Raw genomic sequence first — 56,607 nt, forward strand, 5'->3', positions numbered from 1 at the left:
CTCCTCGGTGATGAGCGCGGTCACCAACACCCTCTGCGAGCGGCACGACCGCCCTGAAACGATACGACGATCAACCGCTGCTTGGGTGCAGCGGGCGTAGAACGGTGTCTTGTGCAGGCCATCATGTGCTGGACTCAGGGTCAGCATAAAGCGCGCCAACGGGATTGCAAGCGAGCTAACCCGCAAAAATGAGCCCTATAGATTGTAGCCCTATAGATGTCCATGCGGTGTCATCTTGGACTTGTCCTAAGTCCATTGATGACTCTGAAGAACTCATTTCCCACTGCGCTCCGTTCCCTCCGAAAATCCCGTGGCCTGAGCCAGGAAGCATTCTCGGAGGTATCGAGCCGCACGTACATGAGTTCGCTCGAACGGGGCATCAAGAACCCGACGCTCAGCAAAGTGGACGAGCTGTGCGCGGTGATGCAGGTCCATCCGCTGACACTGCTGGCCTTGGCCTACGGGCTCGACGCCAAGGGCGCGGACAAGCTGCTCGCGCGGGTGCAGCGCGAGCTTGCCGCCCTTCAGGACGGCCAGGCCTGATCCGGGCCAAGGTGGGCGCCGCCGACAGCGACGCCCGCAGCGCCTGTTACGTCACGATGCGCCCGGCCAGGCGCGCCTCGCGCGCGTAGACGCTCAGGCGCTTCTCGGCACGGAAGTACAGGTCGCGCTCGACCGGCAACCCGAGAGGGCCGCGCACGGCCGCCAGCTCGGCTAGGCTCAGCTAGCCCAACTCGGGACATCCCAGGCCCAGGTCGCACAGCCCGAACGCATGGTCCGGCTCGTTGGGTCGATCTCGGTCAGCAGCCAGCTCGCGCCGGCGTCCGGCGTGAACAGCTTAACCACCGGGGCGGGGTCGAAGCCCGCCTCTTCGAGGGATTGCCGGCCGTTGGCCCGCAGCACGGTGCGTTGATCGTCGGTGATGAGTGCGATCATGGTCTTCTCCTTGGAAGGAATGCGCGAGCGGGATTGCCCGGGACCGCGGAGAAGCACGGCGCAGCGCAGCCGTCAGGGTTCGGCAGACGGCCGCTGGCCGCCGGCGTGGCGCAGCAAGCGCAAACCTTGACGGGGAGAACGGCGTGATACGGTAGGCGGAACTGCATGCCTGCCCTGTCTTCAGCAATTGCTCGTTGTTTCTGTCGCATCAGAGGCGCGCGTGGGTCTGCGCTTCGATGCGTAAGGGCCAATTGCTGGCCTCGGCGCAGTGCAGTCTCTGGAAGGAAGGCCGCAATCGTCTTCATGGTCGCCAGACCGGCCGAGCGCCTCCGGGGGATCCGGTGCGTTCGGCAGGCATGGCGGTTTCCGATAATGTTGGAAATTGCTGCTGCCACAACGCCTCGGCTTGCTCTTTCGTGAAGATGTCAGGCTTGGCGCGCGTTCAACCAATAAGAAGAGATATTGCATGCATGTCGAGAGCGTGACACTGACGAACTTCCGCTGCTTCGGGGGCGCGCCGACGAAAGTAGCGCTCGACGCCGAACTCACGACCATCGTCGGACCGAACGGAGCGGGCAAGACCGCGCTGCTGCAGGCACTCATGCGCCTGTTCGGCGTGACGCGTGCTCAGCGCACCATCGTACTTGCCGACTTTCATGTTCCGCCTCCCGGCGGAGCAAAGGGAACGGAGGCGCCCGGGGACACCCGGACGCTATCGCTCGACGTGGTAGTCCGCCTGCCTGAGCTGGCGGACGGCTCCGCCACCGCGGCGACGGTCGCCCCTGTGTTCCGACGCATCCACATCAGCGCTCCCGGCGCGGTGCCGGCTTGCCGCCTGCGCTTGGAAGCGCGCTGGGACGATGACGGCACGGCCGAGGGAACCGTCACCCAGGAACTGTTCTGGGTGAACAGCCTGGAAGACGATTTCGAGGAGAGTCAGAAGAGCGGTGTCGCGGCGGCCGAGCGCGGCCTCATCCAGCTGTACTACACGCCGGCCAACCGCGACGCGCAGTCGCAGATCAAGGCGACCACAGGCGCCCTCGCCGCCCGCCTGCTGAAAGCCATCGAGTGGTCGCAAGACACCGAGGATGCCGTCGACACGGCGAGCAAGACACTGACCGATGCCTTCGGCGGGGAAGACGCCATCAAGGCCATTGGCAAAGCCCTGAGTAAGCGCTGGAGCTACTTGCACGACGGAGACATCGACACGCAGCCGGGGCTGAGTCTCATGAGCCGCCGTTTTGAAGAAGTCGTAGCTCGCATCGGGGTCGTGTTCAAGCAGGGTCCCGCCGGCGAAGACAGGGGGCTGGAGGCACTGAGCGACGGCCAGCAATCCCTTTTCTACTTCGCACTTGCCGCCGCCGTGTTCGATCTGGAGCGAGACGTCATCGCGGGGGATGTCGAGGGGTTTCGGGATGACGCCCTGAGCATTCCCGCACTCACGCTGTTCGCTATCGAAGAGCCGGAGAACCACCTCTCGCCGTACTACCTCGCGCGCATCATTCAGCAGATCAGCAGCATGGTGAAAGGCGGCGCGGGGCAGGCCCTGATTTCGAGCCACTCCCCTTCGGTGCTCAGCCGCGTGCCGCCGGAGAGAGTGCGCTACTGCCGCCGCGACGCCGAGAGCGCTACTTCCTCGGTCCTGGCGATCCCCATGCCGAAAGACGGCACCGAAGCCGTCAAGTTCGTGCGCAGCGCGATGCTGGCGTATCCCGAGCTGTACTTCGCCCGCTTTGTGCTGCTGGTCGAAGGCGACTCGGAACGGATCGTCCTGCCCAAGCTCGCCGAGGCACAAGGGCTCCTGCTCGACCCCTCGTTCGTCGCCATTGCACCACTGGGCGGCCGGCACGTTCAGCACTTCTGGCGCCTGCTCACGGGACTGGGCATTCCCTTCGCTACGCTGCTGGACCTGGACCTGGGCCGCGAGGGCGGCGGATACGGCCGAGTCAAGACTTCGATCCAGCAACTGCTGGCCAATGGCGCGAACAAGCGGCCGTTGCTGGAACTCAAGGACGGCCTGCTCAGCGACAAGAGCCTGGAGGGCATGCACGACTGGGAAACCAAGATTCCGGCCCTGCGCCTGTGGCTCGATGACCTGGAAAAGTACAACGTGTTCTTTTCGTGGCCGCTCGACCTGGACCTTGCGATGCTGCAGGCGTTCCCGGACGCCTACAAAGCCACCATCGAAGGCAGCGGCCCGCGAATGAAGAACGAGGATGCAGCAGTCGTCGTTCTGGGTGCGGGCGGCAAAGGCCTCGAGGTCTACACGGACGATGCCGAGCCTTTCGCCAAGCACATGGCCGCCTACCGCTACCATTTCCTCACCAACAGCAAGCCCGCGACCCACCTGCGCGCACTGACCCACGTGTCGTCCGCCACGCTGAAGAAGGACATGCCCGAGTGCTTGCTGAAGGTGCTGCAGCACATCAAGGATCATCTTCCGGCGCAGACCCTATGAGCCTGCCGCCGCGCCGCGTTGACGCGCAAGCCTGGACGCCGGTGGGTGTGAGCCAGCTGGAGGGCAATGCGCTGAAGGTCGTGCGCTCCACCGGCCATCGGTCGGTGCTGGCCGGGCCCGGCGCGGGCAAGACCGAGCTGCTCGCACAGCGTGCTGCCTACTTGCTGCAGACCGGCGCCTGCCCATCCCCGCAGCGCATCCTGGCGATCGCCTTCAAGCGCGATGCGGCGCGCAACCTGGGGCTACGCGTCGGCCAGCGCTGCCAGCGCGAGCATGCCAGTCGGCTCGATTCGGTGACCTTCGACGCCTTCGCCAAGAACCTGCTCGATCGTTTCGGGCAGGCGCTGCCACCGCGCTGGCGGCCAACGCCCGACTACGAGATCCTGTTCCCGAAGGTCGATTTGTTCAGGGAGTTCCTGCGCTCCGCCAGCGAGTCTCGCGACCGCGTGGGCACGGCGGCGCAGGTTCATGCCATCGTGCCCGGCACCTTCGAGCGCAGGTACGTCGTGGCCGCTCGCCTGCCGGAAGCGGGCTGGTCGTCGCCCTCCCCGGCACAGTGGGCTGCCGATGCCTTCTGGCAGCACATGCTCCATGACGGCAGGCGCAGCACCCTCACCTTCCCGATGATTGGACGCCTCGCCGAACTGCTGCTGCGCGTGAACGATTCGGCGCGCCGCGCGCACGCGCTGACCTATTCCCACGTCTTCATGGACGAGTTTCAGGACACGACGCAGGTGCAGTACGACCTGATCCACACGCTATTCCTGGGCACCGACACCGTTGTCACCGCCGTGGGTGACAACAAGCAGCAGATCATGAGATGGGCAATGGCGATGGAGGCGCCGTTCGACGTCTTCGAGGGTGACTTCGGCGCAAAGCGCATTTCGCTTCTGAGCAACTACCGGTCTTCGCCGGACCTCGTGCGCATCCAGCACGTGCTCGCCCAAGCCTTGGACGCAGGCGCGCCGCCACCCGTGTCGAAGACGGTAGGAACGGTGTCAGGCGATTGCTGCGCGGTATGGGACTTTGTGTCGGCCCGCGCTGAGGCCCGGCACCTGGCGAAGTATGTGGCTGCCGAAATGAAGGCGCACGGCTTGCAGCCGCGCGACTTCGTGCTGCTGGTGCGGCAGAAAGCCGACAGCTACGCGCGGGAGTTGGCGCCACATTTCGAGGCAGCCGGCCTGCGACTGCGCAATGAGGACGCGAGCGTCGGAGCACTCAAGCTGCAGGAGTTGTTGACGGAAGAACTGTCGGTCGACTGCATCCTGTTGTTGCGCGTGGCGCTGACGCGCAACGCCGGCGCAGCCTGGGCCGAGGCGCTTCGCACGCTGGAGGGCATGATGCCGCCGGGCTTCGACCCCTCGGACGCCAACCATCGGCGCCTGTCGAAGTCGCTCGACGACTTCGCTTCGCGACTGGCGCAACGCTACGCGGATCCGCCGACATCGCAGAAACAGGCCGCGGCGCTCGTCAGCGAACTGGCCGATTTCCTCGGACGGGATCGGCTCAAATCGGCGCATCCGGCCTACGCGCAGGGCGACTGGCTCGCCAAGGTCGAAGACAGCGTGGCCCAGCACCTGTTCTCTAGCGCAGCCTCGGCTACCGATTGGGCAGCCACGCTCGACGTCTACGACGGCCGCGATGCCGTTGCCCTGATGACCATCCACAAGAGCAAAGGCCTGGAGTACCACACTGTCGTCTTCGTCGGCCTGGACGATGCGGCCTGGTGGAGCTACGCGAGGGAGACCACGGAATCGACGGCTGGATTCTTTGTGGCCTTCACGCGCGCCAAGCAGCGAGTCGTCTTCACCTACTGCCCGGCGCGAGGGAATCGAAACGACATCCAGCCGCTGTATGCGCTGCTGGCACAAGCCGGGGTTCCAACCATCAGGCAGGCTTGATACCCCACTGCGCAGACCGAACTGTTGGGCCGGCGCGTTTCGCAACGCGCCGCAAGCGAGGCGGCATTGTTGATCCGCGCAAGAAACCAAATCCTCGAAACCGCATCCGTCGGAAAGCACGAAGGCGGATAGGCGATTTCACGTGCATGGGGGAAAGCACAAAAGCACAAACGAACGCAAGCGGCTTTCCGTGCAGCACCAAAGCCACGAAGCCGCTTTTACGGAAAGCCGCCGATGCGGCGACGATGCAGCGACGACGCTGAAGGCACCGCGACTGGCACACGTGCCGGCGCCCCGCCGGTGGGCGGGGCGCCGAGGGCAACGATCAGTCGCCCTTGCTGCGCGACCAGATCAGGTTGTGCGTGCCGTCCTCGGCCTCGACCAGGCGGGCGTAGATGGTGGCCGGGAACGACGGGTCATCGAGCGTCACCGACAGGTAGGGCCGTTCCGCCCTGCTGATCTTCTTCCACGCCGCGCCGATCTCGAAGTTACCGGCGACGATGCGGTAGTCGGGAGCGTGCTCGCTCTCCTTGTCGTTGGGGACCAGCTTGACCTTGACGTTGAGCGTCAGGGTACGGACGGAGCCGGTGAAGCCGTTGTTCTGTGCGGTGAAGGTGCCGATGTTGGCCATGATGAATCTCCTTGCGGTGGTTGACTGGTCGCGCCCATCGCGGCCTTGTCAGTGATCCGAAGGGCGAGGCACGGGCGGGCTGCACCGCTGAGCGAAGCGAAGGGGCCGCAACAGCGTGGAGGACCGGGAGTGCCCGAAGAAATTTGTCCCGCGAGGAAGCCGCCGAACGCAGTGACAAAGGCGGGGAAATTTGTTCGGGCCGGACGGTTGCTGCCATGAAGCCCGAGGCGCAGCCGGTGCATCGCCAGGATTCACGACAAGCCAAGGCCGCCCTGGGCGCAACTGCCACCGCAAGGTGCCATGGCCGACGCGCCGCCCCCACGAACACCGCCGGCACCGTCCGCATCCTGTTGCCGTCCATGGCGGTCCCCAACGTGAGCGAGACGCTCCCGAGCATCGGCGCCGGATTCGGCGCGGCGTGAAAGGGCATGGCGGACCGGCCCGGGTGAGAACCGCGCCCGGGCATCATCGGACGCTGCTCGTGTCGGGACCGGGAATGACCCAATCGGATCTGGACGGTCGGCCCACGGCGTGGCGATGCATTCCGACGCACCTACCGGCCCGCAGGCGTCATGGCCTCAGTTCACGCAGGGCGCTGACCTTGGCCGTGATGCGCGACTCGATGTTCTGGCGCGACGTCGCCACGAGGGTGACGACAGCTTCGCAGACGACTTCATGGGGATCGTGCGCATGCACGCGGAAGGTGACGCTGCGGTCGCTCATACGCTCGACCCACCCGCGCAGCCGCAACGGCGAGCCAGGAGGGATCGGTCCCAGGTGGTCGATGCGGATGGAACGCCCGACCACCGCTTCCGCGTCGGTATCCGTCAGCCGCTGCACCTCGCGGATGCAGACGGACTCGATGACCGCGACCAGGTAGCCCGTGGCCAGGCATTCGATCAGCTGCTCCGCGTAGTCCTTCCCATGCGGCAGCCGCGAGAAGAGCGACCGCGCCGTCTGGTCGGCCGGGACGATGTAGGATTCCTCGAAGAAGACCCCGCTGACTGCTTGATGGTTCATGGCATGTAGTGGCGAGAGGAGCAAATGCCTCCGATCCACTGATGCTCCCGTGCAGCGGCCCGGCCGCAAACCCGCTGTAGCGTGCCCTGGCGCGCTGCAGCGGGTTTGCGGCCGGGCCTGGATGTGAAAACGCGCGCGGCAGACCTGCCGCGCGCGTCGCGCCTGTGTAAAAAAGCCCCGACCCGCAGGCCGGGGCATTCCGCACTCAAACGGCTTCGTGCATTTCCTGCGTCTCGTCGGCGCGCTCGTCGTCAGCCCCTGCCTCCATCTCCTGGGCGTCGCCCTGCGGTGCGGCTTCCTGTGTCGCGGCCTCCGGCGCGCGGAACATCGCGGGCAGCCAGCCGCTGCCTGCCGCCAGCCGCTCGGCTTCGGCGGCGATCTGCGCCTTCTTGAGCTTGGCGAGGCGGTGCACTTCGCCCGGCGCGAACGCCTGCACCGCTTCCAGCGCCTTGGCCTTGGACACGTGCTCGAAGTAGCCCGCAGCAGTCGGCGTCCACCACTGGCCCATGTCCAGGTTCACGACCTGCGCCAGCAGCGCGGCGGGCCGATCACCTTCGCGCGACGTGATGGCGCTGACCGTGAAGCCCACGCACACCGCCAGCAGCGACAGCAGCTCGGACTGCGGCAGCGCCAGCAGCTCGGCGAACAGCGCTTCGGAGTCCTTGGGCAAGCGCTGGCCCCAAGCCTCCCGCACTTTGCACATGCCAACAGCTGCCGCCGACTCGACCACATCCGGCGCGTGCTGCTCCAAACGGTCCTGTGGGTCGGCGCTGATGTTCAGCGGCGAGCCGTGGTAGCCGTCGAGCACGATGCGCTGCGCGAGCCGATGCACCACGGCCACCAGCGCGATGTGCGGATGGCGCGCCACCTCGGCTTGCAATGCGGCGGTGCGGTGAGCCGACAGGCGGCGCGCCAGCTTCTCGGAGATCGCCAGCGCGGACGGCTCGTCCTCGAGCCGCTCCTGCGCGCCAGCTTCATGCACGTCTTCCCCGGCGTGCGCGCCGCGCTGCTGCGCGCGCAGCGCCTTGGCCTCGTCCTCGCGTAGCAGGCCGCGATGCACCACCACCGCTCCCTTCGAATCGAGCGACACCACGGCCCCCGCCCTCGGCACCGCGCCCACGGGATAGACCAGCAGCTTGCGCTCGATGGCGTCGAGGTCGTTGCCGATCGCGTCCATCGCATCCTGCAGCGCCTGCGCCTCGTCGTCGCCGATGGCCTCGTTCTCGTCGTCCAGCCGCTCCTGCAGCTTGGCCTGCTCGGCTTCCAGCTTGGCGATGCGCTTGGCCTCCGCCTTGCCCGGCTCGCGGCGCGTGGCGCGCACGCGCTGGAAAAGGTGCAGGTCGGCGTAGGTGGCGCGCGGCACGGCCTCCACCCAGCCCCAGCCCTCTGCGCGCACTTGCTCGGCCTCCGTTGCGAGGCCGTCGCGCGCAAGCGCATCCAGCAGCGCGGCATCGGCGAGGAATACGCCGCTCTGCTCGTCGGCGAACAGGTCGCGGCGCACGCCGCCGCCCGCCTGCTCGTAGGCGTCCAGTCCGACGAAGCGCGCCACCGGGTCGCGGGCCGCGTCGATTTCCTCCTGCGTCAGGTGATCGCGCAGCGCGTCGGGGCTGCGCTGCCACTGCGGCGACTCATAGAACGCGGCTTCCTGCGCCGCGTGGTCGTCGGTGATGACGAGAGCCATCAACTGGTCGAGCGTCACGGCGTCGGCCCGGTAGTCGGCCAGCAGCCGGGGCGAGACGTTGGCGAGCTTGAGGCGGCGCTGCACCACCAGCGGTGTCACGCCGAAATCGGCGGCCACGTCTTCGATGGGACGGCCTTCCTTGATGAGCGCAGCGAAGGCCTCGAACTGGTCTGCCGGGTGCATGGCCTCGCGCTGCACGTTCTCCGTCAGGCTGACGGTGCGCGCCGCCGCATCGGGCACCAGCAGGCACGGCACGTCGTGGTCCTTGGCGAGCTTGCGGCGCTTAACCAGCACCTTGAGGGCGGCGAGCCGACGCCGACCGGCGACGACTTCGTAGTGCTCGCCATCCGGCGACAACACCACGGTGAGGTTTTGCAGCAGGCCCACGCGGGCGATGCTCGCGGCGAGTTCGGGAATTGATGTGCCGCCGCTCTTGCGCACGTTGCGCGAGGATGGGCGCAGCCGCGACAGCGGGATCAGCAGCAGCTCCTGGTCCGCGCCAATGGCGGTGACGCTCCGCACGGCGGCGGCGATGGCAGTGGTTTCGTGAAGGGTTGCGGTGTTCATGATGAAACTCCTATCGAATGAAGAAACGGACAAGCCAACGGAGGGAAGGAACGGAGGGGCCGTGTTGGCGTGAAGGCCGCCTCCGCGTGGGATCAGCGGGGTTCAGGCCTTCAGGCGCTGCATGCCATCGGCGAGCAGCCACAGCGCGCGGTTCAGTCGCAGGTTCTGGTCGATGCCCTGCACGGGCCGCGTGTGCTGGCGGCGGCCGTTGGCCGTGCGTGCGGGCAGGCCGCCCCGGGTCAGGTTCTCCTGCGCGCGGTTGAACACGCTCCACAGGTCGGGGCGGTTGTCGTCGAAGCGGCGCGGGGCCAGCACCTGCGCCTCGGTGACGGGCGCGGGCTTGTCGGGGTCGTCGTACTTGAGGGCCAGCGCGGCGCGCGCGAAGACTTCGGCTTCGCCGCTGTCCAGCGTGATGGCCTGCATCGCATCGCGCGAGGTCTGTGCCTGCTCGAAGCCGTCCAGCACTTCATATGCGCCTTCGATGACGTGGCCCGTCACGTCGCCCTTGTGGGGCACGCGCACGTCCGCCACGGTGTCGCCGCAAACGAGTCCGTTCTGGCAGACGAAGCGGAACATGCCCGCCAGCATCTGGTAGCTGCTGGTGCCGTCGTGAGAGTTCAGCAGGATGATTTCGTTGGCCTCGCGGCCGTTGATCTGGCTGGCGTGGCGCAGCCGGACCATGTGCTTGGTGAAGTCGCGCCGCCCCTCCTGCCGCACGCGGGTCTGGCACACCATGAAGGGCTGGAAGCCTTCGCCGCGCAGCTTGTGCAGCACCGTCGCCGTGGGGATGTAGCTGTAGCGTTGCGAGCGGCTGTTGTGCGGGGCCTCCGCGAAGATGGACGGGGCCACCGTCCTGATCTGGTCATCCGACAAGGGATGTTCCGAGCGCAGCACCGGCGAATGCAGTGCGAAACGGGAAGCGAGTTGCATGGTCTTTCTCCAATGAAGTTGGCTGTTGAAGAACCCCCACCGGATTCCTAGATTCGGAGCCCTCTTCGGACTTCCGGTGGGGTCGGCGCGAAGAACCAGGCCGGCCTCGTTGCCACCGTCTTTCCTGAGTTCATCGCCCGCGACGAAAGGGAGCCCGTGGCCGGGGGCTGTCAAGGAAACAAGCGCCGGGTGTGGGGCGGCCCGCAGCGCAGCGAGGACACGGCCCGGCGCGCCTTGACGGCCCCCGGCCGCGGGCTACGGTCGCGGACAAGGTGATGGGCTCAGGAAAGACGGCGACTGCGGCAACGGCCGCTCTCGGCGCCGGCACCACGCAAGCGAAGCGCGCAGCGCCGCCAGGCGCGAAGGCCGATCAAGTGCAGCTTGGTCGGCGGTCTTGCAGGGGCGCCAAGCGCAGCGCGGCGGGGATGGGCTGGCCAGCCGATCCCCTGGAGGCAAGCGCAGCGCGCAGGTCCGCCCAGGGCTGAAACTCTCGACATGAGGCGCAGCAAAGAAAAAACGCCGCGCCCGCCTATCGCGGGCGCGGCGCGTGACGCCTTATTGAGCGATCAGCTCGACGCTGGTGGCACCATCGCCTGAAGCTGCTCGATGACGCCCGGCTCGACGAAGACGCAAGGCTGGTTGGCCTCGATCGGCACGTTGAACAGTTGGGTGAACAGGTTGCGCTTGATGTGCGCCAACCGGCCCGTGCGATAGGCCTGCTCGGGCTTCAGCCGACCGCCCGACGACTCGCTGCGCTGCGGATCGCATTCGACCAGCGCAACGAAGCCCTCGTCGGCCAGCTTCTGGTGTTCGGCGCACAGGCCCCAGCCCGTCGCCGTGTGGCGCTCCATGCTCGCGCGCAGGCGCTTGTCCAGCAGGAGGTTGCCGGTGTCGAAAGGCACGCCGCAGACCAGGCAGACGTGTTGTTCGAGCGAAACATGCGATTTGTCGTTCATGACGATCTCCGGTTGCTCGGGCGGAATTGCCCGGAACCGTCGCCAGCACGGCGCAGCGCAAGCAGTCAGGGGTCGCAGACGGCCACGGGCCGCAAGCGCCATCGGCGCGCAGCCTTTGACGGCGAGAACGCCGTGATACGGTGAAGGAAACAGCAAGACCTCCCGCCGCCCTTCAACGAAGGCAAGAACGGGCAAACGCAGCGCGCAGGCCCTCAAGGGCCGGAGGCGTCAGGGATCAAAGCCGGATGGCCGTGATTCGGCACGAAGCACGGGGCGCAGCCCGCGAGCCCGACGGCGGTACGCCGGGACGCATAATTTGGTATCGGCACGGCTGCCACAACCGTCCTTTGCCAATACAAGGCCGCACTGATTTGACACTGAGAAGTGATGAACGAACACACCGCAAAGATATTTTGGTCCTGGCAAAGTGACTATTCACCCAAGACCTGCCGTCATTTCATCCGCGGTGCTTTGGTAGAAGCAATCACCCAGGTTGCCAACGAGATCGGTGTCGATGATGCGGATCGGCCTGAGATTGACCACGACACCAAGGGTGAACGTGGCATGGCCGACATCGCCGCCACGATCCTCAACAAGATAGCGGATGCGGCAGTGTTCGTCGCCGACCTCACCCCTATCGCACAGTCTCCAGACGGAAAGTGGCTGCCGAACCCCAACGTGATGATCGAACTTGGATGGGCGATGCATCGGCCTGGCTGGGAGCGAGTCATCGGGATTCTGAACATGGCGAGCGGCGCGAAGGTGGAGGATCTTCCCTTCGATATTCGTCAACGGCGTGTCGTCACGTTCGTGCTGAGCGAAGGCGCCGACAAGCCAACCCGCGCGGCGGTTCGATCAAAGCTCGTCAAAGAGCTCAAGGAAGCCCTGCAGACCAATCTTGAGGAACGATCCGATGACCTCGCGGCTGCAACCAGGATTGATGGCGTTGCTCCGAAGGCAGACAACTACTCTATCTGGGCCTCGGCCGGCGGCACGCTAACGCACAACGACGCCTTTGGAGGAGCAGGACGCGAAACGGTAGCCATGCCCGACGTTCCGCGCGCCTACATGCGGATCATCCCTGCCGGCTGGAAGAACGGCGCGCCGTCGGTTTCGGACATCGCCAAGTTGAACCAATCAAAGAGCATCGAGGCGCCGAGCGATAGCGCGAGCAGCGGCAACTACGGGGCGACGGAAGAAGGATACGTCCGCTACTGGATCACTGGTCAGTCGGAAGCGCGTGAGGCGTCCACTACCAACATCACCATGTTCTTCGAGGATACCGGCGAGTTCTGGATGTTGCATGGCAGCGTGATCGTCCCGCACCAAGGTCAACTTTTGCTCAGAGACCATCCGATGCTCGGACAGTGGTCACAGTTGCTGCGCAAGGCAATGATCGTAATGGACCATTTTCAAGCGCAAAAGACCCGCCGGGTCGAGGTAGGACTCTTCGCCGTCAAAGATCTTCAGTGGTTCTCCGAATGGCAAGGAGATCGGACGCCGTCTCGGCGCAACGACACCCGAGAAGCTAGACAGCACATAGACTGGAGCCCGGAAGCACAACTGACTTTTCTCACTGATGCCTACAACCGCGTCAGGAACCTCTTTGCTCTAGAGCGAAGCACTGAGGCCGAAGTAACTCGGATATTGCAGCAGTTCGATCCGGAGCGGTTCCGAACAGAAGTTTAGACAGCCGTCGCTTCAACGACGGCCGCAGTCATGCGTACGGGCCAGCGTTGAGTGATATGAGACAGAGGTGTACCGCCAGCCGGAGCGCCATCGCCTTGAGAATGGCTGACATGCAGCCGCGATTCAGCACACAGCGCGGGGTGCAGCCAGCGCTCCCACGGCCGAACCTATTCGGTGCTGTGAGGTGTGGCTTGAGCGGTGCTGACGAAGCGAGGCGTGCTGCACGAGGTATGGTCTCCCACATCGTCTCCTGATTGAGATCGGACCCCTTAGGGCGCAGCCCGAACGCTCGACCCTATATTTCCCTGGCCTGCGACCAGATCGGGTTAAAGAGAGCATTGACTGTCTTGTTGAAGACGATGTCGGAATGGAGGCCAACGGCGGATTCAATCTTTTTCGATTCCCCGAAATCTGAGCTTCCAAGCCAGATGATATTCGGCGCAACCAGCACGACCTTGGCATTCACGTTGTGGTGGAGGGCGATTCGAATTTCGGGAAACTGAGCTTTGAGCTGCCTTGCATCCGCTTCAGCTTCGGTACTGGCAAGAATGTAAATTTCTCGCGGCCGTTTGCCGACAATCCTCCCGATGTACTCAAGGTTCGGCAGCAACCGTGTCATCACAAACATCGGGCCCATGCGAGCGAGCTGCGAAAGGCGCGTGTTCCAAGTGCTTGCCACGATCGAGATTTTCGCGTCGTCGCATGAAAATGCGAACCCGCCGTTATCGTCCGAGAAGGCCATTCATATCTCCTCATGCGCGTCTACCGCGCGGAGCCCGTCAAGAAAGGGAACAGGCCGTACCGACCGTGATGCGGATTCTTACCAAACATCAGCGACTGCTCGCGCTTCATGATTGCATCCGGTGGATCGGTGTTCTCGACCACGATGACTTGTGTGTCGACGGGTAGTGCTTCAAGGTAGGCGTAGAACTGTTCCTGAAGGTCGGTGCCGGTCAAGTCGTCTTCCGTCCCATCTGGCTCCCGATACGCAAGCAAGGGGGAATCTAGCACGACGAACCCGGTGTGCGGCGTCTGTCGCGCGCGACAGAACGCTAGCAGCCCGAGGGTGAAAGCCGCATGCGTGATGGCACGAAGACCCTTACCAAAGGCGCTGCGAGACTTCCCAGCAATCACAAGGTCGCGAGTCTTAGAGTCGAAGTACACATCTCCGGCCTCTGGAAAGTGCCAGCCCGTCAAGATGCCTTCAACAGTCTTGGCAAAGCTGTGGGTCACGGTTGTGGGAATCTCTGTGCTGGCAAGTGCCCCGGCCTTCTCGTCCTCGGCTCCCTTCTCAAGATCGGCTCGGCGGCGCTCCATGTCTTGCACTGTGGCGTACAGCGCCAACGCCTCGCGCACTTCAGCGCGCTTGTCAGCGAAGTCGGAATAGGACTTGCGAAGAGTCGAAAGCCTGGGCGCGATCAGTTCCTCAACCGCCTCGGAAATTGACTCCAGCTCTTGAACAATGGCTGGCAGCCTACGGTCGAAACTGGCGCTCTCGCGTTCAAGACTGCGGACAGTGGCCGCAAGTTCTGCGCGCAAGACTTCGATTTTGGCGCTCTCCGTACGCGCGGCCTGAACGACGGCATCAGTGTCCCCATTGCAATCAGCTTCAGCGCGGTGATGAGCGGGTGCCGCGCCACAAAGAGGACAATGCCCAGCGCCCAATACATTGAACAGAGTCCCACCTTCCTCAATAGCGCGCAACCGTTCAATATCGGATGCATAGTGCCTATCGAGAAGGTTGAACCGCTCAAACATCGCCCCAACTTCGGCGCGTCGCGCACGGCTTTCTTCCAGTTTTCTGCGCAGTTCGCGCCGCCTCCCAGCTGCCTCTTGAAACTGCGCCTCGGTGGTATTCACCTGAGTCGCCTGCTGGCGGAGCGACGTGTCGATTTTCTCAAGCTGCTCCTCCAATTCCTTCGGGCTCTTGGTCAACTCCTTGAGCCGCTCACGGTAGTCGCCAAGTAGCTGGTCAAGAAGGTGCAGTTGCGCCTCCCGCGACAGCTCTTCCGGTTCACGCCTATTACTGGCAACGAGCGCGGAATCATCCGTCCCTGTTAGAAGCAGCTTGAATGCTGCAAGGTTCGGCGTATTCGCGATGGGGTTGCCGTCAAAGAGCGGGGAGCTTTGCTGTGTGATTTCCGTCTCGTTGACGATCATCAGGCGCGCAATATTTCGGAAGCTCAGGCTGTTGGTTTCGTTCCGGGAATTCCTGCGGACACGCTTTCCACTAAGACCACACAGGCTCAATAGGAAAGAAGACAGGTTCGCGTCGTTCCTGTCGCTGTGTTGCTCGTCTAGCTGCTTATACGAAATGTCGGTCTCAGGCGGCGTCTGATGCAAGCCGTCGTAGAGTCGAAAGCCGCCGCCGTCCATGCTGCGCCAGAACGTGAAGGACCTACCGTCATGTGTTTCAAGACCGAGGAGGATGAGGTCGTAGCCGACACGCTCCGGGATGTCACGCAGTGGCGGCTTCCCGCCGAGCATGAAGTCGATGGCTTCGACAATGAAAGACTTCCCCGTGTTCGACGCGCCGTAGATGACGTTCAGGCCGGGGCCGAAGGTCACGGTTGCGGGTGACTTCTGCGGACCAAAGAAGCCGAGGAAGCGCAAGCGCAAGCCGGGAGTTGGCGTTGTCATGCTCCGCCTCCCAGGCTCTTCTCAACATGCTGGAACTCCTCGACCCACTTGTCGAAGAAGCGGCGCATCATGCCTTTGAACTGTTCATCAGTGAGGTCGCCGAGGGTTTTGACAAGCCAGGAAGCGCGATCCTTTAGGGCTAGCAGGTAGCTGGAAGATACCGACGACAGAAATGTCGCAGCGTTCTCGCCTGCGCCGTACTTGATGCCTTCAGCCGTGACTTCACGCGCTACGAGGTCGCGGGTCATCATCAGAAGCAGCGATTGTTCGATCAGCTTGCGGCGCACGAGCAATTCAGCCGAGTGCATCGGCGTCGGCGGATGCAGATTCTCCGGGCCGTCGATATCGCCTGTATGGACAAGAAGGTAGTCAAGGGCAATGAGCCGCTGAAGGTCATAGGTTTTTGGATAGGCTGCACCCAGAATCGATACCGCGCGGATACCGGCCTCAAGGGGGCCATTAAACGTAGTCGGCTTGCGTTCCTGGTTCATGATCGTGTCCATCGAAGCCGATCCTCATTCACGAGCTGGTGACAGATTCCATCCCTGTCCTTGGGGTTTGTACAAGTGATGAGAGCGTTCGCCGTGATTTGCATGTCGCGAGCCGCCTTGGTGACGGCACAAACCTTTTCATAGCCATCCGCATGGTTCGCGTCATGCGTGTCGACAACACCGTCATGAATGTCATCCAGCAAGGACTCGAAGGTGCCGGGCGGCACACTGTCGCGCGCGAAGACGCGCAGCGACTCCGCCTCGTAGAACGCTTCGCGCTGGCGGCGGAAGTGGTCCTTGAGCTTCGGCACGGACAAGGCCGAAGGGTCAGTCACGATCGTCCCCGTGTGTTCGCCGTATGCGCCGAGCAACTGCGTCGCATAGCGACTCTCGGCGACGGCGACCTCCTGGGGCGGCTTTCCGGAAGCAGGCCGTATTGGCAGTCCACCACCGAAGCGCGCAGCGTGGACTGGCGCGGTGCGATGATCGTCAACAAGCTGGAGCGCGGTCTTGGCGTCGAAGATCGAGAAATCGAAAGCGTCCACATAGGCGCGGAGCTTTGCGTCGAGCGGCACCTCCTGGGTGCTTGTGATTGCGTCTTTTACGTGCTTGTCCCAGTTTGCAATTACTTCTTCACGAAGCTTCGTGGCATTCGCGAACAGACGACTCAGCGACGTGCCCGCACCGAACGGCGAAACAAAGTAGTAGCGACGGGGCGCCGTGTACTTACCGCTGGATGAGTACCAGATGACCTTGCCGAACTCCACCCAGACATCGCCAAGTCTGATGGCATGGTCGTAGTGCTTGCACTGGTAGTTGTCCCACACGCCCTCCAGGCGCTTATCGTCAACGAACCCCGCAACGTCGATGCCCATGTCGCCGGCGCCTGAAAAGCGCAGGACATGTTTGTACTTCGTCGCGAGACAGTAGTAGGCCCACTCCTCGACGAAGCCTTCCCACTCGTCTGGCGAGTATGTCAGCAGCCTCTGCTGCGGGGGAATGACGGGGCCGTTCGCTACCTGCGTAGCCGTGACGGCGGTCGCAGGACTTGGCGGCTTGTTGATGTCCTTCCAGTTCACTGTCATGACGCGCCGCGTCCGTCGCCGTCATGAGGGCGAAAATACGGGTTCTTGTGTATCTGCGCCGCTTGGACTTTCTTCGTGAAGAACTCCGCGAGGTCGCCCTGTTGCTCAAGCAGACGCACGATCTCTTGAAGCGTCGAGAGAACCAAGACCTTGTGTTGCAGGAACTCACGCACCGTGTGGACTGCAGGTTCCGTGTAGTCGCTGGCAGAGATGAAGATGCCTCGAACCTCGGCGCGCGACATGAGCCGCACAAGATGCTCTGAAATCTCTGGCTTGCCGACCGGATCGCGGTACCACTTCATTTCAACGAAGTACAGCATGCCGCCAAGCTCGATCACCCCGTCGATCTGCTCAACGATTCCTTCTCCAGCATCGCCGACCAAGTGGAAGGCTTTGCGGACGAGAACGCCGTAGGCTTGGAAGAGATTGTTGAGGGCTGTCTCCAGCATCTTGCCGCGTTCCTGCGGCGTCATCGAAGTACCAAACAGCGCATACAAGCCCTGCTTGGCGTTCTCGATCCTAGAAACGCGCTCGCGCTTCTCCGCCGTGACCCGCTGGGTCTCGGCGAGACGCGCTTGCCGCTCTTCTTCGCGAGCGTTGTTCATCCGCGTGAAGGCGTCCTTCTGGTTGACAACTTCGCGGATGCTGGCGACAAGACCCTTGGCCTTGAGTTGGTCGTCGGGCCAGCAAGAATCGAAGTTTGCAAAGTCCACGACGCGCCGCAGCACCTCGCGCCGTTCGCGAAGAGCGGATTCCCCCTTCGCGTTCAGGCGCTCAAGCACCGTGCGAACCATCTGATATTTATTGACGTCTTTCGGTGCAGCCTTCAACCCAGCGGCAATGTCGGCAGTCATGTTCTCAGACACACCTGCGCCTCGGAAGAACACCAGTACATCGGACTTTGAGCGATTGAGCAGCGGCACGACATCCACAAGGAGATTGAACAGCTCCGGTGGATAGTGGAATGTGATGTCTACCGGTCCATCAGTCATGCCATTTTCCTTTCCGAACGTCCTCATCCCCGTGAGAAGAGGCTTTGTTGTCTCCTGTCATAGATTTTTCCTAGGCAGTTTCACCTGCTTTTTGGTCTTGCGGCCCCGGACGCTCGGACCAGTAGGAAGCGACTCGATAGCTCTTCCGGATGCAGCTTCCGCAAGCTTCAGGTCGCAGCGCGATTGCAGGTCCATCCAGAACTGTGGGGCGTCTCCGAACCAGTGGGCGAGCCGCAGTGCCGAGTCGCCTGTGATCCCACGTTTGCCGTTGATGATCTGCGTGATCCTATTGGCGGGGACGCCGAGCTGGCGCGCCAACTCACTCGGCGACACGCCAACGGCTTCAAGCCGGTGGGCGAGAACCTCACCTGGGTGATGCACTGACTCGGTCATACTGCGCTTCGAAATGGACAGGCTTTCGTCCTCGCTCCCGATGTATCGCGAACGTCAGGTCAAAAATTCTGACGATGTACGTCCATCGTACATTACATTCGTTTACTCGATGAACAATGATGGGGTGCCGCGGGTGGGCCTGAGCAGAGCGGGACGTCCCTGCTCGGTGGAAACAAGGGGGCAATACCCGAGAGCCTGAACGGGAAAGCGCCGGGGCGAACATTGACTCTCAAGAGATGCCCGTGACGGCGAAAAATCAGCAGAAGCAGAGCGCGTTGAAGAACATGACGACCATTGATCTTTCCAACTGGCGTTTCTCGTTCGGAGGAAGCCTCCCCCAGTTCGATCGGACCAATCACTACAAAGCGCCAGAGATCATCGAGATCAAGACGCCGATCGAACTACTACTGCGTCTGGCCGACGACGACGCACACGATTCGGGCTTTCAGGGCCACATCCAAGAACGGCTGAAGAATGACTCCGCAGCCAAGAAATGGCATAGCCAGCGAACAAGAATCGGCGGCACGACGCACTTCAAGCTGTATCGGAAGAATCCGCACTACGATCTCTACCATGCCGCCGCACGCGCCATCGCCGCGGGCAGCGCCACGAGGGAACAACAGAGCTTGGTGTGCGGTCTCGATGGCGAGATCGCCGCCAGTCAGGTCCTTGTCCCGCCAGGCCAAGTACTGTTTCACGGACGAGGCGATCTGAACCTGCACACATCGCCGCCCTATCCTTCGTTCGTATCAACTTCACTCGATCCGGTCGTCTGCATCTATCACGCAGTCAAACGCCGGCTTCAGAAAGACTCGAGCGCCAAAGCAGTGATCTACGCGCTGACGCTACGAGACCCGCTGCCTGCCCTGTGGGGGAACGGCGGCGGCCTGAAGGAGTGGGAGCTTCTGCTTCAAACAAAGCTGACTTGCTCTGCAATAAAGACGCACCCAGGAACGCGGTTCGACATTGTCGAGGCAACCATCGGGTACTGAGAGACTTCGGCGCCTTCCTGTCCTACTGCTTATCCACACCCTTCTACGCCTACGCACGCCCACGCGGGTTTTGCTCGCAGCCGACAGCTTGGACAATTTGACCCAAACAAGGCCGCCGCCCTTCCCTGCGTCGAAGGCCTGCCTTGAGCGGAGGTCATCATGGGCAATGCGAGCCAGTGGGTGCTCATCAAGCGCTTCGCTGAGATCACGGGCTACAGCGAGAACGCCGTGCGGCACAAGGTCAAGGGCGGCGTCTGGGTCGAAGGGCGCGTCTGGCGCAAGGCGCCGGACGGCCGCATCTTCGTGAACGTGGCCGAGTTCGAGCGTTGGGTCGAGAGTGAACCCCACGCCGCTGCCTTCTAGCCCCTCGAAGACGCAACGCTTCCGGCGGTCACCGAGAGATCGATATACGCTCAATGAGCGTATACTGCCTCCAACGCAGTTTTTCCCGGTCGCACATGGCGGCGCGGGTTCTTGTCATCGGCACCCATGACCGACTCGAAGCCGCAAAGCCCCACGCCAGCAGCCATACGCGAAGCCCGCCTTGCCGCGGGCCTCACACAGACAGAGGCGGCACAAACGGTACGGGCGTCGCTGCGTGGATGGCAGCAATGGGAAGCAGGTGACCGGGCGATGCCGCCCGGTTTGTTCGAGCTGTTCATGCTCAAGACCGGGCAATGGCCGCTCGGCGATGAAGCGGAGAACTGAGTAGCGAGGATCCAAGACATGGCAGGTGCAGCAGCAACCAATACAGGTTTTCCCGGTGTGGAGGTACACGGCAAGTCCATCCGTGTCGCCTTCATGTACAAGGGTGCCCGCCATCGACACACGCTCGGCATCGAGCCGACCCGCAACAACATCAAACACGCCGCCGGCCTGCGCAGCGCAGCGTTGTTCGCGCTGAAGAACGGTAACTACAAAGAAACCGAGTTCTTCCCGCACTCGCGCGCGGCCGATAGCTCCGCCTCCAGCAAGCGCGTGGGTGATCTCTGCGAGCGCTACAAGCCGCTCAAGGCAGTGGACATCACGCCGGAGACGCAATCGCGCTACGAGGTCGCGCTCGACATCTGCGTGTCGACGTTGGGCCGCAATCGCGTGGTCGACACCCTGCTCCCCGAGGACATCCAGAAGCTGCGTGCGGATCTGATCGTCACACGCGCTGTCTCCACGGTGAACCACTACCTGGCGACCTTCGCTGGCTTCCTGTACTGGTGCGAGAACAACCATTACTGCGGCGAACTCGGCAAACACTGCGTGCGCTTCACCAAGAGCAGCAAAGACCCGGACCCGCTGACCTACAAGGAATACCTCACGCTGATCGAGAAGGGCTGCCTGCACCCCATCGACGAAGCCGCAGTGGCTGTGGCCATCTATACCGGGTTGCGGCCGGGCGAGCTGCTTGCGCTGGCAGTCGAGGATGTCGCGCCAGACTTCAGCAAGATCACGGTGCGCCGCTCGATCACGCAGTCGGTGACGTTCAAGGTGCCCAAGACCAAGAAGGAACGCACCGTGTTGCTGCAGCCGCCGGCGCGCGAAGCATTGAAGGTGCTGATCGCGGACGCGGAGCAGCGCGAACCGGCCGACCTGACCGTCTGGCTGAACCGCCATGAATCGCGCACCGACCGCGTGCGTGTGCTGCTGTCGCCGAAGACGCAGGCCCGCAAGAAGGTCGTCAATGACTACTTCGTGCCGAGCGCCTGGAACACTAAGTGGGCCAATCTGATCCGGCGCGCGGAGATCCGGCCTCGCCCGGCTTACCAGACTCGGCACACCTACGCCTGCTGGAACCTCACGGCACGGGGCAACCTGGCTTTCATCGCCAACCAGATGGGGCACAGCGACTATTCCATGCTCGTCACCGTTTATGGTCGATGGATAGATACAGAGTCCCCCAGAGAGCTGGAGCGCATTTGGGAGGGCATGCAAAACATGGCAAAAAGTGCCCCAAATTTGCCCCAAAAAAGTGATGTAGAAACGGTAAGTTATTGATTTTTATGGACAAATTAGAAGTTTCTACGCATACGCCCATGATGGCGCAATACCTCCGGCTCAAAGCGGACCATCCGGACACCCTGCTCTTCTACCGGATGGGCGATTTCTACGAACTCTTCTGGGCCGACGCCGAGAAGGCCGCGCGCCTGCTCGACATCACGCTGACCCAGCGCGGCCAGTCGGCCGGGCAGCCGGTCGTGATGTGCGGCGTGCCCTTCCACTCGGTCGACACCTACCTCGGGCGGCTCATCAAGCTCGGCGAATCGGTGGCGATCTGCGAGCAGGTGGGCGAGGTCGGCGCCTCCAAGGGCCCGGTCGAGCGCAAGGTCGTGCGCGTGGTCACGCCCGGCACGCTGACCGATGCCGAGCTGCTCAACGACAAGGCCGATGCCACGCTGCTGGCGGTGCATGCCGGCACGCGCAATTTCTGCGGCCTGGCCTGGCTCAGCGTGACCGGTGCCGAGCTGCGGCTGGCCGAATGCCCGGCCGACGCGCTCGAGGCCTGGATCGCGCGCATCGCGCCGAGCGAACTGCTCTACGGCGCCGAGGTCACGCCGGCCTTCGAGCAGCGGCTCAAGGCGGCGCGCAGCGCCACGCCCTTCACGCTGTCGGTGCGGCCGGCCTGGCAGTTCGATGGCGGCCTGGGCGAACGCAAGCTCAGCGAGCAGATGGGCAGCCAGAGCCTCGCGGCCTGGAATGCCGAATCGCTGACCAACGCCCATGCGGCGGCCGCCGCGCTGCTGGGCTATGCCGAGCACACGCAGGGCCGCGCGCTGTCGCACCTGCAGCGGCTCACGGTCGAGCGCGACGGCGACCTGATCGAGCTGCCGCCCACCACGCGGCGCAACCTCGAGCTGGTGCAGACGCTGCGCGGCGAGGACTCGCCCACGCTGTTCTCGCTGCTCGACACCTGCATGACCGGCATGGGCAGCCGCCTGCTCAAGCGCTGGCTGCTGGCGCCGCGGCGCGAGCGCGGCGACGCGCAGGCGCGGCTCGAGGCCATCGGCGCGCTGCAGGCCACCGTGCTCGGCGGCGCCGGCGCGCCCTGGCGCACGCTGCGCGAGCAGCTCAAGAACACCAGCGACGTGGAACGCATCGCGGCGCGCATTGCGCTGCGCCAGGTGCGCCCGCGCGAACTGCTGGCGCTGCGGCTGGCGCTGGCCAAGGCCGAGCAGCTCGCGCCCGCCCTGCCCGGCGCCGCGGCGCTGCTGGCGCAGATCGCCGAAAGGCTGGCGCCGCCGCCGGGCTGCGCCGAGCTGCTCGCGAGCGCGATCAAGCCCGATCCGGCCGCGCTGGTGCGCGACGGCGGCGTGATCGCCACCGGCCACGACGCCGAACTCGACGAGCTGCGCGAGATCAGCGAGAACTGCGACGACTTCCTGCTCAAACTCGAGGTCAGCGAGCGCGAGCGCACCGGCATCAGCAACCTGCGCGTGCAGTTCAACCGGGTGCACGGCTTCTACATCGAGGTGACGCAGAGCGCGCTGTCGAAGGTGCCCGACAACTACCGCCGCCGCCAGACGCTGAAGAACGCCGAGCGCTTCATCACGCCCGAGCTCAAGGCCTTCGAGGACAAGGCGCTGAGCGCGCAGGACCGCGCGCTGGCGCGCGAGAAGTGGCTCTACGAGCAATTGCTCGACGCGCTGCAGGCCTCGGTGCCCGCGCTCACGCGGCTGGCCACGGCGCTCGCCACGCTCGACGCGCTGTGCGCGCTGGCCGAGCGCTCGCACACGCTGCACTGGCGCGCGCCGAGCTTCGTCTCGCACCCGTGCATCGAGATCCAGCAGGGCCGCCACCCGGTGGTCGAGGCGCGGCTGGCCGAGAAATCCTCGGGCGGCTTCATCGCCAACGACACCCAGCTCGGCCCGCAGCAGCGCATGCAGGTCATCACCGGACCCAACATGGGCGGCAAGTCGACCTACATGCGGCAGGTGGCGATCATCGTGCTGCTGGCCTCCATCGGCTCGCACGTGCCGGCCGCGGCCTGCCGCCTGGGGCCGATCGACGCCATTCACACCCGCATCGGCGCGGCCGACGACCTGGCCAACGCGCAGTCGACCTTCATGCTCGAGATGACCGAGGCCGCGCAGATCCTGCACGGCGCCACCGCGCAGTCGCTGGTGCTGATGGACGAGATCGGCCGCGGCACCAGCACCTTCGACGGGCTGGCGCTGGCCGCGGGCATCGCGGCCCAGCTGCACGACCGCGCCAAGGCCTTCACGCTGTTCGCCACCCACTACTTCGAGCTCACGGAATTCCCGGCCACGCACCATGGCGCGGTCAACATGCACGTGAGCGCCACCGAGGCCGGCCGCGACATCGTGTTCCTGCACGAGATGCAGCCCGGCCCGGCCAGCAAGAGCTACGGGATCCAGGTCGCGCGGCTGGCGGGCATGCCCGCGGCGGTGGTCAACCATGCGCGCCAGGCGCTGGAAGCGCTCGAGTCGCAGCATGCGCAAACTCGTGCACAGGTCGACCTGTTCGCACCGCCCCCGGCCTCCGAAACCCCCATGGTCAGCGCCGTAGAATCCGCGCTGTCCGCGCTCGACCCCGACGCGATGACCCCGCGCGAAGCCCTCGACGCGCTCTACGCCCTACAGAAACTGAATGCACGCGACCGCGGAGCCCCATGAGCAGGCACTGCTCTTGCGAGACCAAAAAATGACTTATTGCGTAGGCATCAAACTCAACGCCGGCCTGGTGTTCCTGTCCGATTCGCGCACCAACGCGGGCGTGGACCACATCAGCACCTTCCGCAAGATGATCGTCTACGAGCAGCCCGGCGACCGCGTCATGGTGCTGCTGTCCTCGGGCAACCTCAGCATCTCGCAGTCGGTGCGCGAGATCCTGCAGATCGAGGAACTGCGCGAGACGCAGGAGAACGGCGAGCCCGGCACGCCGACCACGATCTGGAACGCCAAGAGCATGTTCGATGCCGCGCGCGTGCTCGGCTCGGCCGTGCGCCACGTCTACGACCGCGATGCCGAGGCGCTCAAGCATGCGGGCCTGGACTTCAACGTCTCGTTCATCTTCGGCGGCCAGGTCAAGGGCGAGGGCATGCGCCTGTTCCTGGTCTACGCGGCCGGCAACTTCATCGAGGCCACGACCGAGACGCCCTACTTCCAGATCGGCGAATCGAAGTACGGCAAGCCGGTGCTCGACCGCGTGCTCACGCCCGAGACACCGCTCGACGAGGCCGCCAAGTGCGCGCTGGTGTCGATGGACTCGACCATGAAGTCCAACCTCTCGGTCGGCCTGCCGCTGGACCTCGTGGTCTACGAGGCCAACAAGCTCGAGACCGACCGCGTGATCTGCATCGACGCCGACAACCCCTACTACCGCATGGTGCACAACAGCTGGGGCCAGAAGCTGCGCGAGGTGTTCGACAGCATCGAGGACCCGGTATGGGACGACAGCGCCACCGAGCATCCGCTGAAGATGCCGGCGACGCGGCACGGCGCGCTGCGCAAGATCTCCACGCCCGACGAAAAGCTCATCTGAACGCTGTGCCGCCGATCGTCTTCTCGCACGGCAACAGCTTTCCCGCGAGCACCTATCGCGTCGTCCTCGACAGCCTGCGCAACCGCGGCTTCGAGGTCGATGCCATCGAGAAATTCGGGCACGACCCGAAGTACCCCGTCACCGACAACTGGCCGCACCTAGTCGAGCAGCTGGCCGACTTCGCGCGGCCGCGCGCCGAACGCGCGGGCGGGCCGGTGTTCCTGGTCGGCCATTCGCTCGGCGGCTTCCTGAGCCTGATGTGCGCCGCGCGGCATCCCGAGCTGGCGCGTGGCGTGGTGCTGGTCGATTCGCCGATCCTCGGCGGCTGGCGCGCCAACACGCTCAACATGGTGAAGCGCACGCCGCTCATGAAGAGCATCTCGCCCGGCGCGATCAGCCGCCGGCGCCGCAACAGCTGGGAGCACCGCGAGGCGGTGTTCGAACATTTCCGCAGCAAGAAGGCCTTCGCGAAGTGGGACGAGCAGGTGCTGCACGACTACATCGACCACGGCACCAACGACCGCGAGGACACGCGCGCGCTGAGCTTCGACCGCGACGTCGAGACCGCCATCTACAACACGCTGCCGCACAACCTCGGCGCGCTGCTGCGCAGCCATCCGCTCAAGTGCAAGGCGGCCTTCATCGGCGGGCGCCAGTCGGCCGAGATGAAGCGCGTGGGCATGGCGATGACGCAGCAGGTGACCAAGGGCCGCATCGCGATGCTCGACGGCACGCACCTGTTTCCGATGGAGAAGCCGCTGGCGACGGCCGCGGCGATCGAGGCGGCTGTACGCAACCTGATGGGCTGACAGGGCCTCAGCGGAAGCGCGCCCGGTAATCGAGCGGCGGCACCCCGAAGCGCCGCTGGAACGCGCGCCGCATGATCTCCTCCGAACCGAAACCGCAGCGCTGTGCCACCGCCTTGATGGTCGCGCCCGAGGATTCGAGCAGCCGCGTCGCGCGGTCCAGCCGCATGCGCTCGACCGCATGCGCGGGCGTGACGCCGGTGCGCTGCAAATAGAAGCGCGCGAAGGTGCGCGGCGCCATCGCCATGCGGTCGGCCAGCCGCGCCACGTCGAGCGTCTCGTGCAGGTGCTCGTCGATCCAGCCATGCAGCGACTCGACGCGCGGGTCCTCGGCCTCCTGCGCGAGCAGCGCGCTGCTGAACTGCGACTGCCCGCCCGGGCGCTTGTAGAACACCACCAGCTTCTTCGCCACGCCGATGGCGATGGCGCGGCCGAGGTCGGCCTCGACCATGCCCAGCGCCATGTCGATGCCGGCCGTGACGCCGGCCGAGGTCCAGCGGCGGCCGTCGCGGAAATAGATCGCGTCGCGCTGCACCTCGATGCGCGGGAAGGCCGCGCTCAGCGCATCGCAGGCGCCCCAGTGGGTGGCGGCGCGGCAGCCGTCGAGCAGGCCCGCGCGGCCCAGCACGAAGGCGCCGGTGCAGACCGAGGCGACGCGGTCGAAGCGCGCGCCATGGCGGCGCAGCCAGGCCTCGGCGGCCTCGGTGCCGCCACCGCCCACTTGCGTCGACGGGTTCCAGGCGGCCGGCCCGCCGGGCGCGACGACGGTGCTGGTGCCCGTCTCGGCATGGCGCACGCGCGCGGGCCAGGCCTCGGCCTGCACCGCGAGCCCGCTCGAACTCGCCACCGGCCCCGCCTCGGCGGCCAGCACGCGCGTACGGTAGACCGGCGCGCGGCCCGCGAGCCGCAGCTCGTCGTTGGCGGTGGCGAACACCTGCAGCGGCCCCGACACGTCGAGCAGCTGGAAGCGCTCGAACACCACGAACCAGACGGGCAGGATCGACATGGAAACGTTGCCTTCGCGAAGGAGAAAGACGCAGCAGACCCGAAGCCGGCGGGCCGCGCCAGGGCTGGCAGGAATGATGGGGCAATTGTCTCGAATGCCAGCCCGTCGCTTCCTAGACTGGGCCGATCCCCAACCTGGACCACCTGGAGTCTCCCCATGAAGATCGGCATGCTCGTCTTTCCCGACATCACCGCGACCGACTACGTCGCGCCCGCGGACCTGCTGGTGCGCATTCCCGGCGCCAGCCTCTCGCTGGTGTGGAAGCACACCGACCCGATCCGCACCGAGCTCGGCTGGGAGTTCCGCGCCACGCAGGCGATGGCCGACTGCCCGCAGTTCGACATGCTCGTGGTGCCCGGCGGCCCCGGCGTCGCGGCGCTGTTCGAGGACCGCGAGACGGTCGACTTCCTCGCGCGCCAGGGCCGCGGTGCGCGCTGGGTGGTCGGCATCTGCACCGGCCCGCTGCTGCTGGGCGTGGCCGGCCTGCTCGAGGGCTACGAGGCCACCTGCCACTGGGCCTCGCACGAACTGCTGGCGATGGTCGGCGCGACGCCGCGCGACCAGCGCGTGGTGGTCGACCGCAACCGCATCACCGGCGCCGGCGTGACCTCGGGCATCGACTGCGCGCTGCGCGCGATCGCGCAGGCCACCGACGACGACACGGCGCGCGCGATCCAGCTGTTCGCCGAATACGACCCGCAGCCGCCGTTCGACAGCGGCGCGCCAGCCAAGGCGCCGGCCCACATCGTCGAGGCGGCGCGCGCGCGCGTGGCCGGCGTGGTGGCCGAGCGGCGCGCGATCCTGGCGCGCATCGGGCGCACGGCCCCGGTGGCCGCCTGAAACGAAGGAGGACTGCATGACCACGTCCCTGCCCCGCCGCTCGGCGCTGGCCCTCGGCGCCGGCCTGCTGGCCGCGCCCTTCCTGCGCGCGCGGGCCGAAGGCAACCCGATCCGCATCCTCGTCGGCTACGCGGCCGGCGGCCCGGCCGACATCGCCGCGCGCATCGTGGCCGAGAAGCTGGCGCTGCAGCTGCAGCAGCCGGTGGTGGTCGACAACCGGCCCGGCGCCGGCGGCCAGCTCGCGGCGATCGCACTCAAGGCCGCGCCGGCCGACGGCTCGGTGCTGATGCTGACCAACACCCACACGGTGGCGACGGTGCCGCTGACGGTGAAGAACCCGGGCTTCTCGACCACGCGCGACTTCCGGCCCGTGGGCAGCGTCGCCACTTTCGAGCTCGCGCTCGCGACCAATCCCGCGACAACCAACGCCTCGAACCTCGCGGCCTTCGGGCGCTGGCTCGCCACGCACCGCGGCGATGCCGCCATCGGCGTGCCGGCCGCTGCCAGCGCACCCGAGTTCATGGCGAGCCGGATCGCGCGCCACTTCCAGGTCGAGAGCCTGCCCGTGCCCTACAAGGGCTCGGCGCCGATGCTGCCCGACCTGCTCGGCGGCACGCTGCATGGCGCGATCACCAGCGTGTCGGACTTCCTGCCCTACCACCGCAGCGGCCGGCTGCGCATCCTCGCGTCGACGCGGCGCACGCCGCTGCTGCCCGAGGTGCCGTCGTTCGAGGAGGCCGGCCTGCCCGGCATGGAGCTCACCGAACTGCTGGGCCTCTACGCGGGCGCCGGCGTGCCCGAGGCCACGGTGGCGCGCTACAACGCCGCGCTGGCGCAGGTGCTGGCCCAGCCCGAGGTGGTGGAGAAGTTCAGGGGCCTCGACATGACGACCGTGCCCGGCACGCCGGCCGACCAGGGCGAGCGGCTCGCGAAGATCGACCGCATGCTCGGGCAGCTCGTGAAGGATTCGGGCTTCAAGCTCTGAGTCAGACGTCCGCGGGCTCGCAGCGCACCGCGTCGCCCGTGCGCAGCGGGCCGCCCGCGAGCACGCGCGCGGTCAGCCCGCCGTGGCCGCGCATCGCGTTGTAGCCGCCCGGGCCCAGCAGCTCCTCCATGCGCGAGCAGGGCTCGCACGGGCCGGTGATCTCGAGCCGCACCGTGTCGCCGAGCCGCAGCACCAGCGGCTGGTCGCGGAACAGCGAGCGCGCGGCGATCAGGTTCAGGCCCGACACCACGAGGTTGCGCCGCAGCAGCGCGGCGTCGATGGCCGCATGGCCGGCCAGCGCGGCGATCGCGCCCAGGTGCTCGGCCTGGATCAGCGTGACCTGGCGCTTGCCGCCGGGTCTGGCCGCACTCGCGCGGTCGCCTTCCAGTCCCAACCCCGCGAGCGCCTGCGCGCCCTCGACGGCCTGCACCGGCACGCGCCGCGCGGGCCGCAGGTAGACGGCCTCGAGACGGCCGGCGCGCGGAAACTGGCGCATGAGTTCGCGAAGGTCGGGCATGCGCGCGATTGTCCGTGGCACCGCGCACGCGCCAGCAAAACCACGGCGGCGATACAAATTGCAATAACTGGCGACAATCCAGGGAAATCGCCCCGCCGTCATGTCCACGCCCCTTCCGGAAACTCCCGAACCCGTGTCGCTGACCCCCGCGCTGGTGGTCGAGGACGATCCGGCCATGCAGCAGCGGCTGGCCTATGTGCTCGGCACGCTGGGCTGCACCGCGCCGCAGATCGCCTGGGCCGACAGCGTGGCCTCGGCACGGGCGCTGCTGGCCGAGCGCAGCTTCGGCGTGGCACTGGTCGACATCGGGCTGCCCGACGGCAGCGGCGTCGACCTGATCGGCTGGCTGCAACAGCACCACCCGCGGCTGCCGGCGGTGGTGATCTCGGCCTACCGCACCGAGGAAACCATCTTCGCGGCGCTGCGCGCGGGCGCCATCGGCTACCTGCTGAAGGAACGCGACGACCTCGAGCTCAGCATCGCGCTGCGCAGCATCGAGCAGGGCGGCGCGCCGATCGATCCCGCGATCGCGCGGCGCATCCTGGGCTGGCTCACGCACCAGCCGAACGCCGCGCCCGCGACCATGCCCGCGCCGCTGCCGATCCCGGCCATGACCGCCGACACCCAGCCCGGCGAGCTGCTGCCCGCGTCGGGCATCGCGCCGCGCAAGGAGGAAGCGCCCGCCGCCGCGCTGCTGAGCCGGCGCGAGCACCGCATCCTCGAACTGGTGTCGCAGGGCCTCAGCAACCGCGACATGGCCGAAATGCTCTCGATCTCCCGATTGACCGTGGAATGCCACACCAAGAACATCTACCGCAAGCTGGCCGTCGGATCGCGCACCGAGGCGGTCTACCAGGCGCGGCTGCACGGGCTGCTGCGCTGAGCTTGCTGCGCCGCTTGGCCGCGGCGCTGGCGCTGCTGCTGTGCGCGCATGGCGCGCTGGCCCAGGACTTCCCCGCGCTGCGCATCGAGGCCGTGCGCGCCACCGGCTGGCACGACACGCGTCCGCCCGAGGACGGCTGGGAGCCGGTCGCCGCCCTGCCCGACAACTGGGCCGACCGCTGGAGCGGCTTCGACGGCGTGGCCTGGTACCGGCTGCGCTGGGAACAGCCCACGGAACCGCGCGAGACCGGCCTGCTGCTGCACTACCTCAACATGGCCGGCGCCGTGTACCTCAACGGCACGCCGATCTCGCGCGACGCCAGCCTGGTCGAGCCGCTGACGCGGGCCTGGAACACGCCGCGCTACTGGCTGCTGGCGCCGCCGCTGCTGCGCGCGGGCACCAACACCTTGCTGGTGCGCGTCTCGGGACTCGCGGTCTACCAGGCCGGGCTCGGGCCCGTCGTGGTCGGGCCGCCGGCCGTGCTGCAGGCCACCTACGAACGCGAGCGCGTGGTGCGGCGCGACCTGCAGGTGCTGGGCCTCGCGGTCAGCGCGGCGGTGTCGGCCTTCTTCGCGGCACTGTGGCTGCTGCGGCGGCGCGAAACGGCCTATGGCTGGTTCGCGCTGATGTCGATGCTGTGGCTGCTGTTCGGCTACAACCAGATCGCCACCAGCCCCTGGCCCTTCGCCACCACCTCGGCCTGGCAGGCGCTCAACACCTCGCTGCTGCTGGTCTTCAGCACCGCCTACGCGGTGTTCGCCCTGCGCTTCTGCGACCGCCGCATGCCGCTGCTCGAGGGCGTTTCGCTGCTGGCGGCGGCGATCGGCGTGCTCGACCTGTGGCTGACCGCGCCCGCCGCGCTGCCGCTGCACCGCGCGATCTGGACGCTGGTGGGCGGGCTGACGATCATCGTGGTCAACAGCGCCGCCATCGTCCACGCCTGGCGCCACCGCGGCAGCCCGATGCGCTCGCTCGCGCCCTTCATGGCGGTGTCGGCGCTCACCGGCGCGCACGACCTGCTGGTGTTCACCCAGGTGATCGACAGCAACATCTACTACACCACCATGTCGTCCTACGTGCTGCTGCTGGGCATGGCGCTGACGCAGGCCGGGCGCTTCGTGCAGAGCCTGCGCCGGATCGAGAACTTCAACACCGAGCTGATCCAGGAAGTGAACGCGGCCAAGGACGAGCTCGCGGCCACGCTGTCGCAGCGCCATGCGCTGGAGCTCGCGCATGCGCGCATCGGCGAGCGCGTGAACCTCGCGAGCGACCTGCACGACGGCCTGGGCGGCATGCTGGTGGGCAGCATCGCGACGCTGGAGCGCACGCCCGAGCACCTGAGCGCGCCGCAGCTGCTGGCCATGCTCAAGCGGCTGCGCGACGACCTGCGGCTGATCATCGACGCCAACGGCCGCGACGACGGCGCGCATGCGCTGGCCGACCTGGTCGCGCCGCTGCGGCATCGGCTCACGCAATTGCTCGAGGCCAACGGCATCGAATGCCGCTGGCGCGTGGAAGGCCTGCAGGCGCTGACGCTCGCGCCCTCGCAGAACCTCGACCTGCTGCGCTTCCTGCAGGAGGCGCTGACCAACGTGCTGCGCCACAGCGGCGCGCGGCGGGTCGACGTGTCGCTGGTGGAAGAGAACGGCCAGCTGCGGCTGGAGGTGCGCGACGATGGCCGCGGCTTCGAGCCCGAGGCGCCGCCGCGGCCCGATGGCACCGGCCTGCGCAGCCTGCGCACGCGGGCGCGGCGGCTGGGCGGGGCCTTCGAGATCGCCTCGGCGCCCGGCGCGACGCGCGTCGGGCTGCGGATGCCCGTCGGCGCGACCTGAGGTGAAAAGCTAAGGCCTTACTCGGCCCAGACGATCCAGCCCTGCCAGGCGGTGACCAGGATCAGGATGCCGAAGGCAATGCGGTACCAGGCGAACGGGATGAAGCTGTGCGAGCTGATGTAGCGCAGCAGCCAGCGCACGCACAGCCAGGCGCTCAGGAACGAGAACAGCAGGCCGACCGCGAACAGCGGGATGTCGGCCACCGACAGCAGCGAGCGCACCTTGTAGAGGCTGTAGACGCCGGCGCCGATCAGCGTCGGGATCGCGAGGAAGAACGAGAAGTCGGTGGCCGCCTGGCGCGACAGCCCCAGCAGCATGCCGCCGATGATGGTGGAGCCGCTGCGGCTGGTGCCCGGCACCATCGCGAAGCACTGCACCAGGCCGACCTTGAGGGCGTCCCAGGGCGTCATGTCGTCGACGTTCTCGACCCGCACCGAGCCCGGCGGCCGCTTCTCGGCCCACAGGATGATGAAGCCGCCGATGATGAAGGTGCTGGCCACCACGGCCGGCGTGAACAGGTGTTCCTTGATGACCTTGCCGAACAGCAGGCCCAGCACCACCGCGGGCAGGAAGCCGATCAGCACGTTGAGCGCGAAGCGCTGCGCCTTGGCCTGGCGCGGCAGCGCCACCACGGTCGAGCGGATCTTCTGCCAATAGACCATGATCACCGCGAAGATCGCGCCGGTCTGGATCGCGATCTCGAACACCTTGCCGCGCTCGTCGTCGAAGCCGCCGAGCAGCGAGCCCGCAAGAATCAGGTGGCCGGTCGACGAGATCGGGAGAAATTCGGTCAGCCCCTCCACGATGCCCATGACGGCGGCCTTGACCAACAGAACGATATCCAACGCGTACTCCTTGAAAGAGCGGCAATTATCGCGAGGGAGCCGGTCAGGTCCGGTTCAGGCTCCGGAGGGTCGCGGGTGCCGGTCTCCGGCCGATTTTCGTATCGTTCTATGACATACCTAGTTTGGGGGATGGCGCCTACCGCCGGGCACGGTCACAGTCCAACCGCGCCGACGCCCCACGCCGGCGGCCAACCGAAGGACATTGCATGCTCGCCCCCGCGCCCGAGCGCGAAAAAGACGCCGACGAACACCTGCTGTGCCTCGAAGAGCACGCGTCGACCGCCGACGACCATGCGGCGCATGCGCGCCACGATGCGCGCCGCCGCGAGGCCGAACGCCAGGCCGCGCTGTGCCGCGCCGCCCGCGCCACGGGCGCCTCGACCGGCGAACTCGAACGGCTCGCGCGCTGCCTCGGCGAGATCGACCGCTGCGGCCGCGGCGCCACGCTGGTGGCCGAGGGCCAGGTCGCGGCCGACCGGCTGTCGCAGCGGCTGCAGCCGCTGGACCTGGAAGACGGCCACATGGCCTGGCAGATGGCCGGCGCCGCCGAATACATCGAACGCGGCCTGACGCAGGCGCTCGACCCCGCCCACGACCACAAGTGGTATGCGCGCTGGCAGCTCTGGAGCTTCCTGCTCGGCGGTGCCGACGCCGCCCATGCGCTGGCGCTGCAGGGCCTGGCGCTGCGGCCCTGCGGCCCGCGCGATCCGCAGGCCGACCTCACGGCGCGCGCGCGCCGCATCCTCGAGAGCTGGCGCCGCACCTCGGGCCCTTACTTCTGGAGCGCGATGGAGGACTGCGTGCGGCAGCAGGGCTTCTCGCTCGAGACCCAGGCCTACCTGATGCACGCGGTGGCGACGCTGTTCGACGGCGACGCGATGAAGCTCTCGAACGCCGAGTGCGAGCGCCTCAACGAGCTGCTGGTCGAGACCTACTGCGACGCGCTGGGCACCAGCGGCGCCATGCCCTCGGCCGAAATCTACCGCCGCATGGCCGCCGGCCTGCAGGCCGTGGACCGCGAGACCGGCCGGATGCGCGCGCTCGGCCGCAGCGACGCGGCGCAGATCGCGGCCACCGCGATCTACACCCTGCTGCGCGGCGACCGTTCAGCCTGAGGTGCGTCGGCGCAGCGCGCGCACCGCGCTGTCGACCGTGGTCAGCACCGGCAGCCCCGAGGCCCGTTCGCAGGCCGCGCGTGCGCGGGCCATGCTGAACTGCGCGAGCGCGATGTGGCTGCAGCCCTGCGCGCGCAAGGCCTCGGCCTGCCTGGCGATCGACGCATCGTGCCGCTCCCCGTCGCCCGCGTTGAGCGCCTCGAGCGCCCCTTCGGCGAGTGCCGGCACCAACGCGATGCCGGTCGGAAATTCGGGCGGCATCGAGGCCAGCGTGGGCGCGAAGGTCGCGATCAGCCCGAGCCGCGCGCCGGGGCCGGCCTCGCGCAGCGCCTGCACCGCCTCCTCCACCATCGCCTCGTTGGGCTTGAGCACCGGCAGCGTCGCATGGCGCCGCGCCACCGCCTCGATGCAGGAACCGAAGGCCGAGCAGGTGAAGAGGATGCCCTCGGCGCCGGTGTCGACCGCGTACTGCGCGAGCCGCTGGAAGCGCTCGTGCATGGCCGCGTCGAGCCCGCGCCCGTCGCGCGCGAGATCGGCCGACAGGCTGTCATCGAGCAGGTTCATGCGCAGCGCCTGCGGCCAGTCGCGCGCGAAGGCGTCGTTGATGGGCGCGACCGAATGCGCGAGCGCGTGGATCAGGGCGATGCGGGTCATGGGGACGTGATGCGGCTCAGATGCCCTTCGACGAGGGATTGGCGAAGGCTTCCTTCGTCTCGGCGTTGAGCGGGTAGTTGATGTTGATGCCCTTGGGCGGAATGGGCGAGGTGAACCACTTGCCGTAGAGCGTCTCCATCTCGCCGGACTTCATCATGCCCGAGACCACGCGGTCGACGATGGCCTTGAAAGCCGGATCGTCCTTGCGGAACATCAGCGACTGGTTCTCGGTGCGCAGGCTCTCGCCGGTGATCAGGAAGTCCTTCGGGTTGCGCGCGTTCGCGAGTTGCCCGGCCAGCAGGATGTCGTCGAGCACGAAGGCCTGCGCGCGGCCGCTCTCCACCAGCAGGAAGGAGTCGCTGTGGTCCTTGCCGCCGAGGCTCGTGACCTCGAGGTTCTTGCCCTTGTCGGCCTCGCGCAGCAGCCGGAACGAGGTGGTGCCGGTGGTGGTCACCACCGTCTTGCCCTGCAGGTCGGCGATGCTCTTGATGCCCGAATCGGCCTTCACCAGCATGCGCACGTTGTAGCGGAAGATGTCCGGAGAGAAGGCCACCAGCTTCTGGCGCTCGACCAGGTTGGTGGTGGAGCCGCACTCGATGTCGACCGTGCCGTTCTGCACCAGCGGGATGCGGTTGGCCGAGGTCACGGCCTGGTAGCGGATCTCGATCGCCGGCATTTTGAGTTCGCTCTTCACCGCCTCCACGATGCGCTTGCAGATCTCGATGCTGTAGCCCACGGGCTTGAGGTTGCCGTCGAGGTACGAGAAGCCGAACGAGGACTCGCGGTAGCCGAAGGTGATGGCGCCGCTGGCCTTGATCTTGGCGAGGGTGTCGCTCTCCTGCGCGCTCGCGCAGAGCGCCGGCAGCACGAGGGCGGCAGCGAGCAGGAAGGAAAACGGCAGGCGTGGCTTGGGCATGGAGGTGCTCCTCGAGGCGGTGGGTGAAGGAAAAAGGAAGGAAGAAGCGCGGACTCAGCCCGCGGCGCGGCGCGTGACCGCGTCGATGGCATCCGCGAGCCGCGCGGCGATCTCGCGCAGCTCGTCGCGCGTGGCGACGAAGGGCGGCGCGAGCAGCACGTGGTCGCCCTGGCGGCCGTCGACCGTGCCGCCGAAGGGATAGCACAGCAGCCCGCGCGCCATCGCCTCCTTCTTGACGGTCGCATGCAGCTTGAGCGCCGGATCGAAGGGCGTCTTGCCCGCGCGCTCGGCCACGAGCTCGAGGCCCCAGAAGAAGCCGCGGCCGCGGATGTCGCCCACGTGCGGATGGGCGCCGAGCGCGTCGGCCAGCATCGCGCCGAAGGCCGTTCCGTCATCGCGCACCTTCGCGACCAGGCCCTCGCGCCGGATCGTCTGCTGCACCGCGAGCGCGGCGGCGCAGGCCATCGGATGGCCGAGGTAGGTGTGGCCATGCTGGAAGAAGCCGCTGCCCTGCGACATCGCCTCGACCACCCTGCGCTGCGCGAGCACCGCGCCCACCGGCTGGTAGCCGCCGCCCAGGCCCTTGGCGATGGTCATCAGGTCGGGCACCACGCCCTCCTGCTCGCAGGCATGCAACGTGCCGGTGCGGCCCATGCCGCACATCACCTCGTCGAGGATCAGCAGCACGCCGTACTTGTCGCAGACCGCGCGCACCGCCTGGAAGTAGCCCGGCACCGGCACCAGCACGCCGGCGGTGGCACCGCCCACGGTCTCGGCGACGAAGGCGATCACGCGGTCGGCACCCTGCGCGAGGATCGCGGCCTCGAGCTCGTTCGCGAGCCGCTGGCCGTACTGTGCCGGGCCCTCGTCGGCACGCTGCTCGCGGTACGGATAGCAGGGCGACACGTGCGTGGCCGGCACCAGGATCGGCGCGAAGGGCTCGCGCCGCCAGGCATTGCCGCCGACCGCGAGCGCGCCCAGCGTGTTGCCGTGGTAGCTCTGGCGCCGCGCGATGAAGTGGGTGCGCTGCGGCTGGCCGATCTCGACGAAGTACTGGCGCGCCATCTTGAGCGCCGCCTCCACCGCTTCGGAGCCGCCGCTCACGAGGTAGGCATGGCTCATGCCTTCGGGCGCCGCACCGATCAGCTCGTCGGCCAGGCGCTCGGCCACCTCGCTGGTGAAGAAGCTGGTGTGGGCATAGGCCAGCCGGTCGATCTGCGCATGCATCGCGGCCAGCACCTCGGGATGCGCATGGCCCAGCGAGGACACGGCCGCGCCGCCCGAGGCGTCGAGGTATTCGCGGCCCTCGGCGTCGCGGATGTAGAGGCCGTGCGAGCCCATGGCGACGGGCGGGGTCTGGCGGAGATGGCGGTGGAAGACGTGCGTCATGGCGTGAGGACAGGCTGGGGGAGTTTGGAACCAACGTTTCGAGCTAATTATTTATTGGAACATTTGTTCCGTCAACTGTTCTACTCGTTTCGCCTGTTCCAGCCCCCGCCCGGAACAGCGGGCGCGCCTCCGGTACATTCGTTCCAACGCCAGAGACCAAGAGGAACGACGCCATGGGCGCCAGAGACCAGATCCGCCAGCGCTTCGACGACCTGAGCCCCGCGCTGCAGCAGGTGGCGCGCTACGTGCTCGACCATCCGAACGAGGTGGTCACGGGCTCGATGCGCGGCATCGGCACGCGCGCGCAGAGCACGCCCGCCACGCTGGTGCGCTTCGCCCAGACGCTGGGCTTCGACGGCTGGCCGCAGCTCAAGGCCGCCTTCGCCACCGACATGGGCCTGGGCGCCGAGGCCTACGGCGCGCGCGCCCAGCAGCTGGTGGGCCGCGCGCGCGACCGCGGCCTGACCGGCGAGATGTTCGAGGTGCAGCGCCGCAACCTCGAGACCACGCAGCAGCAGAGCGAACAGGCGCTGCAGAAGGTCTGCGCGCTGATGGAGAAGGCGCCGGCGGTGCACGCGGCCGGCTTTCGCGCCTGCTACCCGATCGCCTTCTCCTTCGTCTACGTGTACCGGCTCTTTCGCGGCAGCGTGCACCTGGTCGACGGCCAGGGCGGCACGCTCGAGATGCAGCAGCGCGCCTTCGGGCGCGGCGATGTGGTGCTGATCGCGAGCTTCGCGCCCTACTCGCGCGAGGCGCTGCAGGTGGCCGAGGCCGCCAAGGCCGCGGGCAGCCGCATCGTGGCGCTGACCGACAGCCTCGGCTCGCCGCTCTCGCTGCGCGCCGACGAGACCCTGCTGTTCACCATCCATAGCCCCTCGTTCTTTCCCTCGGTGGCCGCCGGCGTGGCCGTGGCCGAGGCGCTGGTCGAGCTGCTCGCGAGCCGCGCCGGCAAGGCCGTGATCCGGCGCATCGACCAGGCCGAGGCGCAGCTGTTCGAGTCGGGGGCCTACCTGGTGCCGCCGGTGGCGCGCGGCGGTTGATCGCGCGGAACCCCTGGCGAGGCCGGGCAGTCCAACCCCGGTCGCGGTCGCGCGTCCTGCTGTTGCCGCGACAGGAGGTAAAGACCATGAAGCAAGTGAAGCATTGGCAAGACCCGGTCAACGCCGTCCTCGGCGTCTGGCTGATCGTCTCGCCCTGGGTCCTGGGCTTCCAGGGCCACACGCTCGCCATGTGGGGCGCGATCGGTACCGGCCTCGTGCTCGGTGCCGTGGCACTGGGCGCGACCTTCGTGCCGCAGGCCTGGGAGGAGTGGACCGAGGTCGCGCTCGCGGTCTGGCTCGCGGTGTCGCCGTGGGTGCTGGGCTTCGGCGGGCTCGAGGTGGCGCTGGTCAACGCGGTGCTCGCGGCCGCGGCGATCCTGGTGCTGGCACTGTGGGTGCTGGTGACCGACAAGGACTACCTGGGCGGCATGACGGACCGCCCGGCCCATTGAGGCCCTGAAGGTCCTTTCCCGAACGCCGCCGGCCGCCGGATGAATTGCGGCGCGGCGGCGACTCCAGGGACGCGCGCGATGCCGCGCGCGTCCGCGACCTTTCCCCGATCCGCCTTGCCGACGCGATCAGCGCGTGGCCGGCTGCGTGCCCGCGTCCGCGAGCCACTCGGCCTGCCAGCCGCCGCCGAGCGCCTGGATCAGCGCAATCGCCGACGACTGGCGGTTGACCTGCAGCTGCACCAGGGAGCGCCGCGCATTGAGCGCGGCGACCTGCGCGGTCACGACCTCGGTGTAGCTGACCTGCGCCGCGCGGTAGCGGTTGAGCAGCTGCTGCTCGGTCTTGTCGGCCGCGGCCGAGGCCTCGCGCCGCAGGCCTTCCTGCTGGGCCAGCGTGGCACCCGCGCTGAGCTGGTCCTCGACCGCCTGGAAGGCCGTCAGCACGGTCTGGCGGTAGCGCGCCACGGCCGCTTCGTGGCCGGCCTTCGCCGAGTCGACGTTGGCGCCGATGGCGCCCGCGTCGAACACCACCTGCGCCACCGACAGCCCGAGCGCCCACAGCGTGTTCGAGGCATTGAACAGGTCCTTGACCTTGCTCGCGTTGCTGCCCACCGAGGCATTGAGGCCGAAGTTCGGGAAGTAGGCCGCGCGCGCGATGCCGATCTGCGCATTGGCCGCGGCCACCGAGCGCTCGGCCGCCGCGATGTCGGGCCGGCGCTGCAGCAGCGTCGAGGGCACGCCGGTCGGCACGCCCGGCACCGTCGGCGTCCACTTCGCGGCCGCCAGGCTGAAGTCGGCCGGCGCCGCGCCCACCAGCACCGCGATCGCATGCTCGTAGGTGGCGCGCGTGCGCTGCAGGCCGACGCGGTCGGCGCGCGCGTTCACGAGCTGGGTCTGCGCCTGCAGCACGTCGGTCTGCGCGGCGATGCCGGCCTGATAGCGGTTGTTGGTGATCTCGTAGGCGCGCTGGTAGCCCTCGATGGTCTCGTCGAGCAGCACCATCTCGGCATCGGCCTCGCGCAGCGAGAAGTAGTTGGTGGCCAGTTCGCCCACCGCCGACAGCCGCGCCGCCGCGAGGTCGGCCTCGCTGGCCTGCGCATTGGCCTGCGCGCTGCTGACTGCCGCGCGCAGCCGGCCCCAGACATCGGGCGACCAGTCGGCCGCGAGCGTGGCCGAGAAGGCGTTCGAGGCATTGCTGTCGCCGCCGATGTTGCCGCTGCGCTTGCCGTTGCCGCTCAGCGAGACCGAGGGGAACAGCGCCGCGCGCTCGCCGCGCACCAGCGCCTGGGCCTGCGCGTAGTTGGCGACCGCGGCCGCGATGTTCTGGTTCGACACCTGCACCCGGCCCGCGAGCTCGTCGAGCACCGGGTCGCCGAAGAGCTTCCACCATTCGCCGCGTTCGAGCGTGTCGGCCGGCGCGGCCGGCAGCCAGCCCTCCGCGGTCTTCTGTTCCTTCCAGCCCGCGGGCGACACGGCAGCCGGCACCTGGTAGGCCGGGCCGACGGCGCAGCCCGCGAGCAGCGCGGCGAGCGTCGCGGCCAGCGCGATGCGCTTCGGAAAGAAGGGAGTCTGGAACAGGGAGGCGGGCATTCTTCGAACGGCGCGTGCGGGCCGTGGTGTCTTTGTCGTTGCGGTCATGGCTGGACCTCCATGGTGCGGCTCAGGTGGCTTTCGTCGGCGCCGCGGCGGCGCAGCTTGTCGAGCAGCAGGTAGACCACCGGCGTGGTGAGCAGGGTCAGCACCTGGCTGGCGATCAGCCCGCCGATGATCGCCACGCCCAGCGGCCGGCGCAGCTCGGCGCCCTCGCCGAAGCCGATCGCCAGCGGCAGCGCGCCGAGCGCGGCCGCCATGGTGGTCATGAGGATCGGGCGGAAGCGCAGCAGGCAGGCCTCGCGCACCGCTTCCAGCGGGCTCAGGCCGCGCGAGCGCTCGGCCTCGAGCGCGAAGTCGATGATCAGGATGGCGTTCTTCTTCACGATGCCGATCAGCAGGAACACGCCGATCAGCGCGATGATGGAGAACTCCATGCGGAACATCAGCAGCGCCAGCACCGCGCCCACGCCGGCCGAGGGCAGCGTCGACAGCACGGTGATCGGGTGCACCAGGCTCTCGTAGAGGATGCCCAGCACGATGTAGATGACCACCAGCGCGGCCAGGATCAGCATCGCCTGCTGGCCCTGCGACTGCTGCGCCGCGAGCGCCGTGCCCGCGAAGGCGCCGCGCACGTTGATCGGCATCGCGATGTTGGCCTCGGCCTTGGCGATCGCCTCGCGCGCATCGCCGAGGTTGGCGCCCTCGGCCAGGTTGAACGAGATGGTGGTCGCGAGCTCGCCGTCCTCGTGGCTCACCGAGGTCGCGACCGAGCGCTCGACGAACTTCGCCACCGAGGACAGCGGCACCAGCGTGGTCGGCGTGTTGCTCAGCACGTTGCCGGTGGAGGCGTTGCGCGAGCCCGCGTTGGCCGACACCGGCACCGTGGGCGTGGTGCTCGAGGCGGTCGACGCGGTGCCGGTCTTCGAGCCCGTGGCCGTGTTGCTGGTAGCCACCGAGGTCGACTGGTTGGTCGTGCCGTTGGCCGCCACCTGCGTGGTCACGGTCTGGCCCGCCACCACCGAGGTGCGCGTGGCCGGCACGTAGACGTCGCGCAGCGAATTCGGGCTGCGCGTGTAGCGCGGCGCCCACTCCATCACCACGTGGTACTGGTTGAGCTCGGTGTAGATGGTCGCCACCTGGCGCTGGCCGAAGGCGTTGTAGAGCGCGTTGTCCACCGCCTGCGAGGTCAGGCCGAGCCGGCGCGCGCTGTCGGGGTCGACCTCGGCCACCGTCTCCACGCCGTTCTGGTCCTGGTCGGTGTCGATGTCCGTGAGGTTCGGCTGCAGCCGCAGCTCGTCGGCCAGCTTGCCGGCCCAGGTGCGCAGGTCGGCCAGGTTGTCGCTCTTGAGCGTGTACTGGTAGGTGGAGTTGCTCGAGCGCCCGCCCGAGCGCACGTCCTGCACCGTGTTGAGGAACACGCGCAGGCCGGTCACCTGGTTGAGCTGCGGCCGCAGCCGCGCGATCACGGCCATGCCGCTCTCGGTGCGCTGGTTCGCGGGCTTGAGGTTGACGAACATGAAGCCGCCGCCCGCGCGCGAACCGCCGATGAAGCCCGTGACGGTGTCGACCGCCGGATCGCGCCGGATGATGTCGACCACCTCGCGCAGCTTGGCCGCGAGCGCCTGCGAGGAGATGCTCTGGTCGGCACGCAGGCCGCCGTTGAGCTGGCCGCTGTCCTGCTGCGGGAAGAAGCCCTTGGGCGCCGCGCTGAACAGGTAGACGTTGAGCCCGATCACCGCCAGCAGGATCAGCGCCACCAGCGCCTTGCTGCCGAGCGCCCAGTCGAGGCTCACCTCGTAGCGCTTGAGCACCCACTCGTAGCCGCGTTCCGACCAGCGCGCGAAGCGGCCCGGCGGCCTGGTCTTGTCGGCCTCGCCGCCGCGCTTGAGCAGCCAGGCGCACATCATCGGCGTGGTGGTCAGCGAGATGACCAGCGAGATCATCACCGCCGCCGACAGCGTGACCGCGAACTCGCGGAACAGCCGCCCGACCTGGCCGCCCATGAACAGCAGCGGGATGAACACCGCCACCAGCGACACGCTGATCGACAGCACCGTGAAGCCCACTTCCTTGGCGCCGAGCAGCGCGGCCTTCATGCGCGTCATGCCGGCCTCGATGTGGCGGCTGGTGTTCTCGAGCACCACGATCGCGTCGTCGACCACGAAGCCCGTGGCCACCGTGAGCGCCATCAGGCTCAGGTTGTTGAGGCTGAAGCCCAGCAGGTACATCACGCCGAAGGTGCCGAGAAGCGCGACCACCGTGGCCACGGCAGGCACGACGGTGGCGCGCGCGCTGCGCAGGAACAGGCTGACCACCAGCACCACCAGCAGCACCGAGGCCACCAGCGTGAACTCGACCTCGTGCAGCGAGGCGCGGATCGAGCTGGTGCTGTCGGAGGCCACGCGCAGCTCGACGTCGGGCGGCAGCTGCGACTGCAGCTCCGGCAGCAGCGCGCGCACGCCGTCGACCGTCTCGATGATGTTGGCCGAGGGCTGGCGCGTGATCAGCACGATCACCGCCGGCTCGCCGTTGAACAGGCCCAGCGTGCGCGTGTCCTCGACGCCGTCGTAGACCTCGGCCACGTCGGCCAGCCGCACCGCCGCGCCGTTGCGCCAGGCCACCAGCATCGAGGCGTAGTCGCTCGCGCGCAGCGCCGGCGTCTGGGTATAGACCTGCAGCTTGCGCCCGTCGCCCTGCACCATGCCCTTGGGCCGGTTCGCGTTCGAGGCCTGGATCGCGGCGCGCACGTCCTCGGTGCTGATGCCGTAGCGGTTGAGCGCGAACGGCAGCAGCTCGATGCGCACCGCCGGCAGCGAGCCGCCGCCGATCTCCACGTCGCCCACCCCGTCGACCTGCGACAGCCGCTGGCTCACGATGTTCGACACGGCGTCGTAGATCTGGCCCGGGGTCTTGGTCTTCGAGGTCAGCGCCAGGATGATGACCGGCGACGAGGCGGGGTTGGCCTTGCGGTAGGTCGGGTTGCTGCGCAGGGTGGCGGGCAGGTCGACACGGCTCGCGTTGATCGCGGCCTGCACCTCGCGCGCGGCGCCGTCGATGTTGCGGCTGAGGTCGAACTGCAAGGTGACGCGGGTGGAGCCGACCGAGCTGGTCGAGGTCATCTCGTTGACGCCGGCGATGGTGCCCAGGTGGCGTTCGAGGGGCGTCGCGACGCTCGTGGCCATGGTCTCGGGGCTGGCGCCCGGGATGGAGGCGCGGACCGAGATGACGGGGTAGTCGACTTGCGGTAGCGGGGAGACCGGGAGGACGAAGAAGGCTGCGATGCCTGCCAGGGCTATGCCGATGGTGAGGAGGACTGTGCCTATGGGGCGGCGGACGAAGGGGCGGGAGAGGTTCATCTCTTGCCTCCTTCTTTGATTTCCTGCTTTGGTGTGTTGGCTTGCTGCCGGTCTGCCTCTTGCAGAGGGCGTTGGCCGGGTCTCGCCCCGGCGGGCGACTTACTTTTCTTGTTTCGCCAAGAAAAGTAAGCAAAAGAAGGCGACCCCACTGTCTGCGACCCGCAGCGAAGCTGCGGGCAACCTGCGGTGCTCGCGTTTCGCGGGGTCTCGCAGAACTCGCTTCGCTCAAACAGCTGCGAGCCCTGATCCGCGAAACGCTGCGCTCCTCGGCGCAGCCAGAGGGGATCAGGGTCAACGCGCCATGGCGCGTCCTTGTGTGGGGTGTAGGGACGCGCAGGCCCAGGACCTTTCACCACGGCCGAGCGAAGCGAAGGCCTGTTCGGCATGCTGGGCCGAGCGCAGCGATGGCCCGACCCACTCCCCTCTGGCTGTGCCGAGGAGCGCAGGGGAAAGCGGGATAAGGGCCGCAGCTGTCTGAGCGGAGCGCAGCGCAGCGAGTTCTGCGGACCCCCGCTTTCCCCGAGCACCGCAGGTTGCCCGTAGCGAAGCGAAGGGACACAGACAGTGGGGTCGCCTTTTCTTTGGTTACTTTCTTTTGGCGAGACAAAAGAAAGTGACTCGCCCGCCGGGGCGAATTCCCGGCCAACAGCCCCCGCAGGAGAAGCAGCACAAAAACACAAAGCAGCCGAACGAGAGAGGAAACTCAAACCGCCTCCTCCTCAACCACCCCCGACCGCCGAGCCCCACCCAACCGATCAAACGCCAAATAAATAACAGGCGTAGTGAACAAAGTCAGCAGCTGACTAACGATCAGCCCCCCAAAAATAGCCAGCCCCAAAGGACGCCGCAATTCAGCACCATCGCCGAAACTGAACATCAAAGGCACAGCAGCAAACAGAGCAGCCAGCGTAGTCATCAAGATAGGCCGAAACCGCAACAACGCCGCCTGATGAATCGCTTCCCGGGGCGACTTGCCCTCCGTGCGCTCCGCATCGATCGCAAAGTCGATCATCATGATCGCGTTCTTCTTCACGATCCCGATCAGCAGGATGATCCCGATGATCCCGATCACCCCGAGGTCGTTGCCCGTCACCATCAACGCCAGCAGCGCCCCCACCCCCGCGGATGGCAGGGTCGACAGAATCGTCAGCGGATGCACGTAGCTCTCGTACAGCACCCCCAGCACGATGTACACGCACACCACCGCCGCCAGGATCAGCCACAGCTGGTTCGACAGCGACTTCTCGTAGGCCCCCGAGGCCCCGAGAAAGGTCATCGTGATGCTCTTCGGCAACCCGATCTCCTTCGCCGTCGCACGGATCGTGTCGACCGCTGAACCGAGCGCCACCCCCGGCGCGGTATCGAAGTTCAGCGTGCTCGCCGGGTACTGCGCCACGTGCGTGATCTGCAGCGGCGCCTGCCGCTCGCTGATGTCGGCGATGGCCGAGAGCGGCGTCGCGGTGCCCGAGCCCGCGATCAGGTTGAGCTGCCCCAGCGTCTGCGGCGTGTTCACCATGCCGGGCTGGGCCTCGAGGATCACGCGGTACTGGTTGGTCTCGGTGAAGATGGTCGAGACGATGCGCTGGCCGAAGGCGCTGTAGAGCGCGTCGTCGACCGTGCTCGCGGTGATCGACAGCCGCGCCGCGGTGTCGCGGTTCACGTTGACGAAGGCCGCCAGGCCCTGGGCGCCGGCATCGCTGCTGACGTTGCGCACCTTGTCGCCGTGCTCGGCCTGCAGCTTGGCCACCAGCTGCTGCATCCAGTCGGTGATGGCGGCGCCGTCCACGCCTTCGAGCGAGGCGCGGTACTGCGTGGGACCGGTCTCGGCATCGATGGTCAGGTCCTGCGTCGGCTGCAGGTAGAGGGTCACGCCGGCCACGCCGCGCACGCGCTCGCGCAGGCGGTCCATCACGGCCTGCTGGCTGTCGTGGCCGCGGCGCAGGTTGATCAGCATGCTGCCGGTGTGCAGCATGGTGTTGTTGGCGGCGTCGACGCCGACGAAGGAGCTGAGGTTCTCGACGTCGGGGTCGGCCAGCACGGCGCGCGCGGCCTGCTGCTGCAGCTGCGACATGCGGTCGAACGAGACGTCCTGCGCGGCCTCGATGCGCGCCTGCAGCTGGCCCGTGTCCTGGGTCGGGAACAGGCCCTTGGGGATCGAGAGGTAGAGCGCCACGGTCAGCAGCAGGGTGAGCAGCGCGACCAGCAGCGTGAGCGCCTGGTGGTCGATGACCCAGTGCAGCGAGCGGTCGTAGCGCGTCATCACGCCGTCGAAGAAACGCTGCGCGCGCGCGGCGATGCCGTGGCTGGCGGGATCGCGCTTGGGTTCGTGCTTGAGCCAGCGCGCCGACATCATCGGCACCAGCGTGAGCGACACCACGGCCGAGATCAGGATCGTGATCGCCAGCGTGACCGCGAACTCGCGGAACAGCCGGCCGACCACGTCGCCCATGAACAGCAGCGGGATCAGCACCGCGATCAGCGAGACCGTCAGCGAGATGATGGTGAAGCCGATCTGGGTGGCGCCCTTGAACGCGGCCTGCAGCGGCTTCTCGCCCTCCTCGATGTAGCGCGCGATGTTCTCGATCATCACGATCGCGTCGTCCACCACGAAGCCGGTGGCGATGGTCAGTGCCATCAGGCTCAGGTTGTTGAGGCTGTAGCCCAGCAGGTACATCAGGCCGAAGGTGCCGATCAGCGAGATCGGCACCGCGATGCTGGCGATGACGGTGGCGCGCAGGCTGCCGAGGAAGGCGAAGATCACCAGCACCACCAGCACGACGGCGAGCACCAGCTCCATCTGCACGTGTTCGACCGACGAGCGGATGCCGGCCGTGCGGTCGCTCAGCACCTCGACCTTGAGGCCCGCGGGCATGCCGGCCTGCAGCTCGGGCAGCTGCGCCTTGATGGCGTTGACGGTGGCGATCACGTTGGCGCCGGGCTGACGCTGCACGTTGAGGATGATCGCGGGCGTGAGCGTGCCTTCGGCATCGCCGGCGGCCTTGGTGCCGGCCCAGGCGCCGAGCTGGTTGTTCTCGGCGCTGTTGACCACGCGCGCCACGTCGACCATGCGGATCGGCGCGCCGTTCTTGTACGAGACGATCAGGTTCTTGTAGTCGTCGACCGTGAGCAGCTGGTCGTTCGAATTGATGGTGTAGGCGCGCTTGGGGCCGTCGAAGCTGCCCTTGGCGCCGTTGGAGTTGGCCGCGCTGATCGCGGTGCGCAGCGCGTCGAGGCCGATGCCGTTGGCCGCCAGCGCCTGGGTGTTGGCCTGGATGCGCACCGCGGGCCGCTGGCCGCCGCTGAGCGACACCAGCCCCACGCCCGAGACCTGGCTGATCTTCTGCGCGAGCCGCGTGTTGACGAGGTTCTGCACCTCGGTCAGCGGCAGGGTGTCGGAGGTGATCGCCAGCGTGAGCACCGGCGCGTCGGCCGGGTTGACCTTGGCGTAGACCGGCGGCGCCGGCAGGTCGGCCGGCAGCAGCGAGCCGCCGGCGTTGATCGCGGCCTGCACCTCCTGCTCGGCGACGTCGAGCGTCTGGCCCAGCGTGAACTGCAGCGTGATGATCGACACGCCCGCCGCACTGGTGGAGCTCATGCGGTCGAGCCCCGACATCTGGCCGAACTGGCGTTCGAGCGGCGCGGTGACGGTGTTGCTCATCACCTCGGGGCTGGCGCCCGGGTAGAGCGTCTGGACCTGGATCGTCGGGTAGTCGACCTGCGGCAGCGCCGACAGCGGCAGGAAGCGGAACGCCACCAGGCCGGCCAGCACGATGGCGACCATCAGCAGCGAGGTCGCCACCGGCCGCAGGATGAACGGGCGTGAAGGGCTCATGGGATCAATTCGTCGTCGAGGGCGCTGCGGGCGGCGCGGCGGTGGATGCCGTGGCGGAAGGCCGGCGCGTCATTGGCCTTGCGGCGCCTGGCGGCGGCCCTCGCCCTGCCCGCCCTGGCCCTGGCGCTCGGCCATGCGCTGCCAGCGTTCGAGCGCGGCCGGATCGCCACGGTCGAGCTGTTCGAGGAAGCGCTTGCGGCGCTCGAGCTGCTCGGGGTCGTCCTTGGCGGCGTCGAGCATGCGCTGGCGCTGCTCGGCGGTGGGGAGCCTGGGGGCGGCCGCCGTGGGTGCGGCGGCGGGGGCGGCCGGCTGGACGCCGGTGGCGGGCGCGGCCGCAGGGGCCGGGGTCGTTGCGGGAGCCGTGCCCGGCGTGGGCGCGGCGTTGCCACCGGCCGCGGGCGCGGCGGACGACGCGGCACCACCGGCCGGTGCCTGCCCGCCCTGGGCGCCACCCTGCGCGCCCTCGCGCTGGCGCCGCCCGCCACGGTGCTGGCCATTGGCGGCGGCACCGGGAGCGACCGCGGGCCGGTCGGCCTGGGTCTGCACGCGCGCGCCGTCCTTCAGGCGGTCGCCGCCCTCGGTCACGACCACCTCGCCGGCATTCAGGCCGGCGGTCACCGCGATGTTGTCGACGCTCGATTCGCCGCGCGTCACCACGCGCTGCGACACCGTGTTGTCGGCGTTGAGCACATAGACGTAGTCGCCGTTCGGGCCGTTGCGCATGGCCGTCACCGGCACCACCACGGCGCTGGTCACGGTGCGCAGCAGCAGGCGCAGGTTGACGAACTGGTTCGGGAACAGCGCGCCGTCGGCATTCACGAAGCGCGCCTTGGCCTTGACGGTGCCGGTCTGGGTGTCGACCAGGTTGTCGAGCGTCGAGAAGCTGCCGGTGGCGAGCTGCTTGACGCGCGTGCGGTCGAAGGCGGTGGCGGGCAGCTTGGCGCCGGCGGCGAGGCGCTCCTGCACCTCGGGCACGCGGTCCTGCGGCACCGAAAACACGACGTCGATCGGCGCGATCTGGGTGATGACGGCGATGCCGCCGCTGGTGCCGGTCGAGACGTAGTTGCCCACGTCCACCGGCCGCAGGCCGATGCGGCCGCCGACCGGCGCCGCGATGCGGGTCCAGGTCAGGTTCAGCCGCGCGGAGTTCTCGTTGGCGCGGTCGATCGCGACCGTGCCCTCGAGCTGCTTGACCAGCGCGCTCTGGGTGTCGACGTCCTGGCGCGCGATCGAGTCCTGGCCCAGCAGGGTCTGGTAGCGCTGCAGGGTGACGCGCGCCGCGGCGAGCTGCGCCTCGTCGCGCTGGCGCGCACCGGTGGCCTGGGCCAGCGCGTTCTGGTAGGGCTGCGGGTCGATGGTGGCGAGCACGTCGCCCTTCTTGACCATCTGGCCTTCCTGGAACAGCACCTGCGTCAGCACGCCCGAGACCTGCGGCTGCACGGTGACGTTGGCCAGCGGCGTGACGGTGCCGAGCGCCTCGAGCTGGATCGGGATGTCGGCCTGCCGCGCGGTCGCGATGCCGACGGTGCTGGAAGCGGCACCGCCGCCACCGCCGCCGCGCCGGCCGCCAGGACCGCCCGGCCCACCGGGGCCGCCCGGTCCGGCACCGGGGCCGGCCACTGGCGTCTTCGCGCGTTGCACCAGGTACCAGGCACCGCCGCCCAGGGCCACGAGCAATAACAGCGCGATCAGGCTGCCGACCCAGCGGCGGCGTCGGACCGGGGGATGCGTGGGCGATGCGGCGGCCGGCGGGGGAACAGGGGTGTGGGGGTCCATGGGAAGCAAGTAGAGCCTGAACGGGTTGCGGCCTAGAGTACAGCGCCGAAAGGTGTATGCAGAGTTTGCTGTGCCGTAAAGCGACGGTAAAGCTTTCGACTTCGGGGGCGGCGGGCCGCGGCCCACCGGATTCCGTGCCGCCCGCGCGCCGCGTCCGGCCGCATTTGGCGCCGCCGGCACGCACTTCGCGCCGCGCCCCCGCATTTCATCGCACGGCCGTGGCGGCCCTGCGAGCGCGCCGGCAAAGTCCGCTCCAACGCCCTCGGGCATCCATCGTTTCTCCCGGATTTTCCGGCCGCCTTTCCACCCTCGACCGATCAAGGAGCCACCCCATGCTGATCCAGATCCTTCTTCACACGCCCAAGTGGGTGTTCGCCGTCTTCGTGCTCCTGGTCTGGCTCGGCAGCAAGCAGCTGCTGTCGGGGAGCGTGAGCCTGACGCGCATCACGCTGATGCCGCTCGCGATGGGCGCGCTGTCGCTGATGGGCGTGGCCTCGGCCTTCGGCGATTCGCTCGGCGCCCTGCTCGGCTGGGCCGCCGCCGCGGCCGTGATGATCGCGCTGGTGCTGCGGCGCCCGCTGCCCGCGAGCACCCGCTACGACGCCGCCACGCGCCGCTTCCACCTGGCCGGCAGCGCGGTGCCGCTGGCGCTGATGATGGGCATCTTCTTCACCAAGTACGTGGTCGGCGTGGCGCTGGTCATGCACCCCGAGCTGCGCCACGACAGCGTGTTCGCGGTCGCGATCCCCGTGCTGTACGGCGCCTTCAGCGGCGTCTTCGCGGCCCGCGCCCTGAGACTGTGGAAGCTGGCGATCGCCACCGACGCCATGGCCAGCCGGGCCGGCGCCGCCTAAGATCGCCGCCGTCCACTCCCTCCCCATCCGCCTGCAGGAAGCGCCATGTCCGTCCTCGTGCTGATCCTCAAGATCTCGGTGTCCGTGGTGCTGATCGCCTCGCTGGCCGAAGCGCTGGTTCTCTCGTGGCGCAACGGCTGGCGCAGCTACGACTGGAAGGCGGCCGGCATCTCGGTGTTCGACTTCCTGGTGCGCGAATACCCGCTGCGCTGGCTGCTGCCGCTGGCCTTCTGGGTCGGCGCCATGGACTGGCTCTACGCGCACCGCGTCATCACCCTGCCGATGGACCACTGGACCGGCTGGGCCGCCTGCTTCATCGGCCAGGAGTTCTGCTACTACTGGTACCACCGCGCCGCGCACCGGGTGCGCTGGTTCTGGTGCACCCATGCGATCCACCACTCGCCCAACGAGCTGAACCTGTCGGCGGCCTACCGCTTCGGCTGGACCGGCAAGCTCACCGGCACGCTGGCCTTCTTCATGCTGGCGCCGCTGCTGGGCATGCCGCCGCGCGTGGTGCTGATCATGCTGACCCTGAACCTGCTCTACCAGTTCTGGATCCACGCCACCTGGATCCCGAAGCTCGGGCCGCTCGAATGGGTGCTCAACACGCCCTCGGCGCACCGCGTGCACCATGCATCGAACCTCGAGTACCTCGACGGCAACTACGGCGGCGTGCTGATCGTGTTCGACCGGCTGTTCGGCACCTACATCCCCGAACGCACCGACCTGCCCTGCCGCTACGGCCTCGTGAAGCCGATCACCTCGTACAACCTGCTCGAGATCGAGTTCAGCCAATGGCGCGCGCTGTTCAAGGACCTGGCCTCGGCCCGCTCGGTGCGCGCCTTCGTCGGCTACCTCGTGAAGCCGCCGGGCTGGAACCCCGACGGGCCCGGCGAGACCACCGAGGAGCTGCGCCGGCGTGCGGCCGTCGAGGCCCCGGCGCACGCCGCCACCGCTCCCACCCCCGATTTCATTCCCGTTCAGATCAAGGAGCTGTCATGAACACGTCCTCGTCCCCCTCTCCCGCAGAACTCGAGAAGCGCGCCCGCCGCCGCGCCGGCGCCAAGATGGGCTGGTACATCCATGCCTTCGTCTACGTGCTGGTCAACCTCGGGCTGGTCGCGCTGTCGGCGTCGAAGGGCCACACCTGGGCCGTCTATCCGCTGATGGGCTGGGGCCTGGGCCTGCTGGTGCACGGCGCCGTGATCTGGTTCATCGCGCCGGGCGGCGACTTCTACGAGCGCCTGGTCGAACGCGAACGCCGCGCGCTGGCCGCCGGGGAGCGCCGTTGAACCAGGCCCCTGCCGCCGCCCGCCCCAGGTTCGGCATCGAGAACCTGCGCGACCTGCTGCGGCACGGGCTGATCACCGCCGTCTTCTGCTGCCTGATCGCGGCCGCGCTCAGCATCTCGAGCGGCCGCAGCTGGGCCAACCACATGGTCTATTCGATGGCGATCGGCCTGATCAGTTGGCTGTGCATCGATGGCGGCCGGCTGCTGATGAGCGGCCACCGCGAGGTGCTCTGGCCGCATGGCACGCAGAGCATCGCGCTGATCGGCTTCGGCGTGACCGCCGGCTTCCTGCTCGGCAACCTGATCGGCGACGCCTGGAGCGGCGCCCCCCTGCTCGACTTCCTCGACTACCGCGGCCACAAGCTGGCGACCACGCTCACCATCACCCTGGTCGCCACCGCCGGCGCCTGCTTCTTCTTCTACAGCCTCGGCAAGAGCAAGCACCTGCAGGGCCAGATCGAGAGAGCCAGGCGCGACGCGACCGAAGCGCGCCTCAAGCTGCTCGAGACCCAGCTCGAACCGCACATGCTGTTCAACACGCTCGCCAACCTGCGGGTGCTGATCACGCTCGATCCGCCGCGCGCCGTGGCCATGCTCGACCGGCTCAACAGCTACCTGCGCGTCACCCTCAGCGGCTCGCGCACGCTCGCGCATCCGCTGGGGGCCGAGTTCGACCGGCTGGCCGACTACCTCGAGCTGATGTCGGTGCGCATGGGCGAGCGGCTGCGCTACGCGCTCGAGCTGCCGGCCGAGCTGCGCGAGGTGCCGGTGCCGCCGCTGCTGCTGCAGCCGCTGGTGGAGAACAGCATCCGCCACGGCCTCGAGCCCAAGGTCGAGGGCGGCGAGATCGCGGTGCGCGCGCGCCGCGAGGGCGACCTGCTGGTGATCGAACTCAGCGACACCGGCGTCGGGCTCGATGCCGCATCGCCGTCGACGTCGCGGGACGGCGGCGGCTTCGGCCTCGAACAGGTGCGCGAACGGCTGACCACGGTCTACGGCCCGCGCGCCACCCTGACGCTCGCGCCCGGCGAGCACACGGGCACCCGCGCCACCTTGCGCTTTCCGCTGCAGGCTTCCTCCACCGGCGACGCGCCGGCCGCTTCCCCCACGCCATGAACACTGCCGCCATCCCCACCGCGCTGATCGCCGAGGACGAACCGCTGCTCGCGCAGGCGCTGAAGGCCGAGCTGGCCGCCGCCTGGCCCGAGCTGAAGATCGTCGCCATCGCGGGCGACGGTCGCAGCGCCGTGCGCGAGGCGCTGCGGCTGCTGCCGCAGGTGCTGTTCTTCGACATCCGCATGCCTGGCCTCGACGGCCTGGGCGCCGCCACCGAGCTGGCCGACGCCTGGCCCACGGACGAAGCGCCGATGCCGCAACTGGTCTTCGTGACCGCCTACGACGAGTACGCAGCGCGTGCCTTCGAGGCCCAAGCGATCGACTACGTGCTGAAGCCCGTGCAGCCCGAGCGGCTGCGCAAGACGGTGGCGCGGCTGAAACAGGCGCTGGCCGCGCGGCCGGCGGCCGAAACGCCGGCCGACGAGGCGCTGGACCGCACGCTGGCGCGCTGGCGCGAGGTGCTGGCCGCCGCGGGCGGCGCCGGCGCGCCGCTGCCGGAATCGCCGGCCGCGCCGCTGCGCATGATCGCCGCCAGCGACGCCGGCGGCAGCACCGTGCGCATGGTGCCGATCGACGAGGTGCTGTATTTCGAGGCGGCCGACAAATACCTGCGGGTGCTGACCGCCGACCACGAATACCTGATCCGCACGCCGCTCAAGCAGCTGCTGCCGCAGCTCGATGCGCAGACCTTCTGGCAGGTGCACCGGGCGGTGGTCGTGCGCGCCTCGGCCATCGAGGCGGTGCACCGCGACGAGGCCGGCAAGCTCGCCCTCGACCTGCGCGGGCGGCCCGAGCGGATACCGGTCAGCCGGCTCTACGCCCACCTGTTTCGCGCGATGTGAAATCCGGGCCGATGCGTCGCCCAAAGAAAAAGCCGGTTCCGAGGAACCGGCTTTTTCATTTGCTCACATTCAGCGTGGCATTTCAGCGCCAGTGGCCGTGGCCATGACCGCGGTAGTAGCCGCGACCGTAATAGCGCGGGCCGTAGTAGGCCGGCGGCGCGTAGTACACCGGGGCCGGACGGTAATAGACCGGCGGCGGGCGGTAGTACACCGGCGGAGGCGGGGCGTAGTAGACGGGGGCCGGCGGCGCATAGACCGGTGCCGGGTAGTAGGCGGGGCCGCCCACGCCCACCGCCACGCCGGGGACGCCGACGCCGATGGACCAGCTCACGTCGCCGCGAGCGCTGGCCGAGGTGGCCGCGAACAGGGCACCGGCGGCGACGACGCCTGCGGCGGCCCACTTGAAGAAGGTAGAACGGGTGACGCTCATGATGTTGGACTCCTTGTAGGGAAGGCATTCACTGCCCATGTACGTATTGAACGCGCCAAATGCAAAGTGGTTGCCCGCCGCATTGTGAAGAGCGTTGCCAAAGGTAACCTGAAGATCCCCCAAATTAGAATGCGTCGATGACCTCCCCGACCGACAAAGACGTCGCAAAAACACCCGCCGCACCCAGCAATTTCCTGCGCCACGTGATCGAAAACGACCTCGCCCAGGGCGCCTACAGCGGCCGCCGCTGGGGCGGGGCTCCGGGCGATGCCGAACACCACGCCCATGGCATGAGCGACCCGGCCCGGGTCCGCCTGCGCTTTCCGCCCGAACCCAACGGCTACCTGCACATCGGCCACGCCAAGAGCATCTGGCTGAATTTCGAGCTGGCGCGCGAGTACGGCGGCGTCTGCCACCTGCGCTTCGACGACACCAACCCCGAGAAGGAAGAGCAGGAGTACGTCGATTCGATCCGCGACGCCGTGGAATGGCTCGGCTACGAGACCTACCTCGCCGACCGCCCCAGCGCGCCCGGCGTGATGCAGCCGCACGAGTACTTCGCGAGCGACTACTTCGACTTCATGTACCGCGCGGCCGAATACCTGATCGGTGCCGGCCTGGCCTACGTCGACGAGCAATCGGCCGAGGAAGTGCGCGCCAACCGCGGCGACTTCGGCAAGCCCGGCACCGACAGCCCGTACCGCAGCCGCAGCCCCGAGGAGAACCTCGCGCGCTTTCGCGAGATGCGCGACGGCCAGCTCGCCGACGGCGCCGCCACCCTGCGCGCCAAGATCGACATGGCGAGCCCCAACATCAACATGCGCGACCCGGCGCTCTACCGCATCCGCCGGGCCACGCACCACAACACCGGCGACAAGTGGTGCATCTACCCGATGTACACCTATGCGCACCCGATCGAGGACGCGCTCGAGCAGATCACCCACAGCATCTGCACGCTGGAGTTCGAGGACCAGCGCCCGTTCTACGACTGGCTGCTCGACCGCCTCGCCGAAGGCGGCCTGATCGCCAGCCCGCATCCGCGCCAGTACGAATTCGCGCGGCTCAACGTGACGCACGTGCTCACCAGCAAGCGCAAGCTGCGCCAGCTGGTGGAAGAAAAGCATGTCGACGGCTGGGACGACCCGCGCATGCCCACGCTGGCCGGCCTGCGCCGCCGCGGCTACACGCCCGAGGCGCTGCGCCTGTTCTGCGAACGCAGCGGCACCACCAAGTCGGGCGGCTGGATCGACTACGCCGCGCTCGAGGCCGCGCTGCGCGACACGCTCGACCCCGTGGCGCCGCGCGCGATGGCGGTGCTCGACCCCGTCAAGCTGGTGATCACCAACTGGGGCGAGCTCATGGGCGGCGACGCCGAGCTCGACGACTGCTCGGCGCCGATCCATCCGCACCATCCCGAACTCGGCAAGCGCGCCTTCAAGCTGGGCCGCGAGGTCTGGATCGAGCGCACCGACTACGAGGACGTGCAGCCCAAGGGCTTCTTCCGCCTGTTCCCCGGCAACAAGGTGCGGCTCAAGTACGGCCACGTCATCGAGTGCACCGGCGCCACGCGCGATGCCGAGGGCAAGCTCATCGAAGTGCAGGCGAAGCTGGTGCCCGACACCAAGAGCGGCACCCCGGGCGCCGACGCGATCAAGGTCAAGGGCAACATCACCTGGGTGGCCGTGGCCGACGCGGTGCAGGCCGAGGTGCGGCTCTACGAGCGGCTGTTCTCCGAAGCCAATCCGGGCGGCGGCGAGCTGCTCGATGAACTCAACCGCCACAGCCTCGAGGTCTGCGCGGCCTATGTCGAACCCTCGCTCGCCGACGCGAAGCCCGAGGTGGCCTTCCAGTTCGAGCGCCATGGCTACTTCGTGCTCGACGCCAAGGCGGCCGAGGACGGCCGGCGCGTGTTCAACCGCGCGGCGGGCATGCGCGACAGCTGGGGCAAGTAGGCACCGGCGCTCTCGCCGCATCACGAACCGGGGCCGCGCGCCCCGGTTTTTCATGGTGCTTTCCGACAATCGGGCGCGGGCCATGACGCCACAATGCGGCCCATGTCACGCATCCTTCACGCTCCGCTCCCCGGCCGCCGCACGCTCCTGCTCGGCACCGCCGCTCTGCTCGCCCTGCCCGCCTCCGCGGCGACCAAAAAGGCCGGCGCCGCCAAGCCCCAGCCGCCCGAAGTCTGGCCACGCGCCTCCCAGGTCCCGGGCGGCGTCGCGCGCCTGTCGCTCGGCCCCGCGGCCACGCGCCCGCTGGCCACGACCGGCGGCGACGGCAACCAGCCCGTGCTGGTGCTCGGCGACGCCATCGAATGGACCGCCCTCGTCGGCATCCCGCTCGCGGCCGACCCCGGCGAGGCCAGCATCTCGGTGCAGGCCCGCCCCGATGCCGCGCCGCGCCAGCTCGGCTACAGCATCGCGCCCAAGCAGTACCGCGAGCAGCGCCTGAGCGTGGCGCCGCGCACCGTCGACCTCTCGCCCGAGGACCAGGCGCGCTACGAGCGCGAGCGCGACCACCTCGCCACCGTGACCGCCACGCGCACCGAGCTGCGCCCCGATGCCGCGCTGCAGATGCGCGTGCCCGTGCCGGGTCGCCGCTCGAGCTCCTTCGGCCTGCGCCGCGTGTTCAACGGCCAATCGCGCAATCCCCACAGCGGCATGGACATCGCGGCCGGCACCGGCACCCCGGTGCTCGCGCCGCTGCCGGGCAAGGTCATCGACACCGGCGACTACTTCTTCAATGGCGGCACCGTCTGGCTCGACCATGGCGGCGGCCTGCTGACCATGTACTGCCACTTGAGCCGCGTCGACGTGAAGGTCGGCGACGTGCTCCAGACCGGCGACAAGCTCGCCGCGGTCGGCGCCACCGGCCGCGTGACCGGCCCGCATCTGCACTGGTCGGTGATGCTCAACCGCGCGATGGTCGATCCGGCGCTGTTCATAGATAACTAACACTGATCTCGATTTATCAAGCTGACCGCGCCTAACAATTCAGCCCGGCAAGAAGGATGCCAGGCAAGCCTAGGTGTTCTACTAACACCATCTTGTAGGACATTCACTTACATTTCATCTGCGCCATCTGGCGTCATCAGACGTAACGTCTGATCCACGTTCTTTGATCAGTTATTTGATTTGACGAAAGAATCTAGGTCTCGCAGGAGACGTTCTGCTTTTTTGCAGAACTTTACCGGGGCGGAGGCGAAATCACTGTCGACTACGCGAAGTCATTCGCCGGGCGGCACTGATCCGAATATCCGACACGGTTGTTGAGCGAAATGCGCAGGTGCCTGGGTCAGCGGTAGGTTGTTGATCTTTCGTGTCCTTTAGGAAGTTGAGCGGCGTGGAAATGGTTTCACGCAAAAACCTAAAGGAAAGAATTATGC

The 56,607-nt window shown here is 67.6% G+C and carries 49 protein-coding genes and 1 pseudogene (1 of these 50 running past the window's edge); 26 read left to right on the forward strand and 24 right to left on the reverse strand.

Annotated features, from left to right (window positions below; translation table 11 throughout):
- Window positions 1-24, reverse strand: the 5' end (the start) of a protein-coding gene (locus BM109_RS01010) for a DUF2958 domain-containing protein (protein WP_093341196.1). The gene continues 324 nt to the left of window position 1, outside the view; 24 of the gene's 348 nt are visible here — the first part of the coding sequence; its start codon is at window positions 22-24; the stop codon falls past the left edge of the window.
- A 234-nt stretch (window positions 25-258) separates the two neighbouring features.
- Between BM109_RS01010 and BM109_RS01015 the strand changes: the two genes are divergently transcribed.
- Window positions 259-543 carry a helix-turn-helix domain-containing protein gene (locus BM109_RS01015; protein WP_093339751.1) on the forward strand — a complete coding sequence of 95 codons (285 nt, stop codon included), beginning with the start codon at window positions 259-261 and terminating at the stop codon, window positions 541-543.
- Between the two features lie 46 nt (window positions 544-589).
- Here the strand turns inward: BM109_RS01015 and BM109_RS01020 are convergent.
- Window positions 590-936: pseudogene (locus BM109_RS01020) on the reverse strand (DUF2958 domain-containing protein).
- Between the two features lie 466 nt (window positions 937-1,402).
- On the opposite strand from BM109_RS01020, the gene BM109_RS01025 reads away from it, so the two are divergent.
- Together BM109_RS01025 and BM109_RS01030 are read left to right on the forward strand one after the other, a co-directional pair.
- Entirely contained in the window at window positions 1,403-3,394 is a 1,992-nt protein-coding gene (locus BM109_RS01025; RefSeq protein ID WP_093339754.1) for an ATP-dependent nuclease, read from the forward strand.
- The gene (locus tag BM109_RS01030) at window positions 3,391-5,295 is read left to right on the forward strand and encodes a UvrD-helicase domain-containing protein (RefSeq protein WP_093339756.1); all 1,905 of its coding nucleotides are present in this window, start codon (window positions 3,391-3,393) and stop codon (window positions 5,293-5,295) included. Before BM109_RS01025 ends, BM109_RS01030 begins: the two co-directional genes overlap by 4 nt.
- A 325-nt stretch (window positions 5,296-5,620) precedes the next feature.
- On the opposite strand, the gene BM109_RS01035 is transcribed toward BM109_RS01030, so the two are convergent.
- Window positions 5,621-5,926 (reverse strand): DUF736 domain-containing protein, encoded by a 306-nt coding sequence (locus BM109_RS01035; RefSeq protein WP_093339759.1) that lies wholly within the window; start codon window positions 5,924-5,926, stop codon window positions 5,621-5,623.
- Between the two features lie 215 nt (window positions 5,927-6,141).
- On the opposite strand from BM109_RS01035, the gene BM109_RS01040 reads away from it, so the two are divergent.
- Complete coding sequence (locus tag BM109_RS01040) at window positions 6,142-6,348, forward strand: hypothetical protein (protein WP_093339761.1); 207 nt, start codon at window positions 6,142-6,144, stop codon at window positions 6,346-6,348.
- A 148-nt stretch (window positions 6,349-6,496) separates the two neighbouring features.
- Here BM109_RS01040 and BM109_RS01045 read toward each other — a convergent pair whose 3' ends face one another.
- The 4 genes from BM109_RS01045 to BM109_RS01060 all read right to left on the reverse strand — a co-directional run bounded on the left by BM109_RS01045 (window position 6,497) and on the right by BM109_RS01060 (window position 11,080).
- On the reverse strand, window positions 6,497-6,946 hold the full coding sequence (locus tag BM109_RS01045; protein ID WP_093339763.1) for a thioesterase family protein: 450 nt from the start codon (window positions 6,944-6,946) through the stop codon (window positions 6,497-6,499).
- 205 nt (window positions 6,947-7,151) lie between these two features.
- Window positions 7,152-9,194, reverse strand: a complete 2,043-nt coding sequence (locus BM109_RS01050; RefSeq protein ID WP_093339765.1) for a ParB/RepB/Spo0J family partition protein — start codon at window positions 9,192-9,194, stop codon at window positions 7,152-7,154.
- 102 nt (window positions 9,195-9,296) lie between these two features.
- Window positions 9,297-10,124: a DUF932 domain-containing protein gene (locus BM109_RS01055; RefSeq protein ID WP_093339767.1), complete on the reverse strand. Its 828-nt coding sequence runs from the start codon at window positions 10,122-10,124 to the stop codon at window positions 9,297-9,299.
- Window positions 10,125-10,690: 566 nt separating this feature from the next.
- Window positions 10,691-11,080, reverse strand: coding sequence for an ATPase (locus BM109_RS01060; RefSeq protein ID WP_093339770.1), 390 nt, complete (start codon window positions 11,078-11,080; stop codon window positions 10,691-10,693).
- A 387-nt stretch (window positions 11,081-11,467) separates the two neighbouring features.
- Between BM109_RS01060 and BM109_RS01065 the strand changes: the two genes are divergently transcribed.
- On the forward strand, window positions 11,468-12,769 hold the full coding sequence (locus BM109_RS01065; RefSeq protein WP_143129050.1) for a hypothetical protein: 1,302 nt from the start codon (window positions 11,468-11,470) through the stop codon (window positions 12,767-12,769).
- A gap of 295 nt (window positions 12,770-13,064) precedes the next feature.
- Here BM109_RS01065 and BM109_RS01070 read toward each other — a convergent pair whose 3' ends face one another.
- From BM109_RS01070 to BM109_RS01095, 6 genes are read right to left on the reverse strand one after another with little or no spacing between them, the layout of a single operon-like run.
- Complete coding sequence (locus BM109_RS01070; protein WP_093339776.1) at window positions 13,065-13,511, reverse strand: hypothetical protein; 447 nt, start codon at window positions 13,509-13,511, stop codon at window positions 13,065-13,067.
- Between the two features lie 20 nt (window positions 13,512-13,531).
- Window positions 13,532-15,409 carry an AAA family ATPase gene (locus BM109_RS01075; RefSeq protein WP_093339779.1) on the reverse strand — a complete coding sequence of 626 codons (1,878 nt, stop codon included), beginning with the start codon at window positions 15,407-15,409 and terminating at the stop codon, window positions 13,532-13,534.
- Window positions 15,406-15,912 carry an ABC-three component system middle component 2 gene (locus BM109_RS01080; protein WP_093339781.1) on the reverse strand — a complete coding sequence of 169 codons (507 nt, stop codon included), beginning with the start codon at window positions 15,910-15,912 and terminating at the stop codon, window positions 15,406-15,408. Before BM109_RS01080 ends, BM109_RS01075 begins: the two co-directional genes overlap by 4 nt.
- Complete coding sequence (locus BM109_RS01085) at window positions 15,897-16,985, reverse strand: ABC-three component system protein (RefSeq protein WP_093339784.1); 1,089 nt, start codon at window positions 16,983-16,985, stop codon at window positions 15,897-15,899. Before BM109_RS01085 ends, BM109_RS01080 begins: the two co-directional genes overlap by 16 nt.
- On the reverse strand, window positions 16,982-17,977 hold the full coding sequence (locus BM109_RS01090; RefSeq protein WP_093339786.1) for a restriction endonuclease: 996 nt from the start codon (window positions 17,975-17,977) through the stop codon (window positions 16,982-16,984). The genes BM109_RS01085 and BM109_RS01090 overlap by 4 nt, the downstream gene beginning before the upstream one ends.
- A 57-nt stretch (window positions 17,978-18,034) precedes the next feature.
- On the reverse strand, window positions 18,035-18,370 hold the full coding sequence (locus BM109_RS01095) for a HigA family addiction module antitoxin (protein ID WP_093339789.1): 336 nt from the start codon (window positions 18,368-18,370) through the stop codon (window positions 18,035-18,037).
- Between the two features lie 242 nt (window positions 18,371-18,612).
- On the opposite strand from BM109_RS01095, the gene BM109_RS40595 reads away from it, so the two are divergent.
- From BM109_RS40595 to BM109_RS01130, 7 genes are all read left to right on the forward strand, one after another.
- Window positions 18,613-19,362: a hypothetical protein gene (locus BM109_RS40595; RefSeq protein WP_143129051.1), complete on the forward strand. Its 750-nt coding sequence runs from the start codon at window positions 18,613-18,615 to the stop codon at window positions 19,360-19,362.
- 159 nt (window positions 19,363-19,521) lie between these two features.
- Window positions 19,522-19,725, forward strand: a complete 204-nt coding sequence (locus BM109_RS01105; RefSeq protein WP_093339794.1) for an excisionase — start codon at window positions 19,522-19,524, stop codon at window positions 19,723-19,725.
- Window positions 19,726-19,851: 126 nt separating this feature from the next.
- Window positions 19,852-20,070 (forward strand): helix-turn-helix domain-containing protein, encoded by a 219-nt coding sequence (locus BM109_RS01110; protein ID WP_093339797.1) that lies wholly within the window; start codon window positions 19,852-19,854, stop codon window positions 20,068-20,070.
- Window positions 20,071-20,088: 18 nt separating this feature from the next.
- Window positions 20,089-21,351, forward strand: coding sequence for an Arm DNA-binding domain-containing protein (locus BM109_RS01115; protein WP_093339799.1), 1,263 nt, complete (start codon window positions 20,089-20,091; stop codon window positions 21,349-21,351).
- A gap of 5 nt (window positions 21,352-21,356) precedes the next feature.
- The gene (mutS, locus tag BM109_RS01120; protein ID WP_093339802.1) at window positions 21,357-23,987 is read left to right on the forward strand and encodes a DNA mismatch repair protein MutS; all 2,631 of its coding nucleotides are present in this window, start codon (window positions 21,357-21,359) and stop codon (window positions 23,985-23,987) included.
- A gap of 28 nt (window positions 23,988-24,015) precedes the next feature.
- Window positions 24,016-24,855 (forward strand): proteasome-type protease, encoded by an 840-nt coding sequence (locus BM109_RS01125; RefSeq protein ID WP_057592829.1) that lies wholly within the window; start codon window positions 24,016-24,018, stop codon window positions 24,853-24,855.
- A 5-nt stretch (window positions 24,856-24,860) separates the two neighbouring features.
- The gene (locus BM109_RS01130; protein WP_093339804.1) at window positions 24,861-25,664 is read left to right on the forward strand and encodes an alpha/beta fold hydrolase; all 804 of its coding nucleotides are present in this window, start codon (window positions 24,861-24,863) and stop codon (window positions 25,662-25,664) included.
- Window positions 25,665-25,671: 7 nt separating this feature from the next.
- Here BM109_RS01130 and BM109_RS01135 read toward each other — a convergent pair whose 3' ends face one another.
- Entirely contained in the window at window positions 25,672-26,667 is a 996-nt protein-coding gene (locus tag BM109_RS01135) for a GlxA family transcriptional regulator (protein WP_093339807.1), read from the reverse strand.
- Between the two features lie 156 nt (window positions 26,668-26,823).
- On the opposite strand from BM109_RS01135, the gene BM109_RS01140 reads away from it, so the two are divergent.
- Window positions 26,824-27,507: a DJ-1/PfpI family protein gene (locus BM109_RS01140; protein ID WP_093339809.1), complete on the forward strand. Its 684-nt coding sequence runs from the start codon at window positions 26,824-26,826 to the stop codon at window positions 27,505-27,507.
- A gap of 16 nt (window positions 27,508-27,523) precedes the next feature.
- A complete protein-coding gene (locus BM109_RS01145; RefSeq protein ID WP_093339812.1) occupies window positions 27,524-28,492 on the forward strand; it encodes a tripartite tricarboxylate transporter substrate-binding protein in 969 nt (322 codons plus the stop codon).
- Between the two features lies 1 nt (window position 28,493).
- Here the strand turns inward: BM109_RS01145 and BM109_RS01150 are convergent, their stop codons facing one another.
- Window positions 28,494-29,009 (reverse strand): MOSC domain-containing protein, encoded by a 516-nt coding sequence (locus BM109_RS01150; RefSeq protein WP_093339815.1) that lies wholly within the window; start codon window positions 29,007-29,009, stop codon window positions 28,494-28,496.
- A 100-nt stretch (window positions 29,010-29,109) separates the two neighbouring features.
- Here BM109_RS01150 and BM109_RS01155 point away from each other — a divergent pair, with 100 nt between their 5' ends.
- A complete protein-coding gene (locus tag BM109_RS01155) occupies window positions 29,110-29,892 on the forward strand; it encodes a response regulator transcription factor (protein ID WP_093339817.1) in 783 nt (260 codons plus the stop codon).
- 2 nt (window positions 29,893-29,894) lie between these two features.
- Complete coding sequence (locus BM109_RS01160; RefSeq protein WP_256222249.1) at window positions 29,895-31,724, forward strand: sensor histidine kinase; 1,830 nt, start codon at window positions 29,895-29,897, stop codon at window positions 31,722-31,724.
- A 17-nt stretch (window positions 31,725-31,741) separates the two neighbouring features.
- Here the strand turns inward: BM109_RS01160 and BM109_RS01165 are convergent, their stop codons facing one another.
- Window positions 31,742-32,569, reverse strand: coding sequence for an undecaprenyl-diphosphate phosphatase (locus tag BM109_RS01165; protein WP_093339823.1), 828 nt, complete (start codon window positions 32,567-32,569; stop codon window positions 31,742-31,744).
- A gap of 206 nt (window positions 32,570-32,775) precedes the next feature.
- On the opposite strand from BM109_RS01165, the gene BM109_RS01170 reads away from it, so the two are divergent.
- On the forward strand, window positions 32,776-33,684 hold the full coding sequence (locus tag BM109_RS01170; protein ID WP_093339825.1) for a hypothetical protein: 909 nt from the start codon (window positions 32,776-32,778) through the stop codon (window positions 33,682-33,684).
- On the opposite strand, the gene BM109_RS01175 is transcribed toward BM109_RS01170, so the two are convergent.
- From BM109_RS01175 to BM109_RS01185, 3 genes are read right to left on the reverse strand one after another with little or no spacing between them, the layout of a single operon-like run.
- Window positions 33,676-34,338, reverse strand: coding sequence for an aspartate/glutamate racemase family protein (locus tag BM109_RS01175; RefSeq protein WP_093339827.1), 663 nt, complete (start codon window positions 34,336-34,338; stop codon window positions 33,676-33,678). The genes BM109_RS01170 and BM109_RS01175 overlap by 9 nt on opposite strands.
- 16 nt (window positions 34,339-34,354) lie before the next feature.
- Window positions 34,355-35,254: an amino acid ABC transporter substrate-binding protein gene (locus BM109_RS01180; RefSeq protein ID WP_093339830.1), complete on the reverse strand. Its 900-nt coding sequence runs from the start codon at window positions 35,252-35,254 to the stop codon at window positions 34,355-34,357.
- Between the two features lie 54 nt (window positions 35,255-35,308).
- Entirely contained in the window at window positions 35,309-36,643 is a 1,335-nt protein-coding gene (locus tag BM109_RS01185; RefSeq protein ID WP_093339832.1) for an aspartate aminotransferase family protein, read from the reverse strand.
- Between the two features lie 173 nt (window positions 36,644-36,816).
- Between BM109_RS01185 and BM109_RS01190 the strand changes: the two genes are divergently transcribed.
- Both BM109_RS01190 and BM109_RS01195 read left to right on the forward strand, forming a co-directional pair.
- Complete coding sequence (locus BM109_RS01190; protein ID WP_093339835.1) at window positions 36,817-37,683, forward strand: MurR/RpiR family transcriptional regulator; 867 nt, start codon at window positions 36,817-36,819, stop codon at window positions 37,681-37,683.
- Between the two features lie 86 nt (window positions 37,684-37,769).
- Entirely contained in the window at window positions 37,770-38,135 is a 366-nt protein-coding gene (locus BM109_RS01195) for an SPW repeat protein (RefSeq protein WP_093339837.1), read from the forward strand.
- A 126-nt stretch (window positions 38,136-38,261) separates the two neighbouring features.
- Here the strand turns inward: BM109_RS01195 and BM109_RS01200 are convergent, their stop codons facing one another.
- From BM109_RS01200 to BM109_RS01220, 4 genes are all read right to left on the reverse strand, one after another.
- Window positions 38,262-39,722, reverse strand: coding sequence for an efflux transporter outer membrane subunit (locus BM109_RS01200; RefSeq protein ID WP_093339840.1), 1,461 nt, complete (start codon window positions 39,720-39,722; stop codon window positions 38,262-38,264).
- Window positions 39,723-39,766: 44 nt separating this feature from the next.
- Complete coding sequence (locus BM109_RS01205) at window positions 39,767-43,081, reverse strand: efflux RND transporter permease subunit (protein ID WP_093339842.1); 3,315 nt, start codon at window positions 43,079-43,081, stop codon at window positions 39,767-39,769.
- A 703-nt stretch (window positions 43,082-43,784) separates the two neighbouring features.
- Entirely contained in the window at window positions 43,785-46,913 is a 3,129-nt protein-coding gene (locus tag BM109_RS01215) for an efflux RND transporter permease subunit (RefSeq protein ID WP_093339845.1), read from the reverse strand.
- 69 nt (window positions 46,914-46,982) lie between these two features.
- The gene (locus BM109_RS01220) at window positions 46,983-48,689 is read right to left on the reverse strand and encodes an efflux RND transporter periplasmic adaptor subunit (protein WP_093339848.1); all 1,707 of its coding nucleotides are present in this window, start codon (window positions 48,687-48,689) and stop codon (window positions 46,983-46,985) included.
- A gap of 332 nt (window positions 48,690-49,021) precedes the next feature.
- Between BM109_RS01220 and BM109_RS01225 the strand changes: the two genes are divergently transcribed.
- The 5 genes from BM109_RS01225 to BM109_RS01245 are packed head-to-tail and all read left to right on the forward strand — an operon-like array spanning window position 49,022 to window position 52,792.
- Complete coding sequence (locus tag BM109_RS01225; RefSeq protein ID WP_093339850.1) at window positions 49,022-49,543, forward strand: DUF6622 family protein; 522 nt, start codon at window positions 49,022-49,024, stop codon at window positions 49,541-49,543.
- Window positions 49,544-49,588: 45 nt separating this feature from the next.
- Window positions 49,589-50,545, forward strand: a complete 957-nt coding sequence (locus tag BM109_RS01230; RefSeq protein WP_093339852.1) for a sterol desaturase family protein — start codon at window positions 49,589-49,591, stop codon at window positions 50,543-50,545.
- Entirely contained in the window at window positions 50,542-50,835 is a 294-nt protein-coding gene (locus BM109_RS01235; protein ID WP_093339854.1) for a 2TM domain-containing protein, read from the forward strand. Before BM109_RS01230 ends, BM109_RS01235 begins: the two co-directional genes overlap by 4 nt.
- Window positions 50,832-51,950: a sensor histidine kinase gene (locus BM109_RS01240; protein ID WP_256222250.1), complete on the forward strand. Its 1,119-nt coding sequence runs from the start codon at window positions 50,832-50,834 to the stop codon at window positions 51,948-51,950. Before BM109_RS01235 ends, BM109_RS01240 begins: the two co-directional genes overlap by 4 nt.
- Complete coding sequence (locus BM109_RS01245; protein WP_093339857.1) at window positions 51,947-52,792, forward strand: LytR/AlgR family response regulator transcription factor; 846 nt, start codon at window positions 51,947-51,949, stop codon at window positions 52,790-52,792. Before BM109_RS01240 ends, BM109_RS01245 begins: the two co-directional genes overlap by 4 nt.
- Window positions 52,793-52,874: 82 nt before the next feature.
- On the opposite strand, the gene BM109_RS01250 is transcribed toward BM109_RS01245, so the two are convergent.
- Window positions 52,875-53,222, reverse strand: a complete 348-nt coding sequence (locus tag BM109_RS01250) for a hypothetical protein (RefSeq protein ID WP_093341198.1) — start codon at window positions 53,220-53,222, stop codon at window positions 52,875-52,877.
- Window positions 53,223-53,359: 137 nt separating this feature from the next.
- Between BM109_RS01250 and BM109_RS01255 the strand changes: the two genes are divergently transcribed.
- Together BM109_RS01255 and BM109_RS01260 are read left to right on the forward strand one after the other, a co-directional pair.
- Window positions 53,360-55,174, forward strand: a complete 1,815-nt coding sequence (locus tag BM109_RS01255; protein ID WP_093339860.1) for a glutamine--tRNA ligase/YqeY domain fusion protein — start codon at window positions 53,360-53,362, stop codon at window positions 55,172-55,174.
- Window positions 55,175-55,276: 102 nt separating this feature from the next.
- On the forward strand, window positions 55,277-56,176 hold the full coding sequence (locus BM109_RS01260) for a M23 family metallopeptidase (RefSeq protein WP_256222251.1): 900 nt from the start codon (window positions 55,277-55,279) through the stop codon (window positions 56,174-56,176).
- Window positions 56,177-56,607 lie beyond the last annotated feature (431 nt).

The organism is Variovorax sp. PDC80 (assembly GCF_900115375.1).
Taxonomy (GTDB): domain Bacteria; phylum Pseudomonadota; class Gammaproteobacteria; order Burkholderiales; family Burkholderiaceae_C; genus Variovorax.

What these genes read in the sequence shown, in the direction of transcription:
- BM109_RS01015 (WP_093339751.1), top strand. Translation starts at nt 259, where the DNA reads ATGACTCTGAAGAACTCATTTCCCACTGCGCTCCGTTCCCTCCGAAAA.
- BM109_RS01025 (WP_093339754.1), top strand. Translation starts at nt 1,403, where the DNA reads ATGCATGTCGAGAGCGTGACACTGACGAACTTCCGCTGCTTCGGGGGC.
- BM109_RS01030 (WP_093339756.1), top strand. Translation starts at nt 3,391, where the DNA reads ATGAGCCTGCCGCCGCGCCGCGTTGACGCGCAAGCCTGGACGCCGGTG.
- BM109_RS01035 (WP_093339759.1), bottom strand. Translation starts at nt 5,926, where the DNA reads ATGGCCAACATCGGCACCTTCACCGCACAGAACAACGGCTTCACCGGC.
- BM109_RS01040 (WP_093339761.1), top strand. Translation starts at nt 6,142, where the DNA reads ATGAAGCCCGAGGCGCAGCCGGTGCATCGCCAGGATTCACGACAAGCC.
- BM109_RS01045 (WP_093339763.1), bottom strand. Translation starts at nt 6,946, where the DNA reads ATGAACCATCAAGCAGTCAGCGGGGTCTTCTTCGAGGAATCCTACATC.
- BM109_RS01050 (WP_093339765.1), bottom strand. Translation starts at nt 9,194, where the DNA reads ATGAACACCGCAACCCTTCACGAAACCACTGCCATCGCCGCCGCCGTG.
- BM109_RS01055 (WP_093339767.1), bottom strand. Translation starts at nt 10,124, where the DNA reads ATGCAACTCGCTTCCCGTTTCGCACTGCATTCGCCGGTGCTGCGCTCG.
- BM109_RS01060 (WP_093339770.1), bottom strand. Translation starts at nt 11,080, where the DNA reads ATGAACGACAAATCGCATGTTTCGCTCGAACAACACGTCTGCCTGGTC.
- BM109_RS01065 (WP_143129050.1), top strand. Translation starts at nt 11,468, where the DNA reads ATGAACGAACACACCGCAAAGATATTTTGGTCCTGGCAAAGTGACTAT.
- BM109_RS01070 (WP_093339776.1), bottom strand. Translation starts at nt 13,511, where the DNA reads ATGGCCTTCTCGGACGATAACGGCGGGTTCGCATTTTCATGCGACGAC.
- BM109_RS01075 (WP_093339779.1), bottom strand. Translation starts at nt 15,409, where the DNA reads ATGACAACGCCAACTCCCGGCTTGCGCTTGCGCTTCCTCGGCTTCTTT.
- BM109_RS01080 (WP_093339781.1), bottom strand. Translation starts at nt 15,912, where the DNA reads ATGGACACGATCATGAACCAGGAACGCAAGCCGACTACGTTTAATGGC.
- BM109_RS01085 (WP_093339784.1), bottom strand. Translation starts at nt 16,985, where the DNA reads ATGACAGTGAACTGGAAGGACATCAACAAGCCGCCAAGTCCTGCGACC.
- BM109_RS01090 (WP_093339786.1), bottom strand. Translation starts at nt 17,977, where the DNA reads ATGACTGATGGACCGGTAGACATCACATTCCACTATCCACCGGAGCTG.
- BM109_RS01095 (WP_093339789.1), bottom strand. Translation starts at nt 18,370, where the DNA reads ATGACCGAGTCAGTGCATCACCCAGGTGAGGTTCTCGCCCACCGGCTT.
- BM109_RS01105 (WP_093339794.1), top strand. Translation starts at nt 19,522, where the DNA reads ATGGGCAATGCGAGCCAGTGGGTGCTCATCAAGCGCTTCGCTGAGATC.
- BM109_RS01110 (WP_093339797.1), top strand. Translation starts at nt 19,852, where the DNA reads ATGACCGACTCGAAGCCGCAAAGCCCCACGCCAGCAGCCATACGCGAA.
- BM109_RS01115 (WP_093339799.1), top strand. Translation starts at nt 20,089, where the DNA reads ATGGCAGGTGCAGCAGCAACCAATACAGGTTTTCCCGGTGTGGAGGTA.
- mutS (WP_093339802.1), top strand. Translation starts at nt 21,357, where the DNA reads ATGGACAAATTAGAAGTTTCTACGCATACGCCCATGATGGCGCAATAC.
- BM109_RS01125 (WP_057592829.1), top strand. Translation starts at nt 24,016, where the DNA reads ATGACTTATTGCGTAGGCATCAAACTCAACGCCGGCCTGGTGTTCCTG.
- BM109_RS01135 (WP_093339807.1), bottom strand. Translation starts at nt 26,667, where the DNA reads ATGTCGATCCTGCCCGTCTGGTTCGTGGTGTTCGAGCGCTTCCAGCTG.
- BM109_RS01140 (WP_093339809.1), top strand. Translation starts at nt 26,824, where the DNA reads ATGAAGATCGGCATGCTCGTCTTTCCCGACATCACCGCGACCGACTAC.
- BM109_RS01145 (WP_093339812.1), top strand. Translation starts at nt 27,524, where the DNA reads ATGACCACGTCCCTGCCCCGCCGCTCGGCGCTGGCCCTCGGCGCCGGC.
- BM109_RS01150 (WP_093339815.1), bottom strand. Translation starts at nt 29,009, where the DNA reads ATGCCCGACCTTCGCGAACTCATGCGCCAGTTTCCGCGCGCCGGCCGT.
- BM109_RS01155 (WP_093339817.1), top strand. Translation starts at nt 29,110, where the DNA reads ATGTCCACGCCCCTTCCGGAAACTCCCGAACCCGTGTCGCTGACCCCC.
- BM109_RS01170 (WP_093339825.1), top strand. Translation starts at nt 32,776, where the DNA reads ATGCTCGCCCCCGCGCCCGAGCGCGAAAAAGACGCCGACGAACACCTG.
- BM109_RS01175 (WP_093339827.1), bottom strand. Translation starts at nt 34,338, where the DNA reads ATGACCCGCATCGCCCTGATCCACGCGCTCGCGCATTCGGTCGCGCCC.
- BM109_RS01180 (WP_093339830.1), bottom strand. Translation starts at nt 35,254, where the DNA reads ATGCCCAAGCCACGCCTGCCGTTTTCCTTCCTGCTCGCTGCCGCCCTC.
- BM109_RS01185 (WP_093339832.1), bottom strand. Translation starts at nt 36,643, where the DNA reads ATGACGCACGTCTTCCACCGCCATCTCCGCCAGACCCCGCCCGTCGCC.
- BM109_RS01190 (WP_093339835.1), top strand. Translation starts at nt 36,817, where the DNA reads ATGGGCGCCAGAGACCAGATCCGCCAGCGCTTCGACGACCTGAGCCCC.
- BM109_RS01195 (WP_093339837.1), top strand. Translation starts at nt 37,770, where the DNA reads ATGAAGCAAGTGAAGCATTGGCAAGACCCGGTCAACGCCGTCCTCGGC.
- BM109_RS01200 (WP_093339840.1), bottom strand. Translation starts at nt 39,722, where the DNA reads ATGCCCGCCTCCCTGTTCCAGACTCCCTTCTTTCCGAAGCGCATCGCG.
- BM109_RS01205 (WP_093339842.1), bottom strand. Translation starts at nt 43,081, where the DNA reads ATGAACCTCTCCCGCCCCTTCGTCCGCCGCCCCATAGGCACAGTCCTC.
- BM109_RS01215 (WP_093339845.1), bottom strand. Translation starts at nt 46,913, where the DNA reads ATGAGCCCTTCACGCCCGTTCATCCTGCGGCCGGTGGCGACCTCGCTG.
- BM109_RS01220 (WP_093339848.1), bottom strand. Translation starts at nt 48,689, where the DNA reads ATGGACCCCCACACCCCTGTTCCCCCGCCGGCCGCCGCATCGCCCACG.
- BM109_RS01225 (WP_093339850.1), top strand. Translation starts at nt 49,022, where the DNA reads ATGCTGATCCAGATCCTTCTTCACACGCCCAAGTGGGTGTTCGCCGTC.
- BM109_RS01230 (WP_093339852.1), top strand. Translation starts at nt 49,589, where the DNA reads ATGTCCGTCCTCGTGCTGATCCTCAAGATCTCGGTGTCCGTGGTGCTG.
- BM109_RS01235 (WP_093339854.1), top strand. Translation starts at nt 50,542, where the DNA reads ATGAACACGTCCTCGTCCCCCTCTCCCGCAGAACTCGAGAAGCGCGCC.
- BM109_RS01245 (WP_093339857.1), top strand. Translation starts at nt 51,947, where the DNA reads ATGAACACTGCCGCCATCCCCACCGCGCTGATCGCCGAGGACGAACCG.
- BM109_RS01250 (WP_093341198.1), bottom strand. Translation starts at nt 53,222, where the DNA reads ATGAGCGTCACCCGTTCTACCTTCTTCAAGTGGGCCGCCGCAGGCGTC.
- BM109_RS01255 (WP_093339860.1), top strand. Translation starts at nt 53,360, where the DNA reads ATGACCTCCCCGACCGACAAAGACGTCGCAAAAACACCCGCCGCACCC.
- BM109_RS01260 (WP_256222251.1), top strand. Translation starts at nt 55,277, where the DNA reads ATGTCACGCATCCTTCACGCTCCGCTCCCCGGCCGCCGCACGCTCCTG.